This is a genomic window from Pseudonocardia kunmingensis (assembly GCF_006716445.1).
In the GTDB taxonomy this organism is placed as follows: domain Bacteria; phylum Actinomycetota; class Actinomycetes; order Mycobacteriales; family Pseudonocardiaceae; genus Pseudonocardia; species Pseudonocardia kunmingensis.
In genome coordinates this window covers 3232028-3289698 of the sequence record NZ_VFPA01000001.1, presented here as the reverse complement: position 1 = coordinate 3289698, position 57671 = coordinate 3232028, and the positions used below count along the sequence as shown (strand labels likewise).

At 73.5% G+C, this 57671-nt stretch carries 43 protein-coding genes and 2 tRNA genes (2 of these 45 running past the window's edge); 15 read left to right on the top strand and 30 right to left on the bottom strand.

Annotated elements, in window-relative coordinates; all coding sequences use genetic code 11:
- The 9 genes from FB558_RS15680 to FB558_RS15640 all read right to left on the bottom strand — a co-directional run.
- Positions 1–9865 carry the beginning of a preprotein translocase subunit SecA gene (locus FB558_RS15680; protein ID WP_142053364.1) on the bottom strand. It extends 14135 nt beyond the left edge of the window, so only the first 9865 of its 24000 coding nucleotides appear in the window; the start codon lies at positions 9863–9865; the stop codon falls past the left edge of the window.
- Positions 9866–10582: 717 nt separating this feature from the next.
- Entirely contained in the window at positions 10583–11452 is an 870-nt protein-coding gene (locus tag FB558_RS15675) for an NAD-dependent epimerase/dehydratase family protein (RefSeq protein WP_142053362.1), read from the bottom strand.
- A 3-nt stretch (positions 11453–11455) separates the two neighbouring features.
- Entirely contained in the window at positions 11456–12742 is a 1287-nt protein-coding gene (locus tag FB558_RS15670) for a mandelate racemase/muconate lactonizing enzyme family protein (protein WP_246106460.1), read from the bottom strand.
- Positions 12739–13563, bottom strand: a complete 825-nt coding sequence (locus FB558_RS15665; protein ID WP_142053360.1) for an RraA family protein — start codon at positions 13561–13563, stop codon at positions 12739–12741. The genes FB558_RS15670 and FB558_RS15665 overlap by 4 nt, the downstream gene beginning before the upstream one ends.
- A 30-nt stretch (positions 13564–13593) precedes the next feature.
- Positions 13594–14391: an IclR family transcriptional regulator gene (locus FB558_RS15660; RefSeq protein WP_142053358.1), complete on the bottom strand. Its 798-nt coding sequence runs from the start codon at positions 14389–14391 to the stop codon at positions 13594–13596.
- Positions 14388–16397: an ABC transporter permease gene (locus FB558_RS15655; RefSeq protein WP_142053356.1), complete on the bottom strand. Its 2010-nt coding sequence runs from the start codon at positions 16395–16397 to the stop codon at positions 14388–14390. Before FB558_RS15655 ends, FB558_RS15660 begins: the two co-directional genes overlap by 4 nt.
- Entirely contained in the window at positions 16394–17824 is a 1431-nt protein-coding gene (locus FB558_RS15650; RefSeq protein WP_142053354.1) for an extracellular solute-binding protein, read from the bottom strand. Before FB558_RS15650 ends, FB558_RS15655 begins: the two co-directional genes overlap by 4 nt.
- Before the next feature lie 268 nt (positions 17825–18092).
- On the bottom strand, positions 18093–19217 hold the full coding sequence (locus FB558_RS15645; RefSeq protein WP_142053352.1) for a Gfo/Idh/MocA family protein: 1125 nt from the start codon (positions 19215–19217) through the stop codon (positions 18093–18095).
- On the bottom strand, positions 19204–19953 hold the full coding sequence (locus FB558_RS15640; RefSeq protein WP_246106459.1) for a FadR/GntR family transcriptional regulator: 750 nt from the start codon (positions 19951–19953) through the stop codon (positions 19204–19206). The genes FB558_RS15645 and FB558_RS15640 overlap by 14 nt, the downstream gene beginning before the upstream one ends.
- Before the next feature lie 53 nt (positions 19954–20006).
- Here FB558_RS15640 and FB558_RS15635 point away from each other — a divergent pair, with 53 nt between their 5' ends.
- Positions 20007–21164: a mandelate racemase/muconate lactonizing enzyme family protein gene (locus tag FB558_RS15635; protein WP_142053350.1), complete on the top strand. Its 1158-nt coding sequence runs from the start codon at positions 20007–20009 to the stop codon at positions 21162–21164.
- Entirely contained in the window at positions 21161–21859 is a 699-nt protein-coding gene (locus FB558_RS15630) for an RraA family protein (RefSeq protein WP_142053348.1), read from the top strand. The genes FB558_RS15635 and FB558_RS15630 overlap by 4 nt, the downstream gene beginning before the upstream one ends.
- An 80-nt stretch (positions 21860–21939) precedes the next feature.
- On the opposite strand, the gene FB558_RS15625 is transcribed toward FB558_RS15630, so the two are convergent.
- Positions 21940–23235, bottom strand: a complete 1296-nt coding sequence (locus FB558_RS15625; protein WP_142053346.1) for an adenosylmethionine--8-amino-7-oxononanoate transaminase — start codon at positions 23233–23235, stop codon at positions 21940–21942.
- A 125-nt stretch (positions 23236–23360) separates the two neighbouring features.
- Here FB558_RS15625 and FB558_RS15620 point away from each other — a divergent pair, with 125 nt between their 5' ends.
- Both FB558_RS15620 and FB558_RS15615 read left to right on the top strand, forming a co-directional pair.
- Positions 23361–23684, top strand: coding sequence for a DMT family transporter (locus tag FB558_RS15620; RefSeq protein WP_142053344.1), 324 nt, complete (start codon positions 23361–23363; stop codon positions 23682–23684).
- On the top strand, positions 23612–24226 hold the full coding sequence (locus FB558_RS15615) for a TetR/AcrR family transcriptional regulator (protein ID WP_281288624.1): 615 nt from the start codon (positions 23612–23614) through the stop codon (positions 24224–24226). The genes FB558_RS15620 and FB558_RS15615 overlap by 73 nt, the downstream gene beginning before the upstream one ends.
- A gap of 10 nt (positions 24227–24236) precedes the next feature.
- On the opposite strand, the gene FB558_RS15610 is transcribed toward FB558_RS15615, so the two are convergent.
- The 3 genes from FB558_RS15610 to FB558_RS15600 form a co-directional block, all read right to left on the bottom strand.
- On the bottom strand, positions 24237–24533 hold the full coding sequence (locus FB558_RS15610; RefSeq protein WP_142053340.1) for a DUF1905 domain-containing protein: 297 nt from the start codon (positions 24531–24533) through the stop codon (positions 24237–24239).
- 88 nt (positions 24534–24621) lie between these two features.
- A complete protein-coding gene (locus FB558_RS15605; protein ID WP_142053338.1) occupies positions 24622–25593 on the bottom strand; it encodes an aldo/keto reductase in 972 nt (323 codons plus the stop codon).
- 3 nt (positions 25594–25596) lie between these two features.
- Positions 25597–26040, bottom strand: coding sequence for a PPOX class F420-dependent oxidoreductase (locus FB558_RS15600; protein ID WP_142053336.1), 444 nt, complete (start codon positions 26038–26040; stop codon positions 25597–25599).
- A gap of 68 nt (positions 26041–26108) precedes the next feature.
- On the opposite strand from FB558_RS15600, the gene FB558_RS15595 reads away from it, so the two are divergent.
- From FB558_RS15595 to FB558_RS15585, 3 genes are all read left to right on the top strand, one after another.
- Positions 26109–26945, top strand: coding sequence for a helix-turn-helix domain-containing protein (locus FB558_RS15595; protein WP_142053334.1), 837 nt, complete (start codon positions 26109–26111; stop codon positions 26943–26945).
- Positions 26946–26983: 38 nt separating this feature from the next.
- Positions 26984–27676 carry a formylglycine-generating enzyme family protein gene (locus tag FB558_RS15590; protein ID WP_142053332.1) on the top strand — a complete coding sequence of 231 codons (693 nt, stop codon included), beginning with the start codon at positions 26984–26986 and terminating at the stop codon, positions 27674–27676.
- Positions 27677–27852: 176 nt separating this feature from the next.
- Complete coding sequence (locus FB558_RS15585; protein ID WP_142053330.1) at positions 27853–28713, top strand: CBS domain-containing protein; 861 nt, start codon at positions 27853–27855, stop codon at positions 28711–28713.
- Between the two features lie 107 nt (positions 28714–28820).
- On the opposite strand, the gene FB558_RS15580 is transcribed toward FB558_RS15585, so the two are convergent.
- On the bottom strand, positions 28821–29501 hold the full coding sequence (locus FB558_RS15580; RefSeq protein WP_142053328.1) for a hypothetical protein: 681 nt from the start codon (positions 29499–29501) through the stop codon (positions 28821–28823).
- Between the two features lie 21 nt (positions 29502–29522).
- On the bottom strand, positions 29523–35690 hold the full coding sequence (locus tag FB558_RS15575; RefSeq protein ID WP_142053326.1) for a hypothetical protein: 6168 nt from the start codon (positions 35688–35690) through the stop codon (positions 29523–29525).
- Between the two features lie 940 nt (positions 35691–36630).
- Here FB558_RS15575 and FB558_RS15570 point away from each other — a divergent pair.
- Complete coding sequence (locus FB558_RS15570; protein ID WP_142053324.1) at positions 36631–37335, top strand: hypothetical protein; 705 nt, start codon at positions 36631–36633, stop codon at positions 37333–37335.
- Between the two features lie 1004 nt (positions 37336–38339).
- On the opposite strand, the gene FB558_RS15565 is transcribed toward FB558_RS15570, so the two are convergent.
- The 6 genes from FB558_RS15565 to FB558_RS15535 form a co-directional block, all read right to left on the bottom strand.
- A complete protein-coding gene (locus FB558_RS15565) occupies positions 38340–38669 on the bottom strand; it encodes a hypothetical protein (protein WP_142053322.1) in 330 nt (109 codons plus the stop codon).
- A 446-nt stretch (positions 38670–39115) separates the two neighbouring features.
- Positions 39116–39793 carry a hypothetical protein gene (locus FB558_RS15555; protein WP_142053320.1) on the bottom strand — a complete coding sequence of 226 codons (678 nt, stop codon included), beginning with the start codon at positions 39791–39793 and terminating at the stop codon, positions 39116–39118.
- A 243-nt stretch (positions 39794–40036) separates the two neighbouring features.
- Positions 40037–40109, bottom strand: a tRNA-Arg gene (locus tag FB558_RS15550).
- 57 nt (positions 40110–40166) lie between these two features.
- Positions 40167–40256 (bottom strand) — tRNA-Ser (locus tag FB558_RS15545).
- Between the two features lie 54 nt (positions 40257–40310).
- A complete protein-coding gene (locus tag FB558_RS15540) occupies positions 40311–42272 on the bottom strand; it encodes an acetoacetate--CoA ligase (protein ID WP_142053318.1) in 1962 nt (653 codons plus the stop codon).
- A 51-nt stretch (positions 42273–42323) separates the two neighbouring features.
- Positions 42324–43022 (bottom strand): dienelactone hydrolase family protein, encoded by a 699-nt coding sequence (locus FB558_RS15535; protein WP_142053316.1) that lies wholly within the window; start codon positions 43020–43022, stop codon positions 42324–42326.
- A gap of 61 nt (positions 43023–43083) precedes the next feature.
- Here FB558_RS15535 and hisC point away from each other — a divergent pair, with 61 nt between their 5' ends.
- Entirely contained in the window at positions 43084–44136 is a 1053-nt protein-coding gene (gene hisC / locus FB558_RS15530) for a histidinol-phosphate transaminase (protein ID WP_142053314.1), read from the top strand.
- Between the two features lie 8 nt (positions 44137–44144).
- Here the strand turns inward: hisC and FB558_RS15525 are convergent, their stop codons facing one another.
- From FB558_RS15525 to FB558_RS15515, 3 genes are all read right to left on the bottom strand, one after another.
- Positions 44145–44657, bottom strand: coding sequence for a hypothetical protein (locus FB558_RS15525; protein ID WP_142053312.1), 513 nt, complete (start codon positions 44655–44657; stop codon positions 44145–44147).
- A 106-nt stretch (positions 44658–44763) separates the two neighbouring features.
- Complete coding sequence (locus tag FB558_RS15520) at positions 44764–45036, bottom strand: GlsB/YeaQ/YmgE family stress response membrane protein (protein ID WP_142053310.1); 273 nt, start codon at positions 45034–45036, stop codon at positions 44764–44766.
- Between the two features lie 150 nt (positions 45037–45186).
- Positions 45187–45918, bottom strand: coding sequence for a response regulator transcription factor (locus FB558_RS15515; RefSeq protein ID WP_142053308.1), 732 nt, complete (start codon positions 45916–45918; stop codon positions 45187–45189).
- Positions 45919–46162: 244 nt separating this feature from the next.
- On the opposite strand from FB558_RS15515, the gene FB558_RS15510 reads away from it, so the two are divergent.
- Positions 46163–47320 (top strand): glycoside hydrolase family 16 protein, encoded by a 1158-nt coding sequence (locus tag FB558_RS15510; RefSeq protein ID WP_142053306.1) that lies wholly within the window; start codon positions 46163–46165, stop codon positions 47318–47320.
- Positions 47321–47408: 88 nt separating this feature from the next.
- Here the strand turns inward: FB558_RS15510 and FB558_RS15505 are convergent, their stop codons facing one another.
- The 3 genes from FB558_RS15505 to FB558_RS15495 form a co-directional block, all read right to left on the bottom strand.
- A complete protein-coding gene (locus tag FB558_RS15505; protein ID WP_142053304.1) occupies positions 47409–48386 on the bottom strand; it encodes an MsnO8 family LLM class oxidoreductase in 978 nt (325 codons plus the stop codon).
- Positions 48387–48464: 78 nt separating this feature from the next.
- Positions 48465–48671: a hypothetical protein gene (locus FB558_RS15500; protein ID WP_142053302.1), complete on the bottom strand. Its 207-nt coding sequence runs from the start codon at positions 48669–48671 to the stop codon at positions 48465–48467.
- 119 nt (positions 48672–48790) lie between these two features.
- Positions 48791–49348 carry an XRE family transcriptional regulator gene (locus tag FB558_RS15495; protein WP_211366429.1) on the bottom strand — a complete coding sequence of 186 codons (558 nt, stop codon included), beginning with the start codon at positions 49346–49348 and terminating at the stop codon, positions 48791–48793.
- A 47-nt stretch (positions 49349–49395) separates the two neighbouring features.
- Here FB558_RS15495 and FB558_RS15490 point away from each other — a divergent pair, with 47 nt between their 5' ends.
- Positions 49396–50562 (top strand): benzoate/H(+) symporter BenE family transporter, encoded by a 1167-nt coding sequence (locus FB558_RS15490; RefSeq protein ID WP_211366426.1) that lies wholly within the window; start codon positions 49396–49398, stop codon positions 50560–50562.
- A gap of 387 nt (positions 50563–50949) precedes the next feature.
- Here FB558_RS15490 and FB558_RS15485 read toward each other — a convergent pair whose 3' ends face one another.
- The gene (locus FB558_RS15485) at positions 50950–51483 is read right to left on the bottom strand and encodes a carboxymuconolactone decarboxylase family protein (protein WP_211366627.1); all 534 of its coding nucleotides are present in this window, start codon (positions 51481–51483) and stop codon (positions 50950–50952) included.
- 71 nt (positions 51484–51554) lie between these two features.
- On the opposite strand from FB558_RS15485, the gene FB558_RS15480 reads away from it, so the two are divergent.
- A complete protein-coding gene (locus FB558_RS15480; RefSeq protein ID WP_142053296.1) occupies positions 51555–52025 on the top strand; it encodes a MarR family winged helix-turn-helix transcriptional regulator in 471 nt (156 codons plus the stop codon).
- A gap of 36 nt (positions 52026–52061) precedes the next feature.
- On the opposite strand, the gene FB558_RS15475 is transcribed toward FB558_RS15480, so the two are convergent.
- A complete protein-coding gene (locus FB558_RS15475) occupies positions 52062–54095 on the bottom strand; it encodes a M3 family metallopeptidase (protein ID WP_142053294.1) in 2034 nt (677 codons plus the stop codon).
- Positions 54096–54101: 6 nt separating this feature from the next.
- Here FB558_RS15475 and FB558_RS15470 point away from each other — a divergent pair, with 6 nt between their 5' ends.
- Both FB558_RS15470 and FB558_RS15465 read left to right on the top strand, forming a co-directional pair.
- A complete protein-coding gene (locus FB558_RS15470) occupies positions 54102–54521 on the top strand; it encodes a nucleotide triphosphate diphosphatase NUDT15 (RefSeq protein WP_246106456.1) in 420 nt (139 codons plus the stop codon).
- A gap of 29 nt (positions 54522–54550) precedes the next feature.
- The gene (locus tag FB558_RS15465) at positions 54551–55327 is read left to right on the top strand and encodes an arylamine N-acetyltransferase family protein (RefSeq protein ID WP_142053292.1); all 777 of its coding nucleotides are present in this window, start codon (positions 54551–54553) and stop codon (positions 55325–55327) included.
- Positions 55328–55372: 45 nt separating this feature from the next.
- On the opposite strand, the gene mftG is transcribed toward FB558_RS15465, so the two are convergent.
- Entirely contained in the window at positions 55373–56785 is a 1413-nt protein-coding gene (gene mftG, locus FB558_RS15460; RefSeq protein ID WP_246106455.1) for a mycofactocin dehydrogenase MftG, read from the bottom strand.
- 20 nt (positions 56786–56805) lie between these two features.
- Between mftG and FB558_RS15455 the strand changes: the two genes are divergently transcribed.
- Positions 56806–57671 carry the 5' portion of a M18 family aminopeptidase gene (locus FB558_RS15455; RefSeq protein WP_142053288.1) on the top strand. 394 nt of this gene lie beyond the right edge of the window, so 866 of the gene's 1260 nt are visible here — the first part of the coding sequence; the start codon lies at positions 56806–56808; its stop codon lies off the right edge, out of view.

Here is a 57671-nt window from a genome sequence, read left to right as displayed (position 1 = left end):
AGTACTCGCCGTCGAGCGTGAACCCGTCCTCGTCGACCTGCTGCGTGTCGCAGGCCGAGGTGGCCGAGCAGGTCCGGGTCTCCCGGTCCCGGCCCGGCGCCTGCGAGCCCAGGGTGATCTCGTCGTTCGCGTCGGGGTCCCCGAAGAACTGACCGCCCGACATCGCGTGGTCGCGGACCGCCAGCCCGAAGCACGTCCCGTTCGCGGCGCCGCTCGACTCGCAGTCGGAGAGGGTGTCCCGGTTGGAGTCGACGTGGGTGCGGAACTCGCCGGAGCAGGTGCCGTTCGAGTCGTGGCAGAACCCGGACGCGATCGCCTGGCCCTGCTTCTCCCGGTCCCCGCCGGCCGCCACCGCGGCCGCGGCGAGCGAGCAGTTGCCGGCCACGTCGGCGCCGCACTGCTTCAACGACTCCGCGTTGTTCTTGTCCGCCTCGTGGTAGGCCTCGGCGTGGCCGGAGTACGCGCAGCTCACGCCGGTGCTGCCCTGGCACCACACGTCCACGGTCGCCGTGCGCGCGTCGAGGTCGATCGTGGCGTCGGCCGCCACCGAGCACCAGCCCGAGCCGGTGGTCCCGGAGTCGGAGCAGTTGCTGCGCGCGTTCGCCGCCAGCAGGCCGTCGTCCTCGGTGAGCTCCTCGAAGCCTCGCGCGGAGAAGTTGAAGCTGCAGTTCTCCTCGGCGCCGTCGGTGCCGCAGCCCGCGCCGCTGCGCACGTGGGCCGGCAGCGCGACGTCCTCGCCGTTCTCGCCGGGGACGGTCACCTCGCCGTCGCCGTAGTACTTGGCGAACGACACCGACGAGCAGTACCCGCCGGTCTGGTTGCACTCCGACACCCCGTGGCCGCGCAGGTCCTCGCCGTGCGGCGACTGCGCCCAGGCGTAGGTGGAGGTCGACGCGCGGGTGCAGTTCGCGCCGCCGGTGTCGTCGCACTGCGCGAACGCCGTGACCTCGCCCTCCTCCTCGTCGTAGGCCACGGACGCGACGGTCGAGCAGGATCCCCAGGTCCCCGAGCAGTCCGCGTTCGCGTCGCCGTGGTGGACCGTGTGCTCGGTGGTGCGGTCCAGGGTCGCCCAGCTGGACGTCTCCTGGGTGCAGTGGTCGCCCTCCGGGTAGCAGCTGGTCGCCGCGATCACGTGCGCCGGCACGGCGTCGGGCTGCCCGTCGCCGTCCTGGTCCTCGCCCATGGCCGCCGGCACGTAGTCGAAGACACCGGAGACCGCGCAGGTCCCGGACGTCCGCACGCAGTGCGCGTTGCCGTCGCCGTGCAGCACGCCCTCGGTGGGGCCGTCCGGGTTCGCCTGGCCCGCCCCGGACACCTCGCCGTGCAGGTGCGCCTCGACCTTGGTGCAGCCGCTCCCGCCGTCCGCGCTGCAGTCGGCGAAGGCGTCGATCTCCCCCGTCTCCTCCAGGAAGGTCCCGCCCACGACGGTGGTGCAGTAGCCGGTGGTGCCCGAGCACTCCGCGACCGAGCTGGCCCCGATCTTCCCGTCCGCGCCGGTGATGTTCGTGTACGCGTTCGAGTGCTGCGAGCAGCTGCCGCCGCCCTCGATCGCGCAGCCGGTACCGATCACCAGCGTCGGCGAGATGCGGTTGCCCTCGGCGTCCGTGGTGGCCTCGTGCATCTTGACGACGCCGATGGCCGAGCAGGCGCCCGCGCCTGCGCCGCTGCAGCTCGACTCGCCGTCGCCGGTGAACTGCCCGTCCCGGAACGACGCGTCGATCGTGACGTTCGCGTACTTGCTGCACGACCCGCCCTCGGTGGCGCAGTACGAGGTCGCCTGCAGCGTGCCGGTCTCGGCGTCGTAGGTGACCTTGGAGCCGGTGGCGCAGTGGCCGCCGTTCGCGCTGCCGGAGCACTCGGCGCCCGACTCGCCGGTCTGGCCCGTGCCGGAGCCGGTCGACTCCGAGCTCGTGGCGTAGTGCGCCTCGCAGCTCCCGGTGCCCGAGCAGCCGGCCTGCGCCAGCGCGTTCTCGGAGTCGACCTCCACGACCGCGAACGAGCCGCAGGAGCCCCCGGTGCCGCCGCCCGAGCAGCGCGCCGACGCCTCCGCGTGCTGCCCGCCGACCGTCTTCGACGCCTCGGCCCCGCTGGAGTAGCTCGCCGAGCAGTTCGCCGCGCCGGAACAGCCCGCGGCCGCGTTCGCCCAGCCCTTGCCGGCCGCCGTCTGCGCGAACACCGACATCCCGCCGCCGCCCGGGCCGGACCCCCCGCCCGACCCGGACGCCGACGCGTGCGCCCAGCTGCGGTGCGTGCCGTCGTCGTAGGCGGCGGAGCTGGACGCGTGACCCGAGTAGCCCCAACGGCAGTTCGCCGCTCCGGAGCAGGAGGCGCTCGCGTTCGCGTAGCCGGGCCCCGCCGAGGCCTGCGCCGACACCGCGACGCCCCCGCCGCCCTGGCCGCCCCCACCGGAACCGGAGGCGTACGCCCGGGCCCAGTTGCCGCCGTGCGACGCCGACGCCGACGCGCTCGCCGAGTAGGAGTGCCGGCAGTTCGCCGCACCCGCGCACGACGCGGACGCCGACGCCGAACCCGGCCCCGCCGACGCCTGCGCCGACACCGCGACGCCGCCGCCACCGATGCCGCCGCCACCGGAACCCGACGCCGACGCCGACGCCCGGTTCCCGCCGTACGCCGCCGCAGCGGACGCGCTCGCCGAGTAGGAGTGCCTGCAGTTCGCCGCACCCGCGCACGACGCGGACGCCGACGCCGAACCCGGCCCCGCCGACGCCTGCGCCATCACCGCAACACCGCCACCGCCGATACCACCCCCACCGGAGCCCGATGCCGACGCCGACGCCCGGTTACCGCCGGAGGACGCGGAGTCGGACGCGCTCGCCGAGTAGGAGTGGCTGCAGCGGACGCCCGCGCTGCCGGTGCAGGACGCCATGGCCTGCGCCGTGCCCGGCCCGGCGGCCGCCGCGGCGGCGGTCGCGACGAAGCCGCCCCCGAAGGTGCCCGATCCCGAGCCGGACGCGTGGGCGCGCGCCCGCGACCCGCTCGACGCGGCCGAGTCGGAGCTGCCGGCGCGGTAGGAGTAGGAGCAGCCGGAGCCGGCGCTGCCCGCGCAGGTCGCCGAGGCGGCCGCGGTCTGGCCCGTCGTCTGCACCTCCGCGCCGGTCGCGCACCAGCCGGTGCCGGCCCCGCCCGCGGCCCCGCAGCTCGCGCGGGCATCGGCGACGTTCCCGCCGGTCCGGCCGTGGGCGTCCGACGTCGAGGAGAAGCTGTGCCTGCAGGTCGCGCCGGTGCTGCCCGCGCAGCTCGCCGACGCCTGCGAGCCCTCGGCTGAGGCGCCGGCGAGGCTGCTGCCCGCGCACGACCCGTCCGCCCCTGCCGTGCAGTCGGTGTGCGAGGTCGCGCGGGTCGTCCCGCCCGCCACGGCGGCCTGCGCCGTTCCGTCGGTGCGGGTGCGGCACCCGGTGCCCACGCACTCCGCGGTCGTCTGCACGACCCCGTCGAGCGCGTGCCCACCGGTGGCCGCGGCGCAGCCCCCGGATGCCGCGCACGTCGCGGTCGAGGTGCCGCGCACGCTCGGGCCGCCGTCGGCGGTGGTGCGGCTCGACGCGGTCGTGGCGCAGCCGGTCGCGCTGCCGTCGTCGCAGGTGGTGGTGACCGCAGCCGAGGTGGTGGCGAACGGCTCGCCGCCCGTCGGCGCGCCCGTCGCGCTCGACGCGGTCACGCTGATCTGCGCCAGGCACGCGGTGGTGCCGTCGCAGCGCGACGAGCCGGTGGCCGTGCCGGTGCTGCGCCGGTCCGCCGGCCCGGCGATCGAGGAGGCGTCCCCGGTGACGCTGCCGGTGCAGCCCGCCTCCGGGCACAGGAGCTGCGAGGCGGCCTGCGCCTGCCCGGACGAGCCGGGGGCGGGCGGAGCGCCCTCGGTCTCGACGACGCCGGAGTCACGCTCGGCCGTGGCGATCGCGCCGCTGGTGACCAGGCAGCCGCTGTCGGCGGCGGTGCAGGTGGCCGCGGTGCGGGTGGTGCCTGCGGTGCCGCTCGTGCCACCCGTGGTGGCGGCGGTGCACCCGGGGCCGGCGCACTGGGCGCTCGCACCCGACCGGGACAGGGTGGCCGGCGCGTCGGTGACCGGCTGCGCGGCCAGCGTCGCGGCATCGCGGTAGGCCTGCCGCGCCTGCTGCGCGGCGGTCGCGGCCTCGGCGGCCGCCTCCTGCTCTGCTGCGGTCGCGCCCGGGCGGGCGGCGACCCGTGCTGCGTCGCGGGCGGCGGCATCGGCCTGGACGGCCTGCGCGCGGGCCTGCTCGGCAGCGGTCGTGCGGTCCTCCGCCACGATGTCGGCCACGACCTGGCCGGACCCCGCGGAGGAGTCGGTCTGGACCCGGCAGCCGCTCTGCTCGCTCGTGCAGCTGCCGCTGGAGCTGGTGGTGCCGGTGGCCGTCGGGGGTCCGCGCGCCCCGCCCGCGCCGTTCCCGGCGGTGGGTCCGTCGGTGCCGGTCGCGGAGGTCCGGGCGGTGCCCGTGCAGCCGGAGGAGCCCGCGCAGTCCAGGGTGGCCGCGGCCATCGTCCAGCTGGACGCGCCCGGCACCGTCGGGGCGCCGGAGTTCGCGCTCGAGCCCGGCGCGGCCGGCGCCGGCAGCGTCGCCGGCTGGTCCTGCTGCCGCTCGGCCGGGGCCTCGGTCCCGACGTCCTCCGAGGTCACGTCCGCGTTCGCCGTGGACCGCGCCTGCACGAGCGGCACGATGACGTTCGCGTCCGGGCCGGAGGAGGCGCCGGAGTTCGTCACCGCCTGGCAGACCGCGCCGGACACGCCCGCGCACGACCCCTCGCTGCGCGACCCGCGCGGCTCGGGCGACACGGCCGGGTCGGTCGCCGTCGCGGCGCTCGTCACCCGCCCGTCGCAGATCTCCTCGCCCGCGCAGGTGGTGGCCGCGCCCGCGGCCGACGCGGCGGACGGGCCCGCGGGCAGCCGGGCCGCGTTCACCTGCTGGTCCCCGCCGTCCTGCGGCGCGCCGGCGAAGGCCAGTGCGGCACCGGGAGCCGAGGAGGCGTGCGACACCGACTGCGCCGCGCACCCGCCGGTGCCGGTGCACGTCGCCTCGCCCGTGGAGGTGCGCGGCGTCCCGCCGTTGACCGCGCCGTCCCACGCGGACGTCGACGTGCGGGCCGAGCCGGTGCAGGCCGTACCCGCGGCGCAGGCCACGTCGGCGCTCGACGTCGCGGTCGAGGACGGGCCGGTGGTGGGCTTGCCGGTCGCCGGGTCGATCACGGCGAAGTCGGACGCCGACGACGCCGAGGAGCTGCTGCCCCCGGAGCACTCGCCGCCCGTCACCGCGCACTCGGCGGTGGCGCTGGTACCCCGGGCGTGCGGCGACACCCCGGTGTCGCGAGCGCTCGTCGACGACGTGGCCGTGCCCCCGCACGTCCCGACGCCGCCGTCGCACCCCACGGTCGCGGACGCGTGGGACACGCTGACCGGGCCGGACACGCCCGCCACCCCGGTCACCGGGTCGAGCGCGGGCTCGCGGTCGGCGACCGCGGTGTCGGCCGCGGCCGAGCACGAGCCGCCGTCCCCGCGAGCGGTGCAGGTCGAGGTGGCCGTGCTGTCGCGCACGCCGGTCACGTCGCCGGACGCGGCGCCCGTCGTCGTGGCCGAGCCGGAGCCGGAGCACCCGGCCGCCGCGCAGTCGACGTCGGCGCTCGCGGTGCTGACCGCCAGGAGCTCGCGGGCCGGCTCGGTCGCGTCCGACAGCCACCCCTGCTGCTCCGCGTCCCCGGCCCGGTCGCGGACCTCGGAGGCCGCGCTCGTGTCGCAGGAGCCGCCGGTGGCGGTGCAGGTGGTCGTCGTCGAGGTCGTGCGGACCGGGGCGCCGGCGGCCTTCGCCGCGGTGCCGGTCGCCGCGGTGCCCGTCACCGTGCCGGTGGTCGCGCCGGACGCCGTGCCGGTGCAACCGGCGGCGTCGTCGCAGTCCACGCTCGCGCCCACCGAGCTGGTGGCCGAGGCATCGCCGTCGGCCCGCTCCTGCGACGCGACCGGCAGGCCGGTGACCACGTCGAGCGTCCAGCGCTCGTCCTCGTCGACCTCGGTCTCGGTGCCGGTCCGGCTGGAGGCCTCGCAGTCGCCGCCGGCGACCTCGCAGGAGGCCGTCCCGTCGCTCGCCCGCTCCGCGCCGGCCCGCACGCCGCTCGCCGCACCGCGCGTGGTGGCGGTGCCGGAGCCGGAGCACGCGGTGTCGTCGCAGTCGACCGAGACGCCGGCCGTGCTGTCGCTCGCGGTGCCCTCGTCGCCCTCGGCCCGCGAGTCGCTGCTCGCGCGGCAGCCGCCGCCGGAGACGGTGCAGTCGGCAGCGCCCGTCGTCGCCGACCGCGCGGCACCCTCCGCGGCGGCCGCGGACTGCGTGGTGGCCTCGTGGCCGGCATCGATGCGGGTGCGCGCCGAGCCGGTGCAGCCGGCGCCGCACGACACCTCGGCGTCGGCCTCGACGTCGCCCGCCTCGTCGCCCAGCTCCACCGAGCTGGTGGTGGCGCAGCCGCCCGCGCCCTCGCAGCGGGCGGACCCGCTGCCCGTGCCGCGGCCCGTGCCCTCGCGCTCGTCCCGGTCGTCGCTCACGAGGGTCGCCGCGGCCGCGGGCTCGTCGCGGTCGCTGCCGGAGCCGCTGCTCTCGCACGACCCGGTGCCGGTCCGGCACTCCGCGTCGGCGCGGTCCGGGGTGGCGGTGCTGCGCTGCTCGCAGTCGTCCCCCGTGCAGCGGGCCGACGCCCGGGTGGCCTCGCCGTCCTCGCCCCGGCTGGACGCACTGCTGCCGCAGCCGCGGTCCGCGCCGGTCAGGGTGCAGGACGCGGACGCCTCGCTGTCACCCGACTTGCTCGAGGTCCCGCACCCGGACGAGACCCCGGAGATCGCGAGGCAGCGGTCGGAGTCGCGCTGGCCCTCGCCGTCCTCGGACGCCGAGCCGCACTCGACGAACACCCCGCTCGACCCGCAGCCCGCGGTGGCGCCCTCGCCGTCGAGGTCGTCGGAGGAGACGGCCTCGGTGTCGCGGTCGGTGGCGTCCATCAGCTCGTCGGTGGCCTCGTACACCTCGTCGCGCTGCGCCTCGAACTCCTCGACGTCGCGCTCGTGCGCCTTCGCGTCGGCCTTCCCCGCGGCGACCCGCTTCTCCTCGGCCGCCAGCTCCTTCTCCCGCTTCTCGAGCTCCCGGTGGCCGTCGACGACCTCGTCGACCAGCTCGGCCCGCTCCGGCGAGACCCGCGCGCGGTCCTCGGCGGCCCGTCGCTCCTGCTCCGCGTGCTCGGCGGCCTGCGCGTCGTACTCGGCCTTCGTGGCCTTGCCCGCGGCCACGTCCTTCTTCTTCTGCGCGAGCCGCTTCTCGCTCGCGTCCGACTCGATCCGGTCCTCGAGCACCTTCTCGGTCTGCTCGGCGGAGTCGTCGTGGTCGACCCACTCGCCGTCGACCCACCGGCCGTCCTCATCCCGCTCGTCGCGGCGGTCCTCGTCGTCCTCGTCCTCGCGCTCGTCCGCGCGCAGCGCGGCCGCCGGCACGGTCTCCGACGGCGGGGCTCGCGGGGCGGCGAGGGTACGCGCCGCGGTGCGATCGGAGCCGCTGCGCTCGTCATCGGCGCCCGCGGTCGGCTGCGGCTCCAGAGCGGCCCGGCGCACGGGGCGGTCCCCGTCGTCGGCGGCCGACGACAACGCGTCCCGGGCGGTGTCGACGGCGCGGCGCACGTCCCCCTCGGACGCACCCGCCGTCTCGACCACCTCGTCCACGAGCGCGTCCACGGCACGGGTGAGGTCACCGTCCCGGTCGGTCAGCTCCCGCGCGACGTCCACGCCCGCCTCGGCGAGGCGGCGCGCCGCCTTCTTCGCAGCGTCGGCATCGCCGTGGTCGTTGTCCCGGGCACGCTCGCCGGAGCGACGGGCGTCCCCGGCGCGGTCGAGGGCCCCCTCGACGCGGTCGCGGTCCAGCCCGGCGACAGCCGCACGGACCCGCTCGGCCGCGTTGTCGTGCTCGCCGTCGCGTGCCCGCTCCCCCGGTCCCTCCGCAACCGCATCGCGGAGGCGTTCCCGCCGGGCCTCGGCGGAATCGTCCTCGCGATCGCCGCTGCGGTCGTCACGGTCGAGCTCGGCCACGGTCGCGCGGATCTGCTCCCGCACGGCGTCACCGCGGTCCTCGCGGTCGTCGCGGTCGCGCCCGGCAGCCTCGTGCAGGGCGTCGCGCACCTCGTCCGCGGCCGTCCCGACCGTCTCCCGCACCGCCTCGCGGAGCTCCGCCGAGCGGTCGTCGCCGCGTTCGCCGGCCGCCTCCCGCCGCTCGCCGTCCGGGTCGTCGGCGTCCCGTGCCTCCCGGCCGGTCCGGTCGCGCACCTCGTCCTGGATCGCCTCGCGCAGCCGCTCCTCGACGTCCGCGCCCTGCCGCCACTGCCGGACCGCGTCGCGGACGCGCTCCCCGGCATCGCGGTCCGACCGTGCCCCGTCCGGGTCACGCCGATCGGCTCGGTCACGCGACTCCTCACGGACCTCCCCGTCCGTGTCCGCGACGGCACGCCCGTCGCGGCGGTCGCTGGCGCGCTCGTCGCCATCCCGGCCCTCGGCACGCGAACCGCGGGCCGCGCGCTCCCGGTCCTGCCGGTCCGCCCGGTCGGCGGCACCGGCCCGGTCACCGTCGACACGGTCGCCACGCCGCTCGGCGGTGAACCGGTCGTCGGCACGATCGGTGGCGGCCCGGTCGCGGCCGGCGACGGCCCGGCCGTCGTGGGTGCGGTCGGCGCGGTCACCGTCGGCGCGGTCGCCGTTCCCGTCGGCGCGGTCGCGGTCACCGTCGGCGGGGGTGCGGTCGTCGCCGGCACGGTGACCGGTCGCCCGGGCACCCCGCTCCGCGTCGGAGTCGCGCGGCCGGCGGTCCCGGTCGTCGGCACGCTCGGCCCGGTCCCGGCCGGCGTCGCCGCGGTCGTCCGCGGAAGTGCGGTCCGCGCTGCGCGCAGCGTCGTCGGATCGCTCGGAGCCGGAGGCGCGCCCGGTCCGGTCGCGGCGGTCCTCCTCGGAATCGGCGTCCGGCTCCTCGTCCTTCTCGGCCTTCTCGGAGCGCGTGCCGGCCGCGCGGTCGCGCTCCTGGGCCTCGTCCCGATCCGCCTCGCCCGACCGCTCCGGCCTCTCCCCCGACCGCCCGCCGTCCGACTTCCCCTCGCCGGCCTTCTCGGCGTCGGACTCCGTCGACTCGGACCGCTTGTCGCCCGGCTCCCCCTTGCCCGACTCCTCGCCGGAGGACCGGTCGTCGCCGTTCCGGTCGTCGTCACCCGACTCGTCGTCGCCCTTGCGGTTGCCCGACTTCTTCTCGGACTTCTTGCCGGAGTCCTCGCCGCTGGACTTCTCGGACTTCTCGGAGCCCGACTTCTTCCCACTCCCGCGGCCGGAATCCTTCTTCTCCGACTTCTTGCTCGACTTCTTGTCGGACTCCTCGCCGTCCGACTCCTTCTTCTTCGACTTCTTGCCCGACTTCGCGGACTCGTCCGACTTGTCGTCATCGGACTTCTTCTCCGACTTCTTGTCGTCGGACTTCTCGTCGTCGGACTTCTTGTCGTCGGACTTCTTCTCCGACTTCTTCTCGCTCTTGCCCTCGGAGTCGCCGTCGCCGCCGTCGGAACCGGAATCCCCGTCTCCCCCGTCGGCGGGCCGGGCACCGCTCGCCTTCACCATGCTCTGCTTCGCGCCCGCGTGGGCGACGGGAACGGCGACCGCCGCGGCAGCGGGCGTCGCCATCATGAAGGCGCTCCCGAACCACAGCACCACGACGGCGCCCGCGAGCGTGACCGTCCAGCGGACCACCTGCCACAGCCGGTCGACCGCCGACAGGCGCAGCCGCACGGCGTCCGGACGCACGGCGAGGCCGAGGGCCTCACCGGTACGCACTGACGCCATGACGGACTCCAGACAGATCGCCGCTGCACGCGGGAGGGGGAAGAGCAGAAGGGGACGCGCGGAGCACGCCGTGAACCGGCGCCGCGCATGGATGCGACCAGGGGCTCGCCGTCACGTCGCGCCTGAGGCCAGCGACCTGCCGGGCGGCCCGGTGCCGCACCACGCCCGGTGGGGTCCCGCCCGTCGCGCTACGTCAGCGACTTGCAGGGCCCGGAACGGACAGCGGCAAGAGTGGCGGCGCGAGGCGTCGCGCGGGCGCCGCCCAGGTGATGATCACGTAGTCATCAGATGACATCTGGGTGAAGCGCCGCGCCGCCCGGCGACCGCCCGCCCCACGCAACGGTCCCGGCGGAGAAGAGGTGCGCGAGCGGCGACGGGTTGCGCGGCCGACGCAGCGGGCCCGTGATCGCCGGCTCGGTGCTCCTACTGCTGTCCCGGTAACGCCGAGCGCACCGAAACGGCGATCATCGCGAGCAGAAGCGGGATTCGCATGACGAGCGGCACTTTCGTCGGCTAGTGCCCCCGCCGGAAGTTCGCTGGGTAAGTCGGTGGATCCAGGTTCTCGCTGCGTGTGCCGGGCGGCGGGCCTCGTACCGGGCGTACTCGGCTCGTCGACCGGTGCGCGCAGCGTGGAGCTGGGCCGCCGAATTATTCGGCGGACCTCCGGTGGGGGACACTAAGTACCGACGAGAGTGCCTTTCGTCCGGTGGGGATGCGTCACGCGGACGACGCCGGTTGCCGGGCCCGTTCTGCGTCACCGATCTCCGGGTGGTCGACGGCGGGGTCCCACCCGAGGTCGGCGGTGATCCGCGCGGTCGAGTAGAAGCCCGCGTTGCCCTCCAACGGCGCGCGCAGCGGCACGTCGGGGTAGAAGCGAGCGGCCAGCTCGGAGCTGGGGGTGCGGGTGATCGTGCGGTCGGACACCACGTGGTACACGGCGTGGCCGGGGGTCGGGCGGCGCAGGGCCAGCAGGCAGGCGGACGCCGCGGCGTCCAGGCTCACCCAGCCCCACAGGTCCTTGCGCGCCCGCTCGTCGTCATCGCTGCGCGCGGACGCGGCGTCCGCGCGCAGGCCGTGCAGCCGCAGTGCGGAGAACGCCGCGTCCGGGCGGCGGCGGGCGAACGCCGCGGACTGCTGCTCGATCAGCCATTTCGACAGGCTGTAGGAGTCCTCGCAGTAGGAGGGGTGCTCCTCCTCGTCGATCGGGAAGTGGTCGTAGCGGGGGTGCGCGCTGTAGACCCCGCCGATCGCGTTGATGCTCGACGCGAGGCAGACCGCCGCCAGGCCGTGCTCCTCCGCCGCCACCAGCACGTGGTGGCTGCCGCCCACGTTGATCCGGTGGACGTCCGGTTCCGGGTGGTGGGGGTTGGTGAGCCCGCCGAGGTGGACGACCCCCTGCGTGCCGGCGAGCACGGATCGCACGGCGTCCAGGTCGGTGAGGTCCGCCGCCCGCCACCGCACCGACCTGCCGGACGCCTCGGGGGCGCCCGGCAGGTCGGTGGCGACGACGTCGTGGCCGGCGCGGACGGCACGGGCGACGACGTGCCTGCCGAGCAGACCCGCCGCGCCCGTGACCGCGATGCGCATTGATCAGCTCCAGAGCCGGTCGTGGCTGGTCTCGGCGTCCCAGTGCGTCGTCTCGGCGAAGAACACCGGGTCGCGCGGGTCGAGCTGGGCGCGGAACAGGTCCTCGTTGATGTCGCCGAACCCGAGGCCCGGGGTCTCCGGCACCTCGATCTGGCCGTTCTGGATCAGCGGGCGGGGCAGGTCGGTCACCAGCTCGCTCCAGAACGGGACGTCGGCGGCGTGGTGCTCCAGGGCGAGGAAGTTCTCCGTCGCGGCAGCGAGGTGCACGCACGCCATCGTCGCGACCGGCGACGCCGCCAGGTGCAGCGCCATCGCGACCCCCCGCTCCTGGGCGTAGTCACCCAGCCGCTTGGTCTCCGCGATCCCACCCGATGTCGCCGGGTCCGGGTGCACCACCCGGATCGCACCCGCATCCAGCAGCGGCTTGAAATTCTCCGCCAGGTAGATGTCCTCCCCCGTGCACGTCGGCACCGCCACCGCCTCGGTCAGCTGCCGCCACTGGTCGGTGAACTGCCACGGGATCAGGTCCTCGATCCACGCCAGCGTGAACGGCTCCAGCGCCCGCCCGATCCGGATGCACGAGTCCAGCGCGATGTGCCCGAAGTGGTCGGCCGCAAGGGCGACGTCGTAGCCGACGATCGAGCGGATCGTGTCGACGTAGCTCGCCAGGTGCTCCACGCCCTTGGGCGTGACCTGGATGCCGGTGAACGGGTGCATCGTGGTGACGTCCTCGCGGGCGCCGGTCGGCGCGATGAGCGCGCCCGGCACGTCCCACAGCAGCGAGATGCCCACGTCCATCTTGAGCATGGTGAAGCCGCGGCGCTTGCGCTCCAGCAGCTTCTCCCCCATCGCGTGCGGGTCGGCGAGCGAGGGCGTGTCTGCGTAGCACCGGACGGTGTCCCGGAACCGGCCGCCCACCAGCGCGTAGGCGGGCACCCCGTAGGCCTTGCCCGCCAGGTCCATCAGCGCCATCTCGATGCCCGACACGCCGCCGCCCTGGCGGCCGTGGTGCCCGAACTGCTTGATCTTGCGGAAGACCTTGTCCAGGTTGCACGGGTTCTCCCCGACCAACCGGCTCTTCAGCACCAGCGCGTAGGTGGCGCTGGCCTGGTCGCGCACCTCCCCGTAGCCGACGAGGCCCTGGTTGGTGTCGATCCGGACGATCGAGGAACGGAACGGCACCCCGTGCAGGTTCGCCACCCGCACGTCGGTGATCCGCAGCGCGCTCGGCCGCGACGCCGTGCTGACGTACTCCTCGGAAATCGTGCTCGTGCTCGTGCTGGTGCTCACGCGTTCTGCTCCTCGCGCCACTGCTGGAAATCGGACTCGATGTCATCCGCCCACGTCGGGACGTCGATCTGCGCGCTGGTATAACGCCGCTCGGACAACCGCTGCTTGCCGAACACATCCCGCACCCGGGTGTCCTCGCTCGAGGCGGCCACCGCGGCCGCCAGGTGCGCCGGGATCACCGCCACCCCCGTCGGGGTGCCGAGGATCACGTCGCCCGGCAGCACCGTGGCACCGCCGATCCGGACCGGGATGTTGATCCCGGCCAGCGTCACCCCACGGATCGGGGTCGGGTCCACGTCGCGGTGGAAGATGTTCACCCCGCCGGGCAGCTGCGACAGGCCCTGCAGGTCCCGGATACCACCGTCGATCACCGCGCCCACCCCGGTGCGGGAGGCCACCGCGGTGCCCAGGTTGTCCCCGACCACCGTCCCCTCGACGATCTTGCCGAAGATGTCGACGACCATCACGTCGCCGTCCTCCAGCGTCTCGATCACCCACGAGTTCTGCCGGTCACCCTCCAGGTGCCCCTCCCGGGCCCCGGCCGCGACCACCACGCCGTCGAAGTCGGGACGATGCGGCAGGAACTGCGCCGTCACCGCCCGCCCCACGATCACCGTGCCCGGGTGGGTCTCACGCCAGCCACCCGCGAACTGGCGCACGTAGCCGGCCTGGAACAGGTGCCCCCACGCCTCCTCCGTGGTGGCCAGCCGCAAGCTCGCCAGCACGTCGTCGGGCACACGGGGCCGACCCGACCCGAACCGCTCACCGGTCCACGCCGCCGTGAGCTCCTCGAGGTCGTCCTTGCCGGGATGGATGCGCACGTCCGCTTCGCCTTCTCTCTCTCGGGTCGATCACCAGGTGGGCTGGATCAGGTCGGCCATCCCGGCCACTGCCGCCTGCAGCGCAGGGGCGTAACCGAGCAGCTCGTCGCGCTCGACCGCGAACGTGACGGTCGAGATGCTCACGCCACCGCGCGGGCGTCCGCTCGGGTCGAGGAACGCGGCGCCGAGGCAGCGCACGGTGGCCTCGTTCTCCTCGTCGTCGATCGCGTAGCCGCGCTCGCGCACCGCGGCCAGCTCGGCGTGCAGCGCCGGGAGGTCAGTGATCGTCGCCGGCGTCCGGGGCGGCATCCCGGCGGAGGCGACGACGGCTTCGACCTCGTCGCGGGGAAGGTGCGCGAGGACCGCCTTGCCGATCGCCGTGCAGTGCAGCCACAGCTGGTTGCCCACGCGGGACCGCATCTCGTAGGGCTTGTCGCTGTCGACCTTGTGCAGGTAGACGGCGTGGTCGCCGACGCGGACCGCCAGGTGCACGGTGTTGCCGCCCGCCTCCTGCTGCAGCCGGCACAGCGCGGGACCGACCCCGGCCGACACGACCGAGACGATCTGCGCGCCGAGCCCGGACAGGCGCCCCCCGATGCCGTAGCGCCCGTCACCGCAGTTCTCGGCGTAGCCCTCGGCGGCGAGCATGGCCAGCACCCGGTAGGCGGTGGACCGCGGGACGGCCGCCCGGGCGGCCACGTCCATCAGCCGGTGCGGACCTGCGGAGACGGCCAGCGCCTCGATGATCCTCATGGCCTTCTCGACGGACGTGCCCGCCGCGCTCGCGCGCCCCCGACGGGCCGGCCCCGCTGATGTCGCTGATGTCATCCCTTGACAGCACCCGCTGTCAGGCCCTCGGTCAAGAACCGCTGCCCGAACGCGTACATGAGCACGACCGGGATGCTGATGAGCAGCGACGCCGCGGCCAGCTGGCCCTGCGGCACCACGTCGCCGAAGATCATCGACTGCATGCCGACCGGCAGGGTCATGTACTCGTTGCGGGTGATGAACACGAACGCGAAGAGGAACTCGTTCCACGCGTTCGTCAGCGTGAACAGGGCGACCGCCAGCAGGCCCGGCTTGGCCAGCGGCAGCACGATCCGCACGAACGCGCCGAACCGGGTGCAGCCGTCGACCAGCGCCGACTCCTCCAGGTCGGCCGGGATGGACCGGAAGTAGCCGACCAGCAGCCACGTCGCGAACGGCAGCGTGAACGTCGGGTAGGTGAGCACGAGCGACCACAGGGAGTCGTTCAGCCCGACCCCGCTCATCATCTGGTAGAGCGGGATGAACAGCAGCGCGCCCGGCATCACGTAGGTGAGCAGGATCGTCACCGTGAAGCTCTCCGAGCCGCGGAACTTCAGCCGCGCGAGCGCGTAGCCGGCGAGCGCGGCGCAGACCAGGGCGATCAGGGTGGACGCCCCCGCCACCAGGATCGTGTTGAGGTACCAGGTGCCGAACGCCCGGCCCGTGAAGAGGTTGGTGAACTGCTCGGTGCTCCACGGGGTGGGCCACAGGTCGTTCGTGCGCATGACGATCTGGGCGTCGGACTTGAACGCCGTGACCGTCATCCAGTACAGCGGGGCGAGCACGAAGGCCAGCAGCCCGACGAGCGCGACTCCCGAGCCGATGCCATTGACCAGCCGCGCCGCCCGCTGGTTGCCGCGCGCGGCCAGCGTGGAGACGATCCGCCCGACGGCGGCGGCGAGCAGCACGCAGACGCCCAGCACGAGCGCGGCCTTCCACACGATGTGCGGCGACGACCAGACCAGCAGCAGCGTCGAGACGGCGACGACCACCCACGGCATCGCCTTGCGCTGCGCCGGCGTGAGCCGGCTGCGCCCGAGGTCTCCCATGCCCGGACCGTCGCTGCGGCGCATCATCCGCACGAGCACCAGCACCAGGATGCCGACGATAGGCAGCATCACCAGGGTGACCGCCGCGCCCGCACCCAGCTGCAGCTGCTGGATGGCCTTGGAGTAGGCCACCATCACGTACGGGGCCGTGGCGTCACCGGGCCCGCCCTGGGTCATCAGCCAGATCAGGTCGAAGTTGTTGAACGTCCAGATCGACGACAGCAGCACCGTCACGATCATGACGTGCCGCAGGCCGGGCAGCGTGACGTGCCGGAACCGCTGCCAGGCCGACGCGCCGTCCACCATCGCGGCCTCGTAGAGGCCGCTGTCGATCGCCTTGAGGCCTGCGAGGAAGGTCACCGTGAAGAACGGGATGCCCTTCCAGACGTTGACCAGGATCACCGCCGGCATCGCGAGCGCGGGGTCGGACAGCCACTCCGCGGGCCAGGACTCGACGAGCCCGATCGCGGCGAGCGCAGGACCGACGCCCGTCGCGGTGAGCACCGTGTTGACGCTGCCGAAGATCGGGTCGAACAGCGACCGCCAGGTGAAGGCGGTGACGACCGTGGGCACCACCCAGGGCAGCAGGATGATCCCCGCGAGGACCGCCCGGCCGCGGCGCATGTGGTGCAGCATCAACGCCGCGATGAGGCCGAGGGTGACCTTGAAGATCTCGGCGTAGGCGGTGAAGACGAACGAGTTGAGCACGCCGGTGTGGAACACCGGGTCGTCGGCGAGGGCGGTGTAGTTGTCCAGCCCGACGAAGACGGTCTCCGCCCCGTGCCGCTCGGTGGTGCTGGTGATCATCGAGCTGACGATCGGGAACAGGATCAGCGCCGCGATGAGCAGCCCGGTGGGCGCGAGGAACGCCGTGGCGAGCCGCCAGTCGCGCCCCAACCACCGCTGTGCGCCGACGAGCGCGGGCGATGCCGTCGCCGCCGGTCGGGTGGGGGCGGGCTGCGGCCGCAGGATGGTCACTGCCGGTAGCCCTGCTGCTCGAAGATGTCGACCATGCGGTCGTGGGTGGTGGCCACCGCCTCGGCCGGGCTGGTGCCCTGGATCACCGACTGCATCATGTCCGTCAGCAGGTAGGCCGCCACGGCAGCCTGCTGGCCGGGGCTGGGCGGCTGTGGGAACGAGTAGCCGGTGGCGGTGGTGATCGGCAGCTCCTGCCGGGTCTGCTCGCGGATCGCGGCGAACGCGGGGTCGCCGCTGGTGTAGTACGGGTCGGAGTCCCACACCCGCTCCCAGGACGGGTTCACCAGGCAGGGCGCCTCCTTCGCGACGCCGAGCAATGCGCTTCCGCTGACCATGAACTTCGCCACCTGCTTGGCGAGGTCGGGGTTCTTCGCCCCCTTGAAGACGACGAACGAGTTCGACTGGCCGATCGCGAGCGGCCGGTCGATGGCCGGACCGTAGGCACCGTTGAACGGGTGCGTGTTCTCGTAGACCGGGTTGCCCTTGGTCTTCGAGTCGGCGTAGATGCTGTACTGGTTGTTGGTGAGCCCGATGATGCCGGCGAGCCAGTTCTCGTTGTTGCCGGTGTCGGTCCAGGCCTCGATCCCGGGCGGCAGCATCGGCTCGTACTTCGGGTTCGTGTAGATGTCGCCGATGAACGAGATGGCCTCGACGGTCTCCGGCGAGTTGAACACCACCCGCTGCCCGGTGTTGTCCGCGATCGCCCCGCCGTAGGCGTTGACGACGGACTCGATGAACCCGTTGGCGTCGCCGGAGCGGTTCACGGTGATGCCCCACCCGAAGCGCCGCTGCGCGGGGTCGGACACCGCCAGCGCGTTGTCGCGCAGCTCCTCCCACGAGTAGGTGGGCTTGATCGGGATGCCCTTCTCCGCGTACCAGTCCTTGCGCAGGTACATCCCGGCGGCGATGAAGTGGTACGGGATCGCGTACCAGCGCCCGTCGAACACGCAGTAGTTCTTGGCCTCCGAGGCCGGCTCTCCGTAGAGCCCCTTCATCTCCTCGACCACGTCGGTGAGGTCGGTGAGGTCGCCGAGGTTCTGGAGCTGGCCGACGAAGCGCTGGTCGCTCATGAAGGCCAGGTCCCGGGCGGTGCCCGCCTTCACCTCGGCGTCCATCTTGGCGACCATGTCGCCTGCGTCGCCGGAGACCAGGTCGTTCTGCACGGTGGTGCCGGTGGCCTGCGCGAACGCCTGGAGCGACCGGTCGAGCGCCGCGTTGGCGGCGTCGGAGTAGAGCTTCTGGGAGAGCATCCCCACCGAGCTACCGCGGTAGGACGCCGCAGCGTCGAGGATCTCCTGCGGGACCTGGACCTCCACCGGGGGCGCGGCCGGCGGACCGCCGCCACAGGCCGTCAGGCCCACGGCGCCGAGCGCGCTCATCCCCAGGAACTTGCGCCTCGACCAGACGGGCTGGATCCGCTGTGCCATGACCACTCCTCCCGCGTCCGCTCTCGGGACGCGTGCCGACGGGGCGACGTTGCAACCGACGGGGGCCGGGAGGCGACGTGCCTCCCCTCCTCGTGCGAGGAACGGGCCGGAACGGCCCGCGGAGCAGCACTTCCGGCCCCCTTGCCGGAGAAAGCGCTGCGTGTTCATGCTGTGGAACGAAAACGGGAAATGGTTTCGCGTAGCAGAATCCGCTACCGCGTAGTGCGACGCGAATCACGTTAGGAGGACTGCGCGCGCGTGTCAACGGTCACTCCTCAGATGTCCGGTCACCGGGCAGCCCGTCGAACAGCCCCGCGCCGCCGCGGGGGCGCCACAGCGGCACCCCCGCCTCGTCGGCCGGCTCGAGCCCGACGACCTCGTCCCGCTCGGCCGAGTCCAGAGCGCCGAGGACGATCCGCATGTTCGTGACGCTCTGGGCCACCGTCGCGACCACGGGGGCGCCGTGGCGCACGGCGTCGGAGAAGTCGCAGAGCTCCCCGTAGTAGCCGTTGTCGATGCCGGTGAACACGTCGGTGCGGGTGCTGCCGTCCGCGCGGACCAGCGTGACGCGCCGCTCCGCCTCCGGCCCGGAGAGCACGAGCACGCCCTCGGTGCCGTAGAGGCGCATGTCGTTCGGCTCGGCAGGCAGCGGGATCTCCGAGTAGCACGCCGTGTAGTTGCCGACCGCGCCGGAGGCGAAGGTCAGGTTCAGCGTGAGGTCCGACGGCGAGTCGATCGTGCTGTTGGCCCACTGCACCCCGCCGTGCACCCGCAGCGCGTCACCGCAGAGCATCCGGATCTGCGCGATGTCGTGCACACCGGCGTCGAGGTGCACCCCGCCGCGGTACTGCGGCCGCTGCCGCCACGGAGTGCTGCTGAACCCGCCCTCACGCGGCACCGACTGCCCGGCACGCCGGTACGCCATCAGGTGCAGCTTGCCGATGGCGCCGTCGTCGACCAGCGCCCGGGCGTGGCGGATGTCGTCGCGGTAGAAGTAGTTCTCCGCGATCATGATCGTGCGGTCCGGGTGCGCAGCGGGGAGCTCGAGGAACGCCCGCGCCTGCTCCTCGCCGGTGCCGGTGGGCTTCTCGCAGAGCACGTGCTTGCCCGCCGCCAGTGCGTCGGCCGCGATGCCGTAGAGGGCCGGGATCGGCACCGAGATCAGCACCGCGTCCACGTCGGCCCTGGCCAGCAGGGCGTGGTGGTCGGTGGTGCGAGCGGCCGCCGTGAGCCCGGCGGCGGTGGCGAAGCGTTCGGCCTGCTCGGCGGAGGCGTCGGCGAGCGCGGTGACGACGTAGCGGTCGGGCATGCGGCGCAGGGCCGGCCAGTGCAGCTTCTCGACCGCGAGGCCCGTGCCGATCAACCCGAGCCGGATGGACTCATGCCCGCTCACTGGCCACCCCCATGCGCTGCTTCTCCTTGTCTGCCAGCAGCGGGGCGTTGCCCCGCACGTGGACCCGCATGGCTTCGCGTGCGGCGTCCGGGTCGCGGGCCTCGAGCGCGCGGTAGATGCGCATGTGGGCCGCCGTGGCGTTGGGCAGGCTGTCCGGGCCGGCCTGGTTGGTGACCCGACGGCTGGCGGTGCCGAGCCAGCGCGCCGAGTACATGATCCGGTCGAGGATGCGGTTGTTCGCCGCCCGGCAGATCTCCATGTGGAACTCGTGGTCGACCTCGAGGTAGGCGTCCGGGTCGGACTCCAGCTCCGCCATGCGGTCCAGCTCGGCGCGCAGGCGCGCGAGCGTCTCGTCGGTGATGGCGGCGGCGGCCATCGCGGCCAGCTCCGGCTCCAGCAGCTCACGGGTCTGGTGCAGCTCGCGCAGCAGCTCGTCGACGAACTCCCTGGGCAGCCACTCGGCCAGCAGCGGGCTCAGGTAGTCCCATTCCGCCTGCGGCCGGACGGTGACCCGGCGGCCCTGGGCGATGTCGACGATGTCGAGCGACGCGAGGATCTTGAGGGTCTCGCGGGCCACCACCCGCGAGACCCCGAACTCCCGCGAGATGTCCAGCTCCGACGGCGCCCGGCCCTCCGGCACCTCGCCGCTGACGATGCGACGGGCCAGGTGAGCGGCGACCTGCACCGGGAGGGTCCGGACCTTGACAGCCTCGGCCGCCTCCTGTCTCCTCTGCATGTCACCAGCTTATAGGACAAGTAGCGTTCGTCACATCTTCCAACGGGGGAAGCATGAGGATCGTGGACGTCAAGACGGCCGTGGTCGCCTACCACGGCCAGGCCACACTGGTACGGATCGACACCGACGAGGGCATCAGCGGCTACGGCGAGGCGAACCCGGACGCGGGCGCGGGCGGCGTCGTGGGAATGATCGAGTTCCTGAAACCGCTGCTCGTCGGGGAGGACCCGCGCAACGTCGAGCGGTGTTGGGACAAGCTGCGCCGCCGCAAGGTGTTCGCGGGCCCGCAGGCGGGTGTGTTCGTGATCGCGCTCAGCGGGATCGAGCTCGCACTGTGGGACCTGGCGGGCAAGGCCGCGGGCCAGCCGGTGTACCGGATGCTGGGCGGCAAGTTCCGCGACCGGATCCGCCTCTACGCCGACTGCGGCGACGGTGACGACCCCGCCGGCTCGGTGGCCGGCTGCGTGCAGCGGGCGCAGCGGATGGTCGAGCAGGGGTTCACGGCGATCAAGTTCGACATCGACGACCTGCGGCACCCGGCGAAGTTCGACGAGTACAACCACACCATCAACGCCTCCGAGCTGCGTTCGATGGTGGAGCGGGTGGCGGCGGTGCGCGAGGCGATCGGCCCGGACATCGACCTGGCGATCGACCTGCACGCCCGCTACGACGTGCCGAGCGCCTGCCGGATCGCCTGGGAGCTGGAGCCGTTCCACCTGATGTGGCTCGAGGAGCCCATCCCGGCCGAGAACGTCGACGCGCTGCGGCGGGTGCGCGAGCAGACCCGCACCCCGATCTGCGCCGGCGAGAACCTCTACCTGCGGTGGGGGTTCCGGGAGCTGTTGGAGAAGGGCGCGGTCGACGTCATCGAGCCGGACGTGCCCAAGTGCGGCGGGCTGGCCGAGGCGAAGAAGATCGCCAACCTTGCCGAGATGCACTACGTGCCCTTCGCCCCGCACCTGGTGTCCACCCCGCTGGGCACGATGGCGACCGCGCACCAGTGCGGCGCGATCCCCAACTTCTTCGTGCAGGAGTGGCACGCGCTCGAGGAGCGGGAGGTCTGGGACAGCTACGTGGTGGCCCCCGACGGCAGCGGCTCGATCGTCAAGGACGGCTACATCACCCTGCCCGACACCCCCGGCATCGGCGTCGAGCTGGACATGGACGGCGTCCGCAAGCACGCCGTTCCCGGCTTCGGGATCTTCGAATGACCGCCGCGCACCTGGACGTGGCGCAGACGGCGAAGCGGCTCAAGGCGCTCTACACCGCGGTGGTCTACGACATCATGGACGAGATGGGGCTGCCCCATCAGTGCCTCGACCTCGCGATCGCGCCGCTCGACCGCGCGATGCAGGTGGCAGGCCCCGCCTACACCGTGATGGCCGGGCCGGACGTGCGCGAGCGCGACGAGATGTCACAGAACACGAAGCTCGCCGACTTCGGCGTGTTCACGCAGATGTACGACGGGTGCGTGGTCGTCGTCGGCGCGGCGGGCGAGCGGCAGAGCGGCATCTGGGGCGAGTTGATGAGCAACGCCAGCCGCGTCCGCGGTGCCACCGGTGTGGTCATCGACGGCGGCATCCGCGACGGCAGGCTCGTCCGGGAGATCGACGGGCTGGGCGTGTTCGCGCGCTACACCTCGCCGATCGAGTCGCTGCGCCGCTCCCGGATCCACGACATCGAGGTGCCGATCTCGATGACCGGCACCACCACCAGCCAGGTCCGCGTGAACCCCGGCGACTGGATCCTCGGTGACGAGGACGGCGTGCTGGTGATCCCCGCCGAGGCGCTGGAGGAGGTGCTGGCGAAGTCCGAGGAGGCCAAGGACATCGAGGACAAGGTCCGCGAGGAGGTGCAGGCCGGCGTCCCGGTGATCGACGTCTACAACAAGTACGGCCGCCTCTGACGGACGGCTCGCACACCGACTTCATCGCTCGCGCACCGACTGCAGTCGGTGCGCGAGCGACACGATCGGTGTGCGACGGGCTATCCCGCCTGGGCCGCCGCGATCGCGCCCGCGCAGATGCGGGCCAGGTCCTCGTCGTCGGTGACGTAGGGCGGCATCGTGTAGACCAGGTCGCGGAACGGACGCAGCCACACGCCCTCGCGGACGGCGGCGGCGCCGGCCGCGGCGACGTCGACCTCGTGGTCGAGCTGCACCACCCCGATCGCGCCGAGCACGCGGACGTCCCGCACCCCGGGCAGGTCACGGGCCGGCTCGAGCCCCGCGGCGAGGCCCTTCTCGATGCGCCCCACCTGGGCGCGCCAGTCGTTCTGCCGCAGCAGGTGGAGCGACGCGGTCGCGACAGCGGCGGCGAGCGGGTTGCCCATGAAGGTGGGGCCGTGGGCGAGCACCGGCAGCTCGCCGCGGGAGATGCCGTCGGCGATCTCGCGCGTGCACAACGTTGCGGCCATCGACAGGTAGCCACCGGTGAGCGCCTTGCCGACGCACATGACGTCGGGGCTCACGCCTGCGTGCTCGGCGCCGAACAGCTCGCCGGTGCGCCCGAAGCCCGTCGCGATCTCGTCGAACACGAGCAGCACGTCGTGCGCGCTCGCGAGCTCGCGCAGCGCCTGCAGGTAGCGCGGGGAGTGGAAGCGCATGCCGCCCGCGTTCTGCACCACCGGCTCGACGATGACGGCCGCGACCTCGTCGGCGTGCCGCTCGAACAGGCCGGCGAGGTGGTCCACGTAGGCCTGCTCGAACTCGCGCGGCGGAGCGTCGGCGAACACCTGCCTCGGCAGCGCCCCGGACCAGAGGTCGTGCATCCCCCCGTCCGGGTCGCAGACCGACATCGGGTGCCAGGTGTCGCCGTGGTACCCACCCCGCCAGGTGAGCAGCCGCTGCTTGCCCGGGCGCCCCCGGGACCGCCAGTACTGCAGGCACATCTTCATCGCGACCTCCACCGACACCGATCCGGAGTCGGCGAGGAACACGTGCTGCAGCGGACCGGGCGTCATCTCGACCAGCTCGGCGGCCAACCGGATCGCGGGCTCGTGGGTGAGCCCGCCGAACATGACGTGCCCCATCCGTCCGAGCTGCCCGCGGATCGCCTCGTCGAGCACCGGGTGGGCGTAGCCGTGGATCGCCGACCACCACGAGGCCATCCCGTCGACCAGCTCACGCACCCCGCCGACCGGCTCCGCCAGCCGCAGCCGCACCCCCGACGCGGACTCCACGAGGAGCGGCGGACGCACCCCGGGCATCGGTGCGTACGGGTGCCAGACGTGCTCGCGGTCGAGCGCGAGCAGTTGCTCCGAGGTGAGATCGCCGGTCGGCACGCTGCCTCCTTGGTCGTCGGTCGTGCACCGTGACGATGCCAGGTGGGGCCGGACGCACCGGAACCTGAGCGATCGCTCCAGTAGAATTTGGAGCGTCTGCTCAGGTTTCTCCGTGGAGGTCCCCCGTGCCCTGGCTCTTCCTCGCCGGCGCCATCGTCTTCGAAGTGGCCGCGACCACCGCGCTGAAGCTCTCGGAGGGCTTCAGCCGGCTGGTCCCCTCCATCGTCGTGGTGGTCGGCTACGTCGCCGCGTTCGCCATGCTGTCGCAGGCGCTCACCCGCGGGATGGCCATCGGCGTGGCCTACGGCGTGTGGGCGGCCGCGGGCGTCGCGCTCGTCGCGGTCATCGGGGCCGTCTTCCTCGGCGAGGGCATGACCTGGGTGCAGGTAGGTGGCATCGCGCTCGTGATCGCCGGGGTGCTCGCCCTCGAGCTGGGAGCCCGGCACTGACCGCCGACGGACGGCGCCGCAAGGGCGAGCAGCGCCGTCGCCTGCTCCTCGACGCCACGATGCGCGTGATCGAGCGGGCCGGGGTGGCCGCGGTGAGCCAGCGCGTGGTGGCGCAGGAGGCGGGCGTCCCGCCGAGTGCGGTCACCTACTACTTCCCCGCCGTCGACGACCTGCTCGTCGCCGCGCTCGCCGCCTGCAACGACGACTACGTGCGCCAGCTCGAGACCTGCACCCGTGAACCCGACCCACTGGCCGCGCTCGCCCGCGTGATCGCCGACAGCACGGACGTGCGCCGCGCGTACGTCGCCGCGGAGTACGAGCTGTACCTCATCGCCGCGCGCCGGCCGGCGCTGCAGCCCGAGGTCGAGCGCTGGAACGTCGCACTCGACGCCTTCCTCGCCCCGCACGTCGCCGACCCGGTGACCCGCGCCGGGGCGACCGCGGCCGTCGACGGGCTGTTCATGCGCTGCTTCAGCCGACCGGATCCCCCGTCGGCCACCGAGGTGCGCGAGATCCTGGAGCGCCTGGTGCGCCCGCGCTGATCCCGCCCGGTCACGGCTTCCGCTGCGTGATCCGCTCGGCGAGGTGCACGGTGACGTTCTCGCCCGGCCCCTTCCCGATGGCCCGCTGCAGGTCGCCCTTCACCGGCAGCTTGTGCCGGCCGTCGCCGAGCGCCATGAAGGAGCTCTGGAACGGGTGGCCGTCGACCGTGCCGCGGACCTTCACCAGCCCCCGCGTGCCGAAGAACTCGGCGGAGCCGGGCATCACCACGTAGGTCCAGCCACCGGGCTCCGGGCTCTTCTCCAGCGCGGCGGTGAACTCGTGGTCCAGCGGCTGGTTCTCGCTCATGGCTCCTCCTCAGGGGACGCCCGCCGTGGCCGTCCGCACCGTCATGACGAGGATGCCCGCCCGTTTTCGACATCCCCGCGCGGTGCGCCTACCGGCCGGTGACCGAGGTCGCGTGGTCGCCGAACACGAACGTGCTCGACTCGCACTCGGCGATGAAGTCGCCCGGGAACCCGAGCTCGAACGGCACCGCCGCCTCCAGCCGCCGGATCGCGTCCGCGGGCAGGACGAGGTCGAGCCCGCCGATGCTCTCGGTGAGCTGAGCGACGTCGGCGGCGCCGACCAGCGGGTGCACGACCGGCGACCGGCTGCGCGTCCAGGCGAGGGCCACCTGGGCCGGGGCGGCGCCCAGCTCGTCCGCGACGGCCCGGACGGCGGCGCGGGCCGTCCGCTCCCGTTCGGAGAGGGTCTCCGGGTCGACGCGGCGCGAGCGCGGTCCGGCGGCGAGCACGCCGGCCGCGAGCGGTGCCCACGCGGCCACGGTCATGCCGAACGCCTCCGCCATCGGCAGCAGCTCCCGCTCGGCGTCGCGCCGCAGCAGGTTGTAGGGCACCTGCAGGCCGGCGAACGAGGTCCGGTCCCGCCATTCCGCGAGGGTGTTCGCGCGGGCGACCACCCAGGCCGGGGCGTCGGAGATGCCGGTGTAGAGCACCTTCCCCGCGCACACGGCGTCGTCGAGCGCGCGGATCGTCTCCTCGAGCGGGGTGTGCCGGTCCCAGATGTGCACCCAGAGGACGTCGACGTGGTCGGTGCGCAGCCGCCGCAGGCTCTGCTCCAGCGACAGCCCGAGGTTCTTGCGGTGGTTGCCGGCGGCGTTCGGGTCGCTCGGATCGCGCGAGAGCGTGTACTTGGTGGCGAGGACGAACCGGTCGCGCCGCTCGAGGACGGAGCCGAGCAGCTCCTCCCCGTTCCCGTAGGCCGAGGCGGTGTCCAGGACGTTGCCGCCCGCGTCGGCGTAGGCGTCGATGATCCGTCGCGACTCGCGGGCGTCCTCGAACCCCATGGTGCCGAGGAACAGCTCCGACACCCGCAGGCCGGTCCGGCCGAAGAGGCGGTAGCGCACGGGTCAGCCCACCCGGCTCGTGTCGCGCGCGGAGACCGAGTACGAGGAGCCGTCGATGCCCCACGACACGATCCGGCGCGGCCGCACGAGGATCCAGGCCGGGTCGAAGTCGAACGGGGCGCCGAGCCGCTTGCCGACGTCCTCGCCTCCCGCGGTGCGTGCCTCCGCACGCCCCCGCACCTCGACACCGCGCGGGGTCCAGGGGTCGACGTCCGCGACGTCGTCGACGACCAGCGCGACGTCCGCGTTCGCGAGCACGTCGCGGAACTTCTTGCTGCCGGCCATCCCGCTGCCTGCGTATCCGCCGATGACCAGCTCGTCGGTGTCGGGGTCCAGGAGGAACCCCACCGGCTTGACCTGGGGCCGCCCGTCCGCGCCCACCGTGGCGAGGCGGGCGAGCGGCTGCTCGTGCAGGTAGGCGATCTCTGCTGCCGTGAACGTGCTCATGCCGCCGAGCATCGATCACGCCCGCCACGGTAGGGAGACCGCGCCAGGGACCCTCTACGCTCGTCGACGTGGCCGAGAACGCGCTGGGCGCATTCCTGCGCTCCCGGCGGGAGGCGATCAGCCCGACCGCGGTCGGGCTGCCGGTCGGAACCCGCCGTCGCACGCCCGGCCTGCGCCGGGAGGAGCTGGCCGCGCTGGCCGGCATCAGCGTCGAGTACCTGACGCGCCTGGAGCGGGGCCGCGACCGCCGCCCCTCCGCCCAGGTGGTCGGGGCGCTCGCCGACGCGCTGGGCCTCACGCCCGACGAGCGGGTGCACGTCCACCGGATGGTCAAGACCGCGGACGCGCAGGTGTGCCCGCAGGCCACCCCGCCACCGCGGACGGTCCGGCCCACCGTGCTGGCCCTGCTCGACCGGCTCGAGCCCACACCCGCGCTCGTCGTCGACCCGCAGTACGACGTGCTCGCCTGCACCGCGGGGTTCCGGCGGCTCGCGGGGCCGGTCGGGCTGCTCGACGGGGACGAGCCCAACCTCGTGCGGTTCACCTTCGCCGACGCGCGGGCACGCGCGGCGTTCCCGGACTGGGAAGGCGTGGCCGACGAGCGCGCCGCCGCCCTGCGGGCCGCCGCCGACCTCGGCGACCGCGCGGCGACCGCGCTCGCCGAGGAGCTGTCCATCACCGTGGGCACCGAGTTCGGCCACCGGTACGCGGGCGCGGCCGTCCTGCCCGCATGGGCCGGCGTCGAGCAGTGGGAGCACCCGACGGCGGGGCTGCTGCGACTGGCCTTCGAGAGCCTGCCGCTGCCCGGCCCGGAGGAGCAGCGCCTGATCATCCACCTCCCGGCCGACGCGGCGACGCAGGCCGCACTGACCCTGGTGACGAACGGCACTCTCGTCGGTTCCTAGCCGACGAGCGTGCCGTTCGTCAGGGAGAAGAAGGAACCATGACGATCGTCGCGGTGCCTGACACCGTTGCCGTCCCGGCCGGTACCGCGACGCTGTCCGACCGCCGGACGCAGCGCAGGTGGCAGGTCGAGCTCGTGCCGTACCGGATCGCGGTCCACCCCGTCACCCAGGACCAGTACGCCGCGGTGACCGGCGAGCACCCCAGCAGCACCCGTGGCGGGCGGCGGCCCGTCGAAGGCGTGTCGTGGTGGGACGCGGTCGGCTACTGCAACGCGCTGTCCACCCGCGACGGGCGCACCCCGGCCTACCTCGTGCACGACGAGGAGATCACGTGGGACACCGGTGCCGACGGCTACCGGCTGCCCACCGAGGCGGAGTGGGAGCACGCCTGCCGCGCGGGGACCAGCGGTCCCCGCTACGGCCCCCTCGACGACGTCGCGTGGCACCGCGGCAACTCCGGCGAACGGACGCACGACGTGGGCGGCAAGCAGCCGAACGCATGGGGCCTGCACGACGTGCTCGGCAACGTCTGGGAGTGGTGCTGGGACTTCTACGACCCCGAGGTCTACGGCACCTACCGCGTGCTGCGCGGCGGCGGGTGGTTCGACGAGCACTGGAGCTGCCGCGCGTCCGTCCGCCGGCGCAGCCACCCGACGCTGCGCCTCGACGACGTGGGTTTCCGCGTCGCCCTCGGCCCTCAGGGCGGACCACCCCCGCCGGGGTCACGGTAGATCACCTTGCGCACACCGTCGGAACGGGTCTCCGCTCCGCCGGTTCCCACGAGGGCGGCCGCGTAGTCGCGGACCGCGTTCCCGGCGAACAGGTCGATGCTCACTTCGCGATCCGAGAGCGACGAATCCGTCAGTTCGTCCCGTGCGCTCGGCGGCGACTCGCTAACGTCCGTGCGGTGGCACAACTCGTACGGGACGTCATGACCTCTCGCGTCGTCACGGTGCGCTCCGACGAGCCCGTATCCGCCGCGGTCGAGAGGATGACCCGCTACGGATTCAGCGCACTGCCCGTGGTCACGCCGTCGTTCCGGCTGGTCGGCATCGTGAGCCTGCTCGACGTCCTGCGCTACCGCGAGGAGTACGGGGCCGCGGGCGCGGAGGCCGACGGGCAGGTCCGCGTCGAGGAGATCATGAACCCCGACGTGCTGTCGATGTCCGCCAACGCCAACGCCGCCGTCGTGGCGCAACGCCTGCGGAGCCACGGCGAGCTGCGGGTGATGCCGGTCGTGCAGGGCGCCACGCTGGTCGGCGTCGTCACCCGCAGCGACCTGCTGCGGCACCGCGACGGCAGCCGGCGCGGCGGCGGCGGTCGACGCCTCTTCGGCAGCCGCGACGTGCCGGCCGACGACCCCCTGTTCGCCTACGAGCGCGGGCGCCGTCCCGGGCCGGCCCCCGGCCCGGACACCCCGGTCCGCGACGTGATGACCCGCGACGTGGTCGCCGTCGGCCCCGCAGACCTCCTCACCCTGGCCGCCGAGCTGATGCTGCAGCACCGGCACACCGCGCTCCCGGTCGTCGACACCGACTGGCGGCTCGTCGGCATCCTGAGCGAGGCCGACATCCTGACCGACCCGCTCGCCGGCCGTTCCGCGCACTCCACGGTCGGTTCCGTGATGACGCGTTCGCCGATCGTCGTCGCGGTCGGCGCCACGGTCGGCGGCGCGCGGGCGCTGGTCGCCGACCGCGGACTGCGCACGGTGCCGGTGGTCGACGGCGACCGGCTCGTGGGTGTGCTGAGCCGCAGCGACCTGCTCTGAAGCCCGCGAACCACGGTGATCACCGAACGGGCGCAGGGACGGCGACATGTTGCCGGTACCGCACCCGACCGGTGATCAGGGCGGCGGTGGCGCGGGACGGGCCGTGATCACCCGGTGGTCTCGGGGCCGGGCGGCGGCAGCCGGAGCAGCCGCCTGCTGCCCGCGTCGATCTCGGCTCCGGCGGCCTCCGAGTGCCGGACGCCGTTGTACACCAGGTCCCAGAGCCGCTGGTTGGCCTCCAGCAACCCGAACGGGAGCGTCAGCCGCTGCGCGTTCGGCCCGACGAGCCGCAGGGCGAGCCCTCGCGACGAGTCCATGACCCGGACCGCGCGCAGCTCGTAGAGCGGCAGGTCCGTTCCGGCGCCGTCGGCGTCCACCTCGGCGACGGCGCGCGCACCGGCCCGCAGCACGACCGTGGTGTCCGCGGCGTTGCGCCAGAACGCGAGCGCGGCGACCGCGGCGACGACGGCGGCCACGATCACGAAGGCGCCCGTCGGGTCCTCGGCGGTGAGCCACACGATGACCGCGATCGCGACGGTGACCGGCAGTACGGCGTAGGCGGCCCCGAGCGCGGCGGTCCGCCAGCGGCTCGGCGGCCGGGCCGCAGCGCTCTCGAGCAGCGGGTGCCCGTGCCCGGTCGAGGCCACGAACAGCCCGTCGTCGACCTGGTGGTGCGCGACCTTCAGCCGGTACCGCTCGCCCTGCCACGGGCCGTCGACGCGCGGCGCGGCGGGCGGCCTCGGCCGCCCCGACTCGTCCGGCACGGGCGGAAGCTCACCGGTCGACATCGCCACCTCCTCCACAGTCCCTCAGAACAGGCCGCCGACGAAGTCGCCGACGGCGCGGCCCGCCGACTTGACCCCGTTCCACGCCCCTTGGGCGGCGTCCCCGATCGCGTCGTCCACGTTGGTGTTGGCGAACAGCATCGAGACGCCGACGCCCACGACGATGCCGCCCGCGACCGCCCACCCGGCCACCGGAACGGCGGCCGCCGCCCCCGCCGCGATGATCGCGGCCTGCGCACCGGCACCCGCGGCCGCGCCGACGATCGCCGTCGAGCCGGCCCGGCCGACCGCGTGCGCCGGATCCTCGCCGTTCGAGACCCCGACGGCCACGTCGATCCCCACACCGATGATCGTGCTCGCCCCGGCCACCTTCGTCAGCCCGCGCCGCACGGTCTCCTTCACCCGGCTGTCACCCATCACCCGGCTGCCGTCCGGGCCGGGCACCCGGTTGATCCCGTCCGCGGCGGTGCGGGCGCTGAACCGCTGCGCGCCCTGGGGGATGTGACCGTGGATGCCCCTCGGCACCCTGCGCTGGGTGATGTCCTTCAGCTGGTCCGACGCCGAGCGGTAGTAGTCCGCGAGCCGCTGGTGCCGCGCGGCGGCCTCCGGCGTGGTCGCCCGCGATGCCGCCCGATCATGCCGCGTCGCGGCGTCGTTGTAGGTGCCGATGCCCCGCTGGTAGTTGTTCGCGAGGTCCACACCGACACCCGCCACCGTCGGCGCGGCGCCGGGGTTCCAGCCCTGCTTCTGGTCGTTGCCGCGCAGCCCGTTGCCCGTGTTCCGATCGCCGACGTTGCCGTTCCCGTTGTTGTCGTTGCCCTGGTTGTCGTTGCCGAGGTTCCGGTTCCCGACGTTGCGATCGCCGACGTTGTCGTCGCCCCGGTTGTCGTTGCCCTGGTTCCGGTTCCCGACGTTGCGGTCCCCGAGGTTGTCGTCGCCCCGGTTGTCGTTGCCGACGTTGCGGTTGCCGACGTTGCGGTCGCCGGTGTTGTCGTCACCGCGGTTGTCGTTGCCGAGGTTCCGGTTCCCGACGTTGCGGTCACCGACGTTGTCGTCACCCCGGTTGTCGTTGCCCTGGTTCCGGTTCCCGACGTTGCGGTCACCGACATTGCCGTCGCCCTTGTTGTCGTTGCCCCGGTTGTCATTGCCGACGTTCCGGTTCCCCACATTCCGGTCGCCGACGTTGTCGTCACCCCGGTTGTCATTGCCGACGTTCCGGTTCCCCACATTCCGGTCACCGACGTTGTCGTCACCCCGGTTGTCATTCCCGACGTTCCGGTTCCCCACATTCCGGTCACCGACGTTGTCGTCACCCCGGTTGTCATTCCCGACGTTCCGGTTCCCCACATTCCGGTCACCGACGTTGTCGTCACCCCGGTTGTCATTCCCGACGTTCCGGTTCCCCACATTCCGGTCACCGACGTTGTCGTCACCCCGGTTGTCGTTCCCGACGTTCCGATCACCGATGTTTCGGTTACCGACGTTGTCGTCACCCCGGTTGCCATTGCCGACGTTCCGGTTCCCCACATTCCGATCGCCGACGTTGTCGTCACCCCGGTTGCCATTGCCGACGTTCCGGTTCCCCACATTCCGATCGCCGACGTTGTCGTCACCCCGGTTGTCATTCCCGACGTTCCGATCACCGATGTTTCGGTTACCGACGTTGTAATTCCCGACGTTGTGGTCGCCGACGTTCCCATCACCGCGGTTGTAGCTGCCTACGTTCGAGTCACCGACGTTGTAGCTACCCCGGTTGTAACTCCCCACGTTCCCATCACCGCGGTTGTAACTACCCACGTTCGAGTTGCCGACGTTGTAGTTGCCCCGGTTGTAACTCCCCACGTTCCCATCACCGCGGTTGTAACTACCCACGTTCGAGTTGCCGACGTTGTAGTTGCCCCGGTTGTAACTCCCGACGTTCCCGTCACCGCGGTTGTAGCTGCCCACGTTCGAGTTGCCGACGTTGTAGTTGCCCCGGTTGTAACTCCCGACGTTCCCGTCACCGCGGTTGTAGCTGCCCACGTTCGAGTCACCGACGTTGTAGCTACCCCGGTTGTAACTCCCCACGTTCCCATCACCGCGGTTGTAACTACCCACGTTCGAGTTGCCGACGTTGTAGTTGCCCCGGTTGTAACTCCCGACGTTCCCGTCACCGCGGTTGTAGCTGCCCACGTTCGAGTCACCGACGTTGTAGCTACCCCGGTTGTAACTCCCCACGTTCCCGCTGCCGACGTTGAAGTCGCCGGTGTTGCCGTTGCCCCGGTTCCGGCTGCCGACGTTCCCGTTGCCGATGTTGTAGCTGCCGATGTTCCCGTTGCCCCGGTTGCTGTTGCCCCGGTTGCCGCTCCCCCGGTTGCTGTCCCCGATGTTGCGGTTGCCCTGGTTGTTGCTGCCCCGGTTCCCGTGGCCCTGGTTGTTGTTGCCGTGGTTGTTGTTGCCCCGGTTGGCGTTGCCGGTGTTCCCGTTGCCGAGGTTGTCGTTGCCGACGTTGCCGCTGCCCCGGTTGCGGTGGCCACGGTTGCGATCTCCGACGTTGCCGTTCCCGACGTTCCCGCTGCCGAGGTTGCGGTCGCCCTTGTTGCCGGAGCCGCGGTTCAGGTCGCCCCGGTTGCGGTGGCCGACGTTGCGCTTGCCGACGTTGTGGTTGCCGATGTTGAGGTCACCGTCGTTGTGGTCGCCCACGTTCCGGTCACCGACGTTGTGGTCGCCGCGGTTGAGGTCGCCCCGGTTGTGGTCGCCCACGTTGAGGTTGCCGACGTTGTGGTCGCCCACGTTGAGGTTGCCGACGTTGTGGTCGCCGGTGTTGCCGTCGCCGACGTTGCCGACGCCGACGTTCATCTCCTCCTTGACCGTGCCGGTGCACCCGATGCCGCACCCGACCAGCACCGCGTTCATCCGGGAGTTGCCGGACGGGCCGCTGCGCGGCTGCTCCGCGGCGGGCTGCTCGGTCACCGCGTCATCGATGACGAACTCCGGGGCAGTGGACGCCTGGGACGTGGTCTCGCCGATGCAGCCGCCACCGCCGGCGACCGTGCAGGCGGCCGTGCTGTTCGAGCCCCGCCGCCGCTCGCCGACCCCGAGGTCGATCGCGTTCGTCTCGCTGGCGGCCCGGCCGCCGCACGAGGCGGAGCCGACGGGGCACCGGCTGTCGGCGCTCGAGCGCGAGACGCTGACCGGCCCGGAGACGTGCACCGGCCCGTGGGCGGTCATCACCGGCTCGGAGCGGTCCTGCACCAGGGTGTCGGTGTCCGCCCTGCAGCTGCCGCCGGCTCCCCGGGTCTCGCAGGACGTCGTGCCGACGCTGTCGCGGTAGGCCACGTCGCCGGACGCGGAGCCGGTCGTGGCGCTGGCCGCGCGGCCCGAGCAGTCGGCGGTCTGGCAGGCGACCTGCGCGTGCGCCTCGCTCCACGCGATCAACGGGCCGGTGTCGCCGGTCGTGGTCGTCTTCTCGGTCTCCTCGGCGGGCGGCGGCGCCTGCGGGTCCGCTGCGTGCGCGGACCGCACCCCGGCCGCGGCCACGCGGGTGGCGGACTCGGCCGTGCGCTCGGCGAGCCACTCGTCCGCGTCCGTCGTCCGGTGGTCGTTGCTCACCCGGGAGGTGGAGTCCGACACGCACCCGGTGGCGTTGGCCTCGCAGCTCGACGTCCCGGTGGTCTCGCGGGTCGGAGCGGGCCCGCCGTCGACCGCGCGCCCGGTGCCCGTGGCCCGGGTGCCGCTCGCGCCCGTGCCGCCGCATCCGACGACACCCGTGCAGTCCACCACCGCAGCGGCGGAGGCGGTTCCGGTCGAGCGGGCGCCGGTGGCGCCCGACTCCGCCGCGCGGTTCTCCGGACCGTCGCTCGTGGCCGCGTGGTCCGCCACGGCGTGGCTGTCGGCGTGGCAGGCGCCTGCGGCGACCGTGCAGCGTGACGAGCCGCCGCCGAGCCGCTGGACGCCCGCGGCGCCACCCGCCTCCGCGCTCGTCGTCGTCGCACCCCCGCCCGTGCAGCCCGCTGCCCCACCGCAGTCGACGCTCGTGCTCGTCGTGCTCGACGAGAACGCGTCGCCGTCCGACAGCACCGCGACGTCGTCCGCGTCGTCACGGTCCGCCTCGACCGCCGACTCGGTGCCGGTGCGGCTCTCGGCCTCACACCCGCCACCCCGCACCTCGCACGACGCGGTGCCGGTGCTGCCGCGGCTCGCCCCGGCCGCGAGCCCGCTCGCGGACCCGCTCGTCGCGGTCGTCCCGCGGCCCGAGCAGTCCGCCGCGTCGCAGTCCACCTCGACGGTGGCGACGCCGTCGATGTCGACCCGGTCGTCCGACCCGTCGACCTCGGACTCCGCGACGGCACGGCAGGCGCCGCCCGAGACCGTGCAGCCCGCGTCGGTCTTCGCCGCCGACGTGCCGGCACCCGCGATGCCGGCGTCGTGGTCCGCCCCGGTCGAGCCGGTCGCCGAGCCGGCGCACCCGGCGCCGCACTCGACCTCGGCCTCCGCCCGGGCCTCGCCGTCCTCGTCCAGTTCCACCGAGCTGGATGCCGCGCAGATGCCGCCCTCGCACTGCGCCGACCCACGGCTCGATGCCCCGCTGGTGCTGAGCTCGTCGCGGTCCGGCTGGTCGCCGCTCAGGCTCGCCAGCCGCGCCGCGGCGTCGGGGCCCTCCCGCCCGTTGCCGGAGCTGTGGCTCTCGCACGAACCGTCAGCGCTCTCGCACTCGGCGGACGCCTCGTCCGGCTCGGCCAGGGAACGCTGCGCGCAGTCGCCGGTGCAGCGCGCCGACGCCTGCGTGGCCGTGCCGTCCTCGTCCCGGCTCGAGGCTGTGCTCCCGCAGACGCCGGACACGTCGCACGACGCCGACGCCTCGTTGTCGCCCGACCGCGAGGACGCCCCACAACCCGACAGGCCCGAGATGCCCACGCACCGGTCGGAGTCCCGCTCGCCGTCAGCGCTCTCGGTGGCCGCGCCGCACTCGACGAACACGCCGCTCGACCCGCACCCCGAGACCGAGCCCTCACCGTCCAGGTCGTCCTCGGACACCGCGTCCGGGTCGTGCCCGGTGGCCTCCATCAGCTCGTCGGTGGCCTCGTACACGTCGTCGCGCTGCGCCTCGAACTCCTCGACGTTGCGCTCGTGCGCCTTCTCCCCGGCCGCACCCGAGGAGACCCGCTCCTCCTCGGCCGCCAGCTCACGCTCCCGCTCCGACAGGTCCCGGTGCCCGTCCACGACCTCGTCGATCAGCTCGGCCCGGTCCGACGACAGCCGCTCCCGATCCGCCTCGACCTGGCGCTCCAGCTTCCGGTGCGCTGCGGCCTGCTCGGCGTACTCGGCCTCGGTGGACGAGCCTGCCGCGACGTCCTCCTTGGCCTGCTCGAGCTTCTGCTCGCTCTCATCGAGCTCGATCTCGCCCTCGAGCACCCGCTCGGTCCGCTCCGGCGAGTCGTCGGAGTCGCGGTCGGAGTCCTCGCGGTCGTCGTCGCGTTCCTCCTCCCGATCGTCGTCCGACGCCGACGCCCGGAGCAGGCTCATCGCGACCTCACCGGCCGGGGGGCCGCGGGGGTCTGCGTCCGAGCGCCGGTACGACCGCGCCGGTTCGGACGCGCGGGCGGCCGTCGTCCGCTCGCCGCCCTCCTCGAGCCGAGCCCGGCTCGTGGCGGCGCCGGACGGCTCGTCCTCGCCGGACGCCTTCCGGAGTGCGTCCCGGGTGACCTCGACCGCCCGACGCACCTCCTCCTCTGCTCCGCCCGCGCTGTCGAGCGCCTCGTCCACGAGGCCCTTCACGGTGCGAGCGAGCTCGCCGTCGGTCACCTCGCGCGCGGCGTCCGCGGCGCGCCGGACCTCGTCACGACCCTGTTCGCGGCCCGCGTCGCCCGGCCGGTCACGGTCGCTCTGCTCCCGATCCTGCTCGCGGATCCGTTCCCGCACGGCCTTCCGGACCGCTCCTGCGATCTCGGCCCCGCTCTCCCCCGCACGGCTCGTCAGCTCCTCCGCGAGCTCGGTCCGGTCGCGGGATCCGTGCTCCCCGCCGCGTTCTTCCCGTGGAGTATCGGAACGCGCCACCCCGCGCTCGCCGGTCTCCTCGCCGGACGAGCCGGACCGCACCCACTCCGAGAACCGCTCGGCCTCGTCCTCGGCGGTTCCGCTGCGCTCGGTGTCGCGATCCCCCCGCTCCCGGTCCCGGTCGAGACGAGCGACGCGCTCCACGATCTCGGCCACTTCCGCCGATCCCGCACGTGGACCTCCCGCGCGACTGCGCTCTTGCTCGGAGGACGCCGCACGCTCGTCGTCGGCGTGCCGCGAACGGTCGCGCCCGGCCTTCTCGCCGTCCTCGTCCTCCCGCTCACGCGCCGCGGAGCCCCGCTCGGACGGATCCCGGCTTCCCGCGATCCCGTTCGCACGGCCCCGATCCGCACCGGCCCCGCGACGGTTCTCGTCCTCACGGCTCGCAGCGGTCCGGCTTCCGGCGTCGCGAGCCGCGGATTCCGGGACCGGCCGGTGCCGGCCCTCGATCTCTCGGTCCGCCGCGTCCCGGCCTCCGGCGGCCGCACCGACCCGCTCCGGGTCTACCGGATCCCGGTCCGCGCCGTCACGGTCCGCGCCATCCCGGCCCGCGCCATCCCGGCCCAGTTCCTGACGGTGCTCGGCTCCACGACTCGAGGCCTGCCGCTCACCGGCGCCCCGAGACGGACCGACCTCGCCCGCGGCGTACTCGTCCTCGGCGCCCCCGGAACGGTCGGTGCTCGCCGCCGACCCCGCTTCCCGAACCGCGCGCTCCGCCCCGCGGCCCGGTTCGTCGGAGTGGCTATCCCCGCGGCCAGGTCCCTCGGCATCGGACTGCCGACCCGAGTCCCGGCCGCCCCCGCGCTCGCGGTCGTCATCCGAATCCCGCTCCTTCGGGCGGCGCTCGCCGGAGGCGACCACCTGCTCCGAGCGGGACCGGTCGCTCGCCTCGTCCCGGGCGTCAGGGTTGCTCGAGCGGTCCGCCGTCCGGTCGCGGGCGTCCTGCCGCCCCGACCCCTCGTTCTCCGGGTCGGCGTCCCGGTCCTCCGCGGTGCCCGGATCCCGGTCGCCCTTCTCGCCCGAGCCCTTCTCGCCCGAGCCCTTCCCCCGGCCCGGCTCCTCCGCGTCAGACCCGGCGTCGGCCTTCTGGGCACTCTTGCTCGCGGAGCCGCTGCCGTTCGACCCCTTGTCGGCGCGCTCCGCGGGCTCAGCAGCGTCTTCGCCGGCGGTCGCCTTGTTGCCGGCGCCGTTCTCGCCGGAATCCTTCTCGCCCGACTTCCGCTCGCCAGGCTCCTGCTCACCGGTCTTCTTCTCGTCGGACCCCGGCTTGCCCGACTCCTGCTTGTCCGACTTCTCCCCGCCCGACCCCTGCTCGTCCGACTTCTCCTCGCCGGACTCCTGCCTGCCCGAGTTCTTCTCCGAGGACCTCCCCTCGGACGTCTTCTCGCCGGGCTCCTTCCCGTCGGAGCCCTTCCCGTCCGACTTCTCGTCACCCGACTCCTTCTCGTCCGACTTCTTCTCGTCGGGCTTCTTGCCGCCCGACTTCTTCCTCTCGGACTTCTCGTCGCCGGACTTCTTCTCGCCGGAGTCCTTCTCGCTCGACTTCTCGTCGGACTTCTTCTCGTCGGAATTCTTCTCGTCGGACTTCTTCTCGTCGGACTTCTTCTCGTCGGACTTCTTCTCGTCGACTTCTTCTCGTCCGACTTCTTCTCGTCCGACTTCTTCTCGTCCGACTTCTTCTCGTCCGAGTCCTTCTCGTCCGAGTCCTTCTCGCCCGACTTCTTCCCGCCGCCGGAGTCGGAGTCGCCGGAGTCGCCGCCGTCCGAACCCGAATCACCGTCTCCGCCACCTGCCGGCCTGACGCCACTCGCCTTGGGCGCGCCCTGCCCGACCGCCACAACCTGCGCCACCGGAGCCGCAACCGCCGGGGTCGCCGTCAGGAACGCCGCTCCGATCCACAGCACGACGACGGCACCGGCGAGGGCGCCGGCCCACAGCAGAGCCTGCCGCAGCCGGTCCGCGAGCGAGAGCCGCAGCCGCACGGCGTCGACGTCAGCCCGCAGGGCAGGGCCGCCGCCCCCACCCACTGACACCACACCCATAGCGGAATCTCCAGACGTTCGCCGCAGCACGCGGCACGGGGAAGGAAGAAGAACCAGAGGAGGAGGGACGCGCGGCCGCGAACCGGCACGCGAAGGCCCCGAAGCACGGAGATCCCGTCGCACGTCGCGCCTGGGGCGAGCGACCTGCCGGGCGGCCCGTGCCGCCGTGCCACACCGTCGGCCAGTTGCGAGACGTCAGCAACCGGCTGCACCGGTGAGGCAGCGATGAGGCTGCTGTGACCGCACGTCCGGGCGGTACCGGGCCGATGACGCGCAGATGCCTTCTCGGTGACATCTCGGTGTCGCCGCCCGCGCCGAGGCGCCGGTGCGCGCGCCAGGCGGCATACGCCGGTCGCCCGGGACGTCGGTGTCGCGCGCCGAGAACCGGACGCACCCCGCCCCGAGACCACGTCCCGCGGAGGACGCCGGCCGGGTGTCGCGCGATCGCGCGGCGCGGGCCCGGGACCGCCTGCGGCCGGGTGATCGGCGTGGGGCCCGGCCGGAACCGAGATGCCGGCCGTGCGGGTGAACGGAACACCAGCGCTTTCCGATCAGGTGTCGAGGACCCTGGTGTTCCGCTCACCCGTCGTGAATCGGCCCGGCGTTCTCAACCGGCCGCAGAAGGCCAGAACGCGCAGCGGCTGTCGGCGGCCACGTCCACCGGACCGATGGGCCACCGAGATCGAATGGGCTCGAGCGGGCTGCGCGACGGTCCAACCGCCGCCGGGTTCGCCCGTGCGGGCGGAGGACGTCCAGCACCCGATCAGATACTCGGCCAACCAGACCTCGTCGTCCGTCTTCGGTGTCGGCTCCTGGCGGCAACTGTCGAGGAAGTTCGGAATGTCGACGCCGTGCTGCGCACCGTGCGGGAGCCCTCGATGACATCCCCGGTCGGCTCCGCGAACTCGTACGCGCACACGGGTGAATGTGCGGACACCGCCTCGTCGATCGGCGACTCGTACCGGGATTGCGGGTATTCCGCCGGCACCGCCTCGGCATCCGCGCCGTAGAACTCGCTGCCGAGTTGGGCGTACTGCTCCGGTGTCACCAGGCCGAGCCCGTCGCCGAGCCGCGCGAGGATCAGCGACCGCATCTCGTCCCGGGTACTTCCGGCGATCATCGGCCGTGATTGGCCATGCCGGATTGGAGCGCGTCCAGCGGCTGTCGGGGCAGAGTCGGCGTGCCCGCGGCGGGAACCACGGCAGGTCGGTGATGTGCGCGAGGTTTCGCGTTGGAGCGGTCCGAGTACAGCGCTGCCAACCGTTCGGCGGGCACGGCGCGCAGGCACTCCGCGACCGCAGGCGCCGGCCCGTCGACGCACCCGAGCTCGGCCGCCGCCCGCCCTGCGCGGTCCTCGGCGTCGGCACGGATCAGCCAGAGCCGGGTGGCATCACGCACCCCCTCCCACGGCTCCGGCGGCCGGGGCGCCTGCCAACGCAGCTCCCCCACGGGCGGCCACGGGACGGCAGGGCGCACAGCCGAGCGTGAGCGCAGCCGCGCCGAGGCACGCGGCGGCAGCCCACGCCCGCCGGCGCCTCCTCACCGGTTCGCCGCCCGCACGCGGAGGTACACGACGACGCCGGCGACGACCGTCCACACCATCGACAGCACGCGGCCGACCGGCAGGAAGGCGTTGGCGTAGTAGAACGCCAGCGACGACACCGAGGCCATGGCGAGCGTGCCGGCGACGAAGCCGAACCAGCGGGTCGGCTTCCCGAACAGCCGTTCGCGGCCGAGCACCAGTGCCGTGCCGAACACGAACAGGCCGAGCAGCACCACGTTCGCTACACCACCCGCGTAGAAGCTCGACTGGCGCAAGACCGTCACGGCGCTGTCGCTCGCCGACGGCGCGAGCACGGCGAGGATCCCCGACAGCACGGACGAGACCACCATGGCCGCCGTGGACAGGTAGCCGACGGGCGGCAACCACGCGGCCCCCGCTGCACGGAGGGCGGGAGCGAGCCAGGCGACGAACATCGCGAAGCAGGCCACCGAGATGATCTGCAGCCCGGCGGTGGTTCCCACAGCGATCGGGTTGGCGGAGTAGAAGGCGGCGACCTCCGAGGCGGGCGAGCCCGGAAGCGGCAGCGGCCGGTCGACGAGCGCCCCGGACACCGGGCCCACCGCGAGATAAGCGGCGAGGAAACCGGTGGGGGCCAGCACACCGGTGCGGACGTCGGGCGAGGTCGCGGACCGGACAACTGAACGCGCGGTCATGGTTGCACTCCTTCTTCGAGGTGCAACTCAGCATCGGGACCCGGACCGCAACGCACGTCCTGCCCAGGGCGACACCTCCTGTACGCCGCGGGCGGTAGCGGCGTGCCGCCGGCACACTCCCCACGTGCGCGATCCGTGGCCGGGGTGGGCCGGCCGGACGCCGCGGGGGCAACGGCCCGAGAACGCCGTCAGGCCCCAGCCGCGCCGGAGCGGGACTGGGGCCTGACCATCGAACTTCTGCGGTGCGCCCGAAGGGATTCGAACCCCTAACCTTCTGATCCGTAGTCAGATGCTCTATCCGTTGAGCTACGGGCGCGTGCTCTTCAGTTGTACCTCATGCCGTGTCCGACCCGGGAGTCGACCCACGCCAGCGCGGAGGCTCCGGGATTTGAACCCGGGATGGGGGGTGACCCCAAACCGCATTAGCAGTGCGGCGCCATAGACCAGACTAGGCGAAGCCTCCCGGGGCCTCTCGGCCTCCAGCACGCACCAGAGTACATGCCCTCGTCCAGCCCGTTCACGACCCCCCGGCTGCGAGGGCGAGGAACGGGCCGAGGGCGTCCGGGTTCTGCAGCGCGCCGCGGCTCACGGCCCGGTCGGCGGCCACCCCGGCCAGGATCTTCTTGACGGGGACCTCGCACTTCTTGCCGTTGAGGGTGCGGGGCACGGCGTCGACCACGACGAACCGGTCGGGGACGTGCCGGGGTGACAGCTCGGTGCGCAGCGCGCGGCGCAGGGCGGGCTCGACCTCCTCGAGCGTCGCGCCGTCGGCGAGCACGACGAAGCACAGGAGCGCGCCCTCGTCGCGGGCGCCGAGCTCGGTGGTGTCGATCACCAGCGAGTCGAGCACCTGGTCGAAGCCCTCGACGACGGCGTAGAAGTCGGCGGTGCCCATGCGGACGCCGCCGCGGTTGAGCGTGGAGTCGCTGCGCCCGTAGATGACGAACGAACCGCGCGGCGTGCGGCGGACCCAGTCGCCGTGGCGCCAGACGCCCGGGAACTCGTCGAAGTACGCCTCGTGCAGCCGGACGCCGTCCGGGTCGTTCCAGAACGCCACCGGCATCGAGGGCATCGGCTGCGTGATCACGAGCTCGCCCACCTCGTCGACGAGCTCCTCCCCCTTCTCGTCGTAGGCGGTGACGGCGGCTCCGAGGGACGCGCAGCTGATCTCGCCGAGCCAGACGGGCACCGTCGGGGCGGAACCGACGAAGGCGGCGCACACGTCCGTGCCGCCCGAGACCGAGCAGATCTGGACGTGCCCGCCCACCGCCTCACCGATCCAGCGGAACCCCTCGACCGACAGCGGCGCGCCGGTGGAGCCGATCGCGCGCAGCGCCCCGAGGTCGAACCGGTCCCGGGGGCGCAGGCCGGCCTTGAGGCTCGCCTGGATGAACGGTGCGGACGTCCCGAAGTAGGTCACCCGGTGCCGTTCGGCGAGCCGCCACAGCGCGCTGAGGTCAGGGTGCCCCGGGTTGCCGTCGAACAGCACGATCGTCGATCCGACGAGAAGCCCCCCGACCAGGAAGTTCCACATCATCCAGCCGGTGGTGGTGAACCAGAAGAACCGCTCGCCCGGCTCCAGCTCCATCTGCAGCCGCAGCGCCTTGAGGTGCTCCAGCACGATGCCGCCGTGGCCGTGCACGATGCCCTTGGGCAGGCCGGTCGTGCCCGACGAGTAGAGCACCCACAGGGGGTGGTCGAACGGCACCGGCTCGAACGCGAGCTCACCGGGTGTTCCGGTGAACTCGGCCCACGGCACGGCGCCCTCGAGCGCCGCCCCCTCGTCGAGGTAGCCGACGAGCACCGTGGCCGCCAGCGTGGGCAGCTGGGAACGCAGGGCGTCGACGGTGCCGCGCACGTCGTAGCCCTTCCCGCCGTAGACGTAGCCGTCCACCGCGAGCAGGACGGTCGGCTCGATCTGGGCGAACCGGTCGTGGACGGCGCGGGCCCCGAAGTCCGGCGAGCACGACGACCAGACGGCGCCGAGGCTCGCGGCGGCGAGGAACGTGACGAGCGTCTCGACGCAGTTCGGGGCCAGCGCGACGACGCGGTCCCCGCGCCCGACCCCGGCGCGGACGAGGCCGGCTCGCGCCCGTCCGACGAGGTCGCGCAGCTCACCGCGCGTCACCTCGCGTTCCAGCCCGTCCTCGCGGGCGAACACGACGGCGAGGTCGGCGTCGGCGCCGTTCGTGAGCGCCTGCTCGGCGTAGTTCAGCGTGGCGCCGGGGAACCACTCCGCGCCCGGCATCCCGGTCCGGCCGAGCGGGGCGGTCGGGGCGTCGTGGAAGCGGACGCCGAGGAACTCGGCCACCGCCGACCAGAACCCGCCGAGGTCGGTGACCGACCACTCGTGCAGCGCGGCGTAGTCGGGAGCGTCGACGCCACGGTGCTCGCGCACCCAGTCGGTGAACTCGGCCAGCGGACCGCGGTGCTCGCGGTCAGGGGCCCACAGGACGTCGGGGGTCTCGGCGCCGGTCATACGGGCAGCATGCAATCCCGGGCGCCGGAGCGCCAGAGCCCTTCCTCACAGTCAGCGCAGGTGGGAGTCGAACCAGTTCAGGGTGCGCTGCCAGGCGTCGGCGGCGGCCTCGGGGTCGTCGTCGAACCGGTGACCGCGGCGCGGGTAGACGACGACGTCCGTGGCCATCTGCGAGGAGGCCGCGGCGTCGCGGAGGCGGGCGATCTCGGGGTCCGGCTCGCCGCCGGCCGCTCCGCCGTAGATGCCCAGCCACGGGCAGGTGAGACCGGGCGCCGCGTCGAGCAGCGCGGGCAGGCCGTGGGCGGGTGCCGCGGAGACGGCCGCGTCCGCGACGGTGATGGCGGCGCCGAGCGTGCGTTTCGCGGCCACGAGCAGCGCGACCGCGCCGCCGAGGTCGAACCCGACCACACCCATCCGGTCCGGGGTGATGCCGTGTTCGGCCAGCCAGCCGAACGCGGTGTCGGTGTCGGCCATGACCTGCTCGCCTTCGAGCCGGTCGACCTGCTGCTGGACCTCCTCGTCGGCGCCGTCCAGCTCGTCGGCGCCGTCGCGGTGGTAGAGATGAGGAGCAACGGCCAGCCAGCCGTCCCCGGCGAGACCCTGCACGAGGTTCCGCACGGCGTCGGTGACGCCCCGCGCCTCGTGCAGCACGACGATCCCCCCGCGGATCGCACTGACCGGCTCTGCGACGGTGAGCCGCAACGCGCTGCCGTCGAGCAGCGGAACGGTCTCGGTGCGGATGTCGGTCATGGTTCCAGGGTGTCACGGCAGGGTGACATGGGAAGCCCCGGGCACGGATACGGTGACGCGCATGACGCTGATCCGCCCCGACCTCGACACGCTGCCGGCGTACGTGCCCGGGAGGGCGATCCCGGGTGCGATCAAGCTGGCCAGCAACGAGGTGGCGCTGCCGCCGACGCCGCCCGTGCTCGCCGCGATCGCGGAGGCCGCGGCAGCCGGCAACCGCTACCCGGACCTCGCGGTGACCGGCCTCACGTCCCGGCTCGCGCAGGCGCTCGGGGTGGCGGCCGAACGGATCGCGGTGGGGTGCGGCTCGGTGAGCCTGTGCCAGCAGCTGGTGCAGGCAACCTGCCACGACCCGGCGGACGAGGTCCTGTTCGCGTGGCGCTCGTTCGAGGCCTACCCGATCGTCACCCAGATCGGCGGGGCCACGATCCGGACCGTCCCCCTGGACGACGCGTTCCGGCACGACATCGACGCGATGGCCGCCGCCGTCGGGCCGCGCACGCGGCTGGTGTTCGTCTGCAGCCCCAACAACCCCACGGGCACGGCCGTCACCCGCGAGGAGCTGGAACGCCTGCTCGCCGCCGTCGGCCCGGACGTACTGGTCGCGCTCGACGAGGCCTACCACGAGTACGTCACCGACCCGGACGTCGTGGACGGCACGGACCTGCTCGACGCGCACCCGAACCTGGTGGTGCTGCGCACGTTCTCGAAGGCCTACCGGCTGGCGGCGCTGCGGGTGGGGTACGCGGTCGCGACGCCGGAGGTGGCCACGGCGCTGCGCAAGGTCTGCTCGCCGTTCAGCGTGAGCGCGGTGGCGCAGGCGGGCGCGATCGCGGCGCTGGACGACGCCGAGGCCCTGCTCGCCGGCTGCGCGCAGGTCGTCACCGAGCGCGTGCGCGTGCGCGACGCCCTTCTCGACGCCGGCTACACCGTGCCGCCGACCCAGGCCAACTTCGTGTGGCTGGCCCTCGGCGAGCGGACGGCGCCGTTCGCCGCGCACTGCATGGAGCACAAGGTCGTGGTCCGCCCGTTCCACCCCGACGGCGTGCGCGTCACGGTGTCGGCGCCGGACGAGAACGACGCGTTCCTGGCGGCTGCGCGCACGTTCAACGGCTAGCCGCGAGATCATTCGTCGCGCGGCCGCACGACGTCGACACACGCCCGCGTCAAGAACTCCCCGTTCGTGAACACCTCGGCACAGGTCCGACCGTACTGCCACTGCTTGCCGCCGGACTGCGGAGCGTATTTCCGGTACGCCACGTTGGCGCACGTGTTGCTCATGTCTCCGGGTGACCGGAAGTACTCTCGACCACCATCGTCGCGGAAGACGAAATCGATCTTCCAGTTGCAGATCGGTCCGACGGTCTCGACCTCGGCCCACTGGTAGGTGATCGTCCGATCGCGACCGATCACGTTGTGCTCGAGGACCCCCGAGGGCGCGCAGAAGCTCTGGAAGCAGATCGTGCCGAAGTGCGAGAGCGCAAAACCCGAGGCCAGTGCCGGGGTGGCCAGGGCGACCACGGCGAGGAACGCGACCACCGTGATCACGACGACGGACCGGACGAAGACGAACAGCTCACGCATCATCGACCCCTCACCGACGGTGGCGCCGACGCTAACCGTGCGTCGCGCGGCCACCAAGCGATCGGGGCGAAATGTTCACCATCGCAAACGATCCGGCCTCCGACGGCCCGATCCGACCGGCGCGGCCCGACGAGCCGGGCCGCGCCGCGTCAGCGGGACCTCAGCGGGTGACGCCGCGCCTGCCGTAGGCGCCTGCGACGATCGCGACGCCGATGATGGCCACGATGATCTGCAGGATCAGCTCGATGATGTTGAACCCCGTGGTCGGCGCACCGAACAGCCGGGCGACGAAGGTGCCGATGAAGGCACCGACGATGCCGACCACGATGGTCAGCCAGATCGGGATGTTCTGCTTCCCCGGCAGGATGAGTCGGGCCAATGCCCCGATGATCGCGCCGAAGACGATCGCGGTGATGATGCCGGTGACAGTCATGACTACTCCGACTCTCGTCCGGGCCGCGCCCCTCGCGGCTCGTGTACGCATGTGGTAGCACGGAGTGACGGCGAGCGCAGGACGCAGCGCGATATCACACCCGAAGCGTTATCGCCCGATCGGGTGGTCAATCCCACGTTCCACCCGCGTTCACGCCTCCAGCACGTACCCCTCACCGCGGACGGTGCGGATGCGCTCTGCACCGATCTTGCGCCGCAGGTAGGAGATGTAGACCTGCACCAGGTTCGGGGAGGCCGGCTCGGACCACACCTCGCGGGACAGCCGGTCCGGGGCGACCACCTCACCCGGCGTGGCCAGCAGCGCCATCAGCAGCGCGTACTCGGTGGGCGAGAGGGCGACGGGCCGACCGTCGACCGTGACGTCGCCGAACTCGGTGTCGACGACGAGCTCGCCGTGGCGCAGCACCGTGTTCTCCATGGCCGGCCCGAGCCGCAGGCGCAGCCGGATCCGGGCAGCGAGCTCGTCGACGGCGAAAGGGCGCACCAGGAAGTCGTCCCGGTCGCCGCGCAGCTGACCCAGCAGGCCGATGCGGCGCTCGCGAGGCGTGACGGCGATGACCGGCACATTGGGCGCCTCGGCCTGGAGCGCGGCGAGCACCGCGGCCTGGTCGGGCCCCGGTAGGTCGACGTCGAGCACGACGAGCGCCGGATCGCGGGTGCGCACCGCGTCGAGCACGCCGATGCCGTCGCTCACCGGGCTCACGGACACGCCTTCGGACCGAAGGCTGCGCAGCACGGAGGCCGACGCCGCGGTCGGGGGCAGCGCCAGCAGGACATGATCGTTCGGGGGCACGGACACGCGCGCCGACACAGCGGTCGACGTGTACGAGGACGCACCCCCCGGGGGAGCAGCGGGGAGCATCGCGGCCCACCTTCCCGCAGCAGCACCCCCGATAACAATCGGCTAACGGAGCGACATCACCCGGGTGAGCACACCCATGTGGCCGGAGCTGAGAGCCTTCCTAGGCCGAACGGAGTACGTGCCGTGATGAATCGCGCTGATCGGGTGCGTTCTGGCGCGTCTGAGCGACATCTGGGCGCGCACGAGCAACCTCGACTCTCAGGTTTCCGAACACGAGGTGTCACCGTCCCTATCGTTCGGCCCCATGCGAAGGAGAACCTCCGCTGGGGCCGGCCGTCCCGAGAGCTCGACCGATCTGATCGACCGGGTCGCCGCCGAGCAGGGCAGCAGCGCTGTGAGCGCCAGCGGGCGGCACCGCCTGCCGGCGCACCACACCGACGCGGTCGTCACCAGGGACCCGCTCCCCAGCAACAGCTCGCTCACCCGGCGGCTCGCACCGCTGGCCGTCGGTGCCGCGGTGATGCTCGTGGCCACGACGGTCGCCGCCCTCGCCCAGCCCGCCGACGAGACCCCGCTCGCCGCGCCCGAGCTGAGCAGCGCCGTCATCCGGTCCGAGCCGGCGGCGCCCCCGAGCGCTCCGGCGACGGAGCCCGCGGCGGCGCCCTCGTCGGAGCCGGCTCCCCAGGCCGCCGCGGCCGACGCCGACGAGGAGCCGGACGAGAAACCGGCCGAGCAGTCGGACGGCAAGTCGGGCGAGAAGGCCGGCACGAAGGCCGCGGAGTCCGAGGAATCCGGCAAGTCGGAGAAGGGCGAGAAGGCCACCGCCTCCGGCAGCGGCGGCGACGGGCGCCAAGCCGCGGCCGCCCACGGCTGGACCCACGTCGGCGGTGACGAGTTCAACGGCGGCATGAGCCCGCAGTGGACCGTGTACGAGGGCGAGGGGCACGCGGGCAACGGCCGTCGCACCGAGGAGGCGATCAGCGTCGAGGACGGCATGCTGGTCATCCGCGGCGACAGCGAGGGCAACACCGGCGGCATGTCCTGGAAGGAGGACCAGCGGTTCGGTCGCTGGGAGATGCGCGCCCGGTTCCCCAGGGGCGACGACCAGTACCACCCGGTGCTGATCCTCTGGCCCGACAAGGGCAGCTCGGGCGACGGCGAGACCGACTTCGCCGAGACCACCAGCGCGTCGGACAAGGTCTCGTTCTTCCTGCACTACGGCGACGAGCAGGAGTACGCGCACAAGACCCTCGACATCACCCAGTGGCACAACTACGCGGTCGAGTGGGTGGACGGTCGCATGACCGGCTACATCGACGGCGAGAAGTGGTTCGAGAGCACCGACGAGAAGACCCTGCCTCCCGGCAAGCTGCACCCGACGATCCAGCTCGACTACTTCCCCGAGGGCGGCTCCCCCGAGCCCACCGAGCTGCACGTCGACTACATGCGGATCTACGAGTAGCACCTCGGTACGCCAGTACCCCGGCCTCGGCACGATCCCCGCACGCCCCGTCCCGCCCGGCGCTCCCCACCGGGCGGGACGGGTGCGTTCAGAGGGTCTGCAGCAGCCCCGCGAGCCGGGCGTCCGACTCCTGCAGGGCCTCCCGGTCGAACGTCGACGTGGAAGCCAGCAGCTCGTCGGCACCGGTGCGGGCGAGCAGGTCGTCGAGCTCGGCCTGGACGGTCGAGGCGTCGCCGTGCACCGTCCGGCCCACGGCGTCCGCGACGACGGCGGCCTGCCGGGCGGACATCGGCCGGTCCTCCTCGACCGGCTCGAGCGCGGGGAACAGGCCCGTCGTGCGGGCCGCGGCGAGCGCCCACGCCTCCGGGAGCGCGAGCTCGCGCGCGGCGTCGACCGAGTCCGCGACCAGCACGTCGAGCGAGACGACCACGGAGGGCTGCGCACCCGTGGCGGTGGCGCGGGCGCGGTAGTCGTCGAGGAGGGCGCCGAGCTCCGGGCTGTCCAGCACCGGACCACCGAGCACGACCGGCAGCCCGGCGTCGCCGGCGACCGCGAGACCGCGGCCGGTGGCCAGCACGAACACCGGGAGCGGGCCCTCGAGCCGTGGTCGGGCCGTGACCGGCGCGCGCCCGTCGAGGTAGGCGCGCAGCTCGGCCAGGTCGTCGCCGAAGGTGTCCGGGGCGTCGGCGTCCCGGCGCAGCGCCCGGCGCACCGGCCCGGTGAAGCCGAGGGAGCGCCCGACGCCGAGGTCGATCCGGCCGGGGAAGAGCGCCTCCAGCATCGCGAACTGCTCGGCGACGACGAGCGGCTGGTGGTTGGGCAGCATCACCCCGCCGGAACCGACGCGGATCCGTTCGGTGCGGGCGGCGACCGCGGCCATCAGGACCGGCGGGCTGCCGCTGGCGATGCCGGGAACAGCGTGGTGCTCGGCCACCCAGAAGCGGTGGTACCCGAGCCGCTCGGCCCACTGCGCCCGCTCGACGGTGTTCCGGAGTGCGGCGGAGTCGGGCTCGCCGGCGCGGGTGCGCGAGCGATCCAGCAGCGAGAACCTGACGTGCGGGGACATCACCTGGCTGAACACGGTCCGCGGGGCCGCCATTCCGCCGCGACGCACGCGCGGTGGCGGTGCGTGCGTCGCGGTGCGTCAGCCGCGGGGGCGCTTCGTGTGCGGGCGCGTGCCGCGGCTCCCCTGGCCGGTGTCGCCGCGGGGGCCGACGTGGGTGGGCTCGGCCTTCTTCGCCTTCGCGCGGCGCTCGGCGCGGTTGAGCGGGGCGGGCTCGGGCGCCTCGGCGCCGGGCTCCGCCTCGACGGCGTCGGGCTGCTCGGAACCGGGTGCGGTGGGCTGGGACACGGAGAACCTCCGAGGTGGTGGTGACAGGGGGCCGGGCAGAGCTCAGAGGATCACCGACCCAGCCTAGTGGTCCCGCCGCGGCGCGGCCGCCGGGTTTCCCCGACGCCGGGCCTCGCCGCTCACGGGCGCGGGTAGCGGATCAGCAGGGAGGCGTGCACGTCCGCCCCGTCCAGGGCGGCGTAGCGGTGCGGGACGTCGGCGGCCCACTCGACGTGCTCGCCGGGACCGGCGCGCCGCGGGGCGTCGACCGGGCCCGTCTCGAGGACCCCCGCGAACACCGTGGCGTGCTCGGTGACACCGGCGTGGTGGGCGGGTGAGCGTTGCGCGAGGCCCGCGGGGATCCGCATCCGGTACAGCTCGTAGGTGACCGGCCCGTCGTCGAACACGCGCAGCAGCCGCATCTCGACCGCGGCCCCGTGGACGGCTCCGGGCGGCGGCCCGAGCAGGGCGGTCAGCGGGAGGTCGAGGGCCGCCGCGACGGCGTGCAGCGTGTCGAGCGTCGGGTTGCGGGTGCCGGACTCCAGCCCGGAGAGCGTCGCCTTCCCCACGGAGGCGCGGCGGGCGAGCTCGGACAGCGACAGCCCGCACCGTTCCCGCAGCTCGCGAACCCGAGCGCCGACCTCGGCCGTGCCCTCGACCAGGGCGGGCCGCGCACCGCCCTCGCTCGTCGTCACCACGTCGGCTATCGTCCCATCGTTCCGTAAACGGAACGAGAGGAGTGGACGTGCGGCTGCAACCGGTGCTCGCCGGCGTCGTGGCGGCGCTCGTCGGCTTCGCGAGCAGCTTCGCCGTGGTGCTCGCGGGGCTGCGGGCCGCGGGGGGCGACGACCGGCAGGCGGCCTCGGGCCTGCTGGTGCTGTGCCTCACCTCAGGGCTCGTGGCGCTCGTGCTGGGACTGCGCCACCGGATGCCGATCAGCATCGCCTGGTCGACCCCCGGCGCGGCCCTGCTGATCTCGACGGGAACACCGCCCGGCGGGTTCCCCGCGGCGGTCGGGGCCTTCGCGGTGTGCGGTCTGCTCGTGGTGGTCGCCGGGCTGGTGCCTGCCGTCGGGCGGCTGATCGCGCTGATCCCCGTGCCGATCGCGAGCGCGATGCTCGCCGGCGTGCTGGTCGAGCTGTGCCTCGCCCCCGTCCGGGCGCTCGCGGAGGTGCCGCAGCTCGCCGTCCCCGTGATCGCGGTGTGGGCCCTCGTCGGCCGGTTCGCGCGGGCATGGGCGGTGCCGGCCGCGCTGGCGGTGGCGGCGGTCGCGATCGCGCTGACCGGGCCGGGGCTCGCCGGCGTGGCGATCGCGCCGACGCTCGCGTGGACCACGCCCACGTTCGACCCCGCGACCGTCGTGGGCGTCGGGCTCCCGCTCTTCCTCGTCACGATGGCCGCGCAGAACGTGCCGGGAGCGGCCGTGCTCGCGCAGTACGGGTACCGCGCGCCGATGCGCCCGGCCCTCACCGCGACCGGCCTGGCGACGATCGCCTGCGCACCCTTCGGCGGGCACGCGGTGAACCTCGCGGCGATCAGCGCCGCGCTCACCGCGGGCCCGGACGCCCACCCGGACCCGCGGCGGCGCTGGGTCGCGTCGGTGACGGCCGGGCTGGGACTGGCCGTGCTCGGGCTGGGTGCGGGGCTCGCGACGGCGCTGCTCGTGCTGTCCCCACCGGTGCTGATCGAGGCGGTCGCCGGGCTCGCCCTGCTCGGCGCGCTGGGCGGGGCGCTGTCGTCCGCCGTCGCCGAGCCGGACGGCCGGGAGGCCGCGGCGGTGACGTTCGTGGTGACAGCCGCCGGCGTCGGGTTCCTGGGCATCGGCGCGGCGTTCTGGGGGCTGGCGGCCGGGGCGGCGATGACCCTGCTGCACCGGCGGCGCCGCCCCGCGCAGGTCCCGGCCGTCCGGTAGCGCCCGACCCGGCCACCTCGCCGACGCGAGGGGTCAGGGGAAGGCGCCGACTGCGCCGAAGACCCCGGCAGGCGCGAGGGCAGTGGTCTCGAGCCGGAACGGCCCGCCCACAGGAGATTCCCCCACCACGTCGACACCATGGGCTTGGACACGCGACCGAACACCCATGACGTCGACCGGGTCGCGCCCAGCCGCGTTCAGCGGAACGCGGGAACGGCCATGATCGGCAGGAGTGGTGGGAGAGCGACAGATCTGTCGCCGTGACGCCACTCCTGGCGATCACCCCGGCGAGACGTCCGTGAACGCGGCCGCGAGGACCCTGGTGTACGACTCGCACCGCTCGCCATCGCACCGTCGTGTCCGCGAACGCATCCGTCACCGCACAGCTCAGCTCGCGGCCGCGAACTGCGCGTCGACCGGCGCGCCGGTGAGCCGGTTCGCGAGGGTCGACATCGTGTACGTGCCGATCCCGAGCACCACCTCGAGCGCGTTGCGGACGGTGTAGCCGTGGGCGAGGAAGGCGCGCACCGCGTCGTCGGGGACGTCGCCTGCGGTGGCGAGCACGTCCAGGACGAACCCGCGCAGCCTCTCCAACCGGGCGTCGGCGAGCGGCGCACCCGCCTGCAGCGCGGCGATCAGCTCCTCGTCGGCGTCCAGGCGACGCAGCGTGGCGGTGTGCATGGCGACGCAGAGGTGGCAGTCGTTGCGGGTGGCCATCGTCATGATCACGACCTCGCGGGACACGGGGTCGAGCGTCGTCGCCTCGAACAGGGCACTGGCCCGCAGGAAGCCGTCGAGGAGCTCGGGCGACTCGGCAAGGCGCGCCACCGCACCCGGCAGGAAGCCGAAGCGGCGCTCGACGCCCTCGACGGTGCGGCGGGCGGCCGCGGGAGCGGTCTCGGCGGTGTGAACGGGGAACAGTTCGGACACCGGATCTCCTAGGATCGACAACATGGTTGACGAAACCGTAAACCTGGTTGTCGAGTTTGTCGATGGCTGAGCTCGACGAACCCGGCTGGGTCCTCCCGCTGCTGCTCTTCGGCGGCTTCCGGGCGCTGATCGACCGGCTGCACGCCGAGCTCGCGGAACAGGGCCACCCCGACGTGCGCCCCGCCTACGGCTTCGCCATGCAGGCCATCGGCCGCGACGGCGCCACGGCGAGCGAGCTGGGCCGCCACCTGGGGGTGTCGAAGCAGGCGGCGGGCAAGACGATCGACCGGCTCGTGGACCTCGGCTACGCCGAGCGCACCGCCGATGCCGGCGACGCACGCCGCAAGCTCGTCCGGCTCACCCCGCACGGCGTCGACGTGCTGGCCCGCTCCGCGGTGGTGTTCGAGCAGCTGCGGACCGAATGGGCCGAGCGGCTGGGGGCGGAGCGGATGCGCGCGCTGGAGTCCGACCTGCGCAAGGTCGTGCCGCCGGCGACGGTGCGGTTGGACGCGGCGAGCTGGTTCGGCCCGTGACCCCCGCTCCCCGTTGCAGCAATCCGGGTCGGGCTCTCAACCCGTCAGGCCTCGGCGGGTCAGGAGGGGTGCCAGTTCCGGGTCGCGGCCGCGGAAGGCCCGGTAGCCCTCCATCGGGTCCACGGCACCGCCGCGGGAGAGCAGTTCGCGCCGGAAGACCTCGCCGTTCTCCCGGCGCAGGCCGCCGTTCTCGGTGAACCACTCGACGGTGTCGGCGTCGAGCACCTCGCTCCAGATGTAGGAGTAGTAGGCCGCGCTGTAGCCGCCGCCGAAGACGTGGTTGAAGTACGTGGTGCGGTAGCGCGGGGGCGCGGTCGGCACGGCGACACCCGCGGCGGCGAGCGCGTCGGCCTCGAACCGTTCGACGTCGGCGACCTCGGCGTCCGGGCCCAAGCGGTGCCACGCCTGGTCGAGCAGGGCCGCGGCGAGGTACTCGGTGGTGGCGAAACCCTCCCCGAAGCGCCGCGACGCCGCCAGCCGCTCGACGAGCTCGGACGGCAGCGGTTCCCCGGTCTCGTGGTGGCGCGCGTAGTGGGCGAGGACCTCCGGGTCCTCCAGCCACATCTCGTTGACCTGCGAGGGGTACTCGACGAAGTCGCGGGGCACGGACGTGCCGGAGAACGTCGGGTAGCGCACGTCGGAGAACAGCCCGTGCAGCGCGTGCCCGAACTCGTGGAACAGGGTGCGCACGTTGTCCACCGTCAGCAGCGTGGGCTCGCCGTCCGCGGGCTTGGCGATGTTGAGGGTGTTGAGCACGACGGGCCTGCTGCCCAGCAGGTGCGACTGCTGGACGAAGGAGTTCATCCACGCGCCGCCGCGCTTGGAGTCGCGGGCGTAGAGATCGGCGACGAACAGGCCGAGCTGACCGTGCTCGTCGAAGACGTCGAAGACGCGCACGTCGGGGTGGTGGAGCGGGAGGTCGTGGCGCTCGGTGATCCGCAGCCCGTAGAGCCGCCCCGCGGCGTGGAAGACGCCGTCGTGCAGCACGCGCTCGAGCTCGAAGTAGGGGCGCAGCGCGTCGGCGTCGAGGTCGAAGCGCTCGCGCCGCACGCGCTCGGCGTAGAAGGCGCGGTCCCACGCCTCCACGGCGAACCCGGCCGCCTCGGACAGCTCGGCCGCCTCCCCGCGGGCGTTCACCGCGGCGACGGGGGCGAGCTTGCCGAGCATCGCGTCGATCGCCTCGACGGTGCCGGCGGTGCCGGTCTCGACCGCCCAGGACGCGTGGTGCGGGTGGCCCAGCAGCCCGGCCCGCTCCGCGCGCAGCGCCACGAGCCGCAGCACCAGCTCGCGGGTGTCGTGCTCCCCGCCGAGGCCGCGCCCCGTGGAGGCGCGGTGCAGCCGCTCGCGCAGCCCGCGGTCGGTGAGCGAGGCGAGCGCGGGCTGCCCGGTCGGGAGCACGAGCGTCAGCAGGTGCGCTCCCTCGTGCCCGCGCTCGGCGGCGGCGCGGGCCGCGGCCGAGACCGCGTCCGCGGGGAGGCCGTCGAGCTGGGCGGGGTCGTCCACCAGCACGGCGGCCGCGTTGGCGCCGGCGAGGAGCCGCGCGCCGAACTCGGTGGAGAGCGCCGAGAGCTCGGCGTTGAGCTCGCGCAGCCGCTCCTGCTCGCCGGGTTCGAGCCGGGCGCCGGCGCGCACGGCGTCGCGGTGGCGGCGCTCCAGCAGGCGCAGCGACTCCGCGTCCAGGTCGAGGTCGTGCCGCGCGGCGAACAGCGCCTCGATGCGGGCGAACAGCACCGGGTCCAGCGTGATCGCGTCGGCGTGCGCGGCGAGCTGCGGCGCCACCTCCGCCTCGATCTCCCGGATCCTCGGTGTGCTGCACGAGCTCACCAGCGTGAAGAACACGTTCGAGACGCGCTCGAGCGTGGCCCCGGACCGCTCCAGCGCGACGACCGTGTTCTCGAACGTCGCCTGCCCCGCATCGGCGGTGATCGCGTCGACCTCGGCGCGCTGCTCGGCCATGCCCGCGGTGAACGCCGGGAGGAAGTGCTCCTCGCGGATGGCGGCGAAGTCCGGGAAACCGAAGGGCAGCGGGCTGGGGGCGAGGAACGGGTTGCCGGTCACCCGCGCGAGCATAGGTCCGTGACGCGGGTGCAGGTCGGGGTCGGCGCGGTGGTCGTGGACGGCGGGAAGGTGCTCGTCATGCGCCGTGCGGGCGCGCACGGCGCAGGCACGTGGGGGCTACCGGGCGGGCACCAGGAGTACGGCGAGACGCCGGAGGGCACCGCCGTCCGGGAGACGGCCGAGGAGACCGGGCTCGAGGTGCGGCCGACGGCGCGGCTGGGCTTCACCGACGACCCGATGCCGGACATCGCCCGGCACTACGTGACGCTGTTCATAGCCTGCACGCCCACCGGCGGTGAGCCGCGGCTGCGGGAGCCCGAGAAGGCGACGGCGCTGGCCTGGCTCACGCCCGACGATCTGCGCGCGCGGCGCGAGGAGCTGTTCGCGCCGCTGCGCCAGTGCCTCGACGCGGGATTGCTGCAAAAAGCCTTGACCTGAACCGGGGTTCATCTCCGACGCTGTGCCCCATGGAGGCCGCCACCCACCTCGCCCGCATCGGGGCCGCCCGCCCGGCCGCGGCCACGAGCGCCGCGCTCGCCGCGCTGCACAGGGCGCACGTGCGGTCGGTCCCGTTCGAGGACTACGACATCCACACCGGCAGGGCGATCTCGCTGCGCCTCCCCGACGTGCACGACAAGATCGTCCGCAGGCGCCGGGGCGGCTACTGCTACGAGCTGAACGGCCTGTTCGCCGCGTTGCTGCGGGAGCTCGGGTTCGGGGTCACGCTGGTCTCGGCGTTCTCGCTCGACGACGACGGCACCCGCGGCCCCGGCTTCGAGCACCTGCGGCTGCTCGTCGACGCGGCGGACGGACGCTTCATCGCCGACGTCGGCAACGGAGCGAGCTGGACCACCCCGGTGCCGCGGCGCCCGGGCGTCCACGGCGACGTGCAGGTGCACCGTGACGGGGACCTGTGGTGGACCTCCGAACGCCGGCGCGACGGGAGCTGGGAGCGCGGCTGGGCGTGGACGGAGCAGCCGCGCGAGCTGGCCGACTTCGCCGAGCGCAACCGCTACCAGCAGCACGATCCGGGCTCGAACTTCGTCGGCCGCCGGATGGCCGTGCTCGCCACCGCGGACGGCCGGATCTCGCTGCTCAACGGGGTCTTCTCCGAGACCGCCGACGGCCGGCGCACCGACCGGCAGGTGGCGCCCGCGGAGGAGTGGGCGCTGCTGGCCGACCGGTTCGGCATCGTTCTGGACCGCTCCTGGGCCGAACGCGTGCCGCAGCTGACGCCCTGCTGACCACCGGCCGTGAGTGGATACGAGTGCAGGAGCACGCGCATCCACTCACGGCAGTGGTTCGGCCGCCTTCTCCCCGATCGCCACGGCGGTGGCGGCGGTGCCGCGGCGCGGGACGACCGGCAGCACCGAGGTGTCGGCCACGCGGAGTCCGCGCACGCCGTGGACGCGCAGCCCGGCGTCCACCACCGGCCCGAGCGCGGCGCTGCCGGACAGGTGCTGGGCGGTGCTCAGGTGGGCGCCGATCCAGCCGTCGAGGACGCGGTCGTTGCCCAGCACGTCGCCGCCGGGGGCCGCGCGCGTGCCGACGCCGGCGCGCAGCAGCTCGGCGCCGGTGCGCACGGCGTGGCGCATCCGGCGGCGGTCGCGCTCGGTGCGCAGGTACCGGTAGTCGATCCGCGGGCGGGCGCGCGGGTCGGGTGAGGTGAGGGTGATCGTGCCCCGGCTGTCGGGGGCGGCCACCGTGCACATCAGGTGGAGCGCGCCACCCGGGGTGAACGGCCGCACGAACGCGAGCACCTCGGCGTCCCCCGCGGGGTCGGCCCCGGTGTCCCAGTGCAGGGCGGCCTGGCTGCTCACGGCGTGCGGGTGCGCGGGCGGGTCGGCCGTGGTGAACGGCAGGAACACCGTGGGGTGGTCGGACCAGCCGACGCCGACCGGCAGGTCCCGGACCACGGCCACGCCGGCGGCGCGCAGGGCGTCCGCGGGTCCGAGACCGGAGAGCAGCAGCAGGTGCGGCGTGGCGATCGCGCCCGCGGTGAGCACCACCTCCCCGGCCTCGACCGCGGTGCCGTCGAGCAGGGCGACGCCGCGGGCGCGGTCGCCGTCGAACAGCACCCGGGCCACCGGCGCGTCGATGCGCACGGTCAGGTTCGGCCGCGCCCGGTCCAGGTACGCGGCGGCCGCGCTGACCCGCACGCCGTCCACGACGTTGCTCGGCAGCAGCCCGACGCCGGGTGGCGCTCCCGCGTTCTTGTCCGGCTCGGCCCGGTACCCGAGGCGGTGCGCGGCGGTGACGAACCGCTCGGTGGCCGGGTGCAGCAGCGGCCCGGCGGGCCTGCGGACCGGCACCGGGCCGCGGTCCCCGTGGCCGGGAGCGGTGGGCAGGTCGAGGTCGTGCTCGGAGCGGGCGTAGCAGGCCTGCAGGTCCGCCCACGTCCAGCCGGGAACGCCCCAGCCGTCGGCGTCGGCCGGGGTGACGCGGACCCAGTTGGCGCCGTTGATCGCGCTCGATCCGCCCAGCACCCGCCCGCGGGGCACCTCGACCGACCGCTGCGGCCGCAGCTGCGCGGCGTAGGACCAGTTCAGCGGATGCCCGGTGCGGGCGCCCTCGAGGTGCTCGGGCGACGCCGCGGCCGGGCCGGCCTCGAGGAGCAGCACGCGGCGGCCGGGGTCCTCCGCGAGGCGCCCGGCGAGGGCGCACCCGGCCGAACCGGCGCCCACCACCACGACGTCGTACACGTCAGGGAGGATGCCTCCTGATGACCGATCTCGCTCAGGACCTCGCCGCGTTCGTCACCGCGGCGCCCAGTCCGTACCACGCCGTGGCCGAGGGCGTCCGGCGCCTCGCCGCCGTGGGCTTCACCGAGCAGCCGGAGACCGGCCCGTGGGACGACGGGCCCGGCGGCCGCTACCTGGTTCGCGACGGCACGCTGCTGGCCTGGTTCGTGCCGGAGGGCGCGCCGGCCGGCACACCGATGCGCATCTTCGGCGCCCACACCGACTCCCCGACCCTGAAGGTCAAGCCGCGTCCCGACGTCGGGTCCGGCGGGTGGCGCCAGGTGGCGGTGGAGGTCTACGGCGGGGCGCTGTGGAACTCCTGGCTCGACCGGGACCTCGGCCTCGCCGGTCGCCTCGCGCTCTACGACGGTACGACCGTGCTCGTCGACGTGCACCGGCCGCTGCTGCGGGTGCCGCAGCTGGCGATCCACCTGGACCGCCAGGTCAACCAGGGGTTGACGCTCGATGCCCAGGAGCACCTGCTGCCGGTCTGGGGGCTGGGCGCGCCCACCGAGGGCGACCTCGTCGAGTTCCTGGCCGCGGAGGCCGACGTCGACCCGTCCGAGGTGGCCGCCCACGACCTCGTGGTGCACGACGTCACCCCGCCCGCCCGGCTCGGCGAGGGCGAGGAGCTGCTGGCCGCACCGCGCCTGGACAACCTCGCGTCCGTGCACGCCGGCCTGGGCGCGCTGCTCGCCGCGGCCGACGACGCCGCGGGCGTGATCCCGGTGTTCGTCGGCTTCGACCACGAGGAGATCGGCAGCGGCTCGGCCACCGGGGCGGCCGGACCGCTGCTCGAGACCGTGCTCACCCGGCTGGCCGGCGGCTTCGACGCCCGCGGCGTCGC

Excerpts from the sequence above, each read along its gene's own strand:
- FB558_RS15675 (WP_142053362.1), bottom strand. The coding sequence starts at position 11,452 with ATGCGCATCGCGGTCACGGGCGCGGCGGGTCTGCTCGGCAGGCACGTC.
- FB558_RS15660 (WP_142053358.1), bottom strand. The coding sequence starts at position 14,391 with ATGACATCAGCGACATCAGCGGGGCCGGCCCGTCGGGGGCGCGCGAGC.
- FB558_RS15650 (WP_142053354.1), bottom strand. The coding sequence starts at position 17,824 with ATGGCACAGCGGATCCAGCCCGTCTGGTCGAGGCGCAAGTTCCTGGGG.
- FB558_RS15640 (WP_246106459.1), bottom strand. The coding sequence starts at position 19,953 with ATGCAGAGGAGACAGGAGGCGGCCGAGGCTGTCAAGGTCCGGACCCTC.
- FB558_RS15635 (WP_142053350.1), top strand. The coding sequence starts at position 20,007 with ATGAGGATCGTGGACGTCAAGACGGCCGTGGTCGCCTACCACGGCCAG.
- FB558_RS15630 (WP_142053348.1), top strand. The coding sequence starts at position 21,161 with ATGACCGCCGCGCACCTGGACGTGGCGCAGACGGCGAAGCGGCTCAAG.
- FB558_RS15610 (WP_142053340.1), bottom strand. The coding sequence starts at position 24,533 with ATGAGCGAGAACCAGCCGCTGGACCACGAGTTCACCGCCGCGCTGGAG.
- FB558_RS15600 (WP_142053336.1), bottom strand. The coding sequence starts at position 26,040 with ATGAGCACGTTCACGGCAGCAGAGATCGCCTACCTGCACGAGCAGCCG.
- FB558_RS15590 (WP_142053332.1), top strand. The coding sequence starts at position 26,984 with ATGACGATCGTCGCGGTGCCTGACACCGTTGCCGTCCCGGCCGGTACC.
- FB558_RS15580 (WP_142053328.1), bottom strand. The coding sequence starts at position 29,501 with ATGTCGACCGGTGAGCTTCCGCCCGTGCCGGACGAGTCGGGGCGGCCG.
- FB558_RS15565 (WP_142053322.1), bottom strand. The coding sequence starts at position 38,669 with ATGCGGTCGCTGATCCTCGCGCGGCTCGGCGACGGGCTCGGCCTGGTG.
- FB558_RS15555 (WP_142053320.1), bottom strand. The coding sequence starts at position 39,793 with ATGACCGCGCGTTCAGTTGTCCGGTCCGCGACCTCGCCCGACGTCCGC.
- FB558_RS15540 (WP_142053318.1), bottom strand. The coding sequence starts at position 42,272 with ATGACCGGCGCCGAGACCCCCGACGTCCTGTGGGCCCCTGACCGCGAG.
- FB558_RS15535 (WP_142053316.1), bottom strand. The coding sequence starts at position 43,022 with ATGACCGACATCCGCACCGAGACCGTTCCGCTGCTCGACGGCAGCGCG.
- hisC (WP_142053314.1), top strand. The coding sequence starts at position 43,084 with ATGACGCTGATCCGCCCCGACCTCGACACGCTGCCGGCGTACGTGCCC.
- FB558_RS15520 (WP_142053310.1), bottom strand. The coding sequence starts at position 45,036 with ATGACTGTCACCGGCATCATCACCGCGATCGTCTTCGGCGCGATCATC.
- FB558_RS15515 (WP_142053308.1), bottom strand. The coding sequence starts at position 45,918 with ATGCTCCCCGCTGCTCCCCCGGGGGGTGCGTCCTCGTACACGTCGACC.
- FB558_RS15510 (WP_142053306.1), top strand. The coding sequence starts at position 46,163 with ATGCGAAGGAGAACCTCCGCTGGGGCCGGCCGTCCCGAGAGCTCGACC.
- FB558_RS15505 (WP_142053304.1), bottom strand. The coding sequence starts at position 48,386 with ATGTCCCCGCACGTCAGGTTCTCGCTGCTGGATCGCTCGCGCACCCGC.
- FB558_RS15480 (WP_142053296.1), top strand. The coding sequence starts at position 51,555 with ATGGCTGAGCTCGACGAACCCGGCTGGGTCCTCCCGCTGCTGCTCTTC.
- FB558_RS15475 (WP_142053294.1), bottom strand. The coding sequence starts at position 54,095 with ATGCTCGCGCGGGTGACCGGCAACCCGTTCCTCGCCCCCAGCCCGCTG.
- FB558_RS15465 (WP_142053292.1), top strand. The coding sequence starts at position 54,551 with ATGGAGGCCGCCACCCACCTCGCCCGCATCGGGGCCGCCCGCCCGGCC.